The 57671-nt window shown below is 59.4% G+C and carries 50 protein-coding genes (1 of these 50 only partly in view); 26 read left to right on the forward strand and 24 right to left on the reverse strand.

What is annotated here, in order from left to right; translation table 11 throughout:
* Positions 1-828: the 3' portion of a bifunctional 2-methylcitrate dehydratase/aconitate hydratase gene (locus BN1128_RS03730; RefSeq protein ID WP_042866400.1), read on the forward strand. The gene continues 618 nt to the left of window position 1, outside the view; only the last 828 of its 1446 coding nucleotides appear in the window; its start codon lies beyond the left edge, outside the window; it ends in the stop codon at positions 826-828.
* 83 nt (positions 829-911) lie between these two features.
* On the opposite strand, the gene BN1128_RS03735 is transcribed toward BN1128_RS03730, so the two are convergent.
* On the reverse strand, positions 912-1655 hold the full coding sequence (locus BN1128_RS03735; RefSeq protein ID WP_042866401.1) for a DUF8198 family protein: 744 nt from the start codon (positions 1653-1655) through the stop codon (positions 912-914).
* Positions 1656-1914: 259 nt separating this feature from the next.
* Here BN1128_RS03735 and BN1128_RS03740 point away from each other — a divergent pair, with 259 nt between their 5' ends.
* Positions 1915-2247, forward strand: coding sequence for a polyhydroxyalkanoic acid system family protein (locus BN1128_RS03740; RefSeq protein ID WP_042866402.1), 333 nt, complete (start codon positions 1915-1917; stop codon positions 2245-2247).
* A 303-nt stretch (positions 2248-2550) separates the two neighbouring features.
* Positions 2551-3981: a WS/DGAT/MGAT family O-acyltransferase gene (locus BN1128_RS03745; protein ID WP_042866404.1), complete on the forward strand. Its 1431-nt coding sequence runs from the start codon at positions 2551-2553 to the stop codon at positions 3979-3981.
* Between the two features lie 80 nt (positions 3982-4061).
* Here BN1128_RS03745 and BN1128_RS03750 read toward each other — a convergent pair whose 3' ends face one another.
* From BN1128_RS03750 to BN1128_RS03765, 4 genes are all read right to left on the reverse strand, one after another.
* Positions 4062-4862, reverse strand: coding sequence for a tetratricopeptide repeat protein (locus BN1128_RS03750; protein WP_042866405.1), 801 nt, complete (start codon positions 4860-4862; stop codon positions 4062-4064).
* 13 nt (positions 4863-4875) lie between these two features.
* Positions 4876-5544 (reverse strand): TetR/AcrR family transcriptional regulator, encoded by a 669-nt coding sequence (locus BN1128_RS03755; RefSeq protein WP_042866407.1) that lies wholly within the window; start codon positions 5542-5544, stop codon positions 4876-4878.
* A 1-nt stretch (position 5545) separates the two neighbouring features.
* A complete protein-coding gene (locus BN1128_RS03760) occupies positions 5546-6730 on the reverse strand; it encodes a patatin-like phospholipase family protein (protein WP_042866408.1) in 1185 nt (394 codons plus the stop codon).
* A gap of 93 nt (positions 6731-6823) precedes the next feature.
* The gene (locus tag BN1128_RS03765; RefSeq protein ID WP_042866409.1) at positions 6824-7402 is read right to left on the reverse strand and encodes a phasin family protein; all 579 of its coding nucleotides are present in this window, start codon (positions 7400-7402) and stop codon (positions 6824-6826) included.
* Positions 7403-7647: 245 nt separating this feature from the next.
* Between BN1128_RS03765 and BN1128_RS03770 the strand changes: the two genes are divergently transcribed.
* Positions 7648-9618 carry an SDR family oxidoreductase gene (locus tag BN1128_RS03770; protein ID WP_042866410.1) on the forward strand — a complete coding sequence of 657 codons (1971 nt, stop codon included), beginning with the start codon at positions 7648-7650 and terminating at the stop codon, positions 9616-9618.
* A gap of 36 nt (positions 9619-9654) precedes the next feature.
* On the opposite strand, the gene BN1128_RS03775 is transcribed toward BN1128_RS03770, so the two are convergent.
* Complete coding sequence (locus BN1128_RS03775; protein WP_042866411.1) at positions 9655-10551, reverse strand: esterase/lipase family protein; 897 nt, start codon at positions 10549-10551, stop codon at positions 9655-9657.
* Positions 10552-10723: 172 nt separating this feature from the next.
* Here BN1128_RS03775 and BN1128_RS03780 point away from each other — a divergent pair, with 172 nt between their 5' ends.
* From BN1128_RS03780 to fabA, 4 genes are all read left to right on the forward strand, one after another.
* Positions 10724-11044 (forward strand): YebG family protein, encoded by a 321-nt coding sequence (locus tag BN1128_RS03780; protein ID WP_042866412.1) that lies wholly within the window; start codon positions 10724-10726, stop codon positions 11042-11044.
* A gap of 293 nt (positions 11045-11337) precedes the next feature.
* Complete coding sequence (locus BN1128_RS03785; protein ID WP_042866413.1) at positions 11338-12615, forward strand: tyrosine-type recombinase/integrase; 1278 nt, start codon at positions 11338-11340, stop codon at positions 12613-12615.
* Between the two features lie 228 nt (positions 12616-12843).
* Positions 12844-14820 carry a Lon protease family protein gene (locus BN1128_RS03790; protein WP_042866415.1) on the forward strand — a complete coding sequence of 659 codons (1977 nt, stop codon included), beginning with the start codon at positions 12844-12846 and terminating at the stop codon, positions 14818-14820.
* 81 nt (positions 14821-14901) lie between these two features.
* Positions 14902-15462, forward strand: coding sequence for a 3-hydroxyacyl-[acyl-carrier-protein] dehydratase FabA (gene fabA, locus BN1128_RS03795; RefSeq protein WP_042037785.1), 561 nt, complete (start codon positions 14902-14904; stop codon positions 15460-15462).
* Positions 15463-15546: 84 nt separating this feature from the next.
* Here fabA and rmf read toward each other — a convergent pair whose 3' ends face one another.
* From rmf to BN1128_RS03860, 14 genes are all read right to left on the reverse strand, one after another.
* Positions 15547-15726: a ribosome modulation factor gene (gene rmf, locus BN1128_RS24420; protein ID WP_005315693.1), complete on the reverse strand. Its 180-nt coding sequence runs from the start codon at positions 15724-15726 to the stop codon at positions 15547-15549.
* Between the two features lie 159 nt (positions 15727-15885).
* On the reverse strand, positions 15886-17523 hold the full coding sequence (locus BN1128_RS03800) for a DUF3466 family protein (protein ID WP_042866417.1): 1638 nt from the start codon (positions 17521-17523) through the stop codon (positions 15886-15888).
* Between the two features lie 8 nt (positions 17524-17531).
* Positions 17532-19442 carry an ATP-binding cassette ATPase Uup gene (gene uup, locus BN1128_RS03805; protein ID WP_042866418.1) on the reverse strand — a complete coding sequence of 637 codons (1911 nt, stop codon included), beginning with the start codon at positions 19440-19442 and terminating at the stop codon, positions 17532-17534.
* A 72-nt stretch (positions 19443-19514) separates the two neighbouring features.
* Entirely contained in the window at positions 19515-19745 is a 231-nt protein-coding gene (locus BN1128_RS03810; RefSeq protein WP_042866420.1) for a glutaredoxin family protein, read from the reverse strand.
* Entirely contained in the window at positions 19745-21922 is a 2178-nt protein-coding gene (gene rlmKL, locus BN1128_RS03815; protein WP_042866421.1) for a bifunctional 23S rRNA (guanine(2069)-N(7))-methyltransferase RlmK/23S rRNA (guanine(2445)-N(2))-methyltransferase RlmL, read from the reverse strand. Before rlmKL ends, BN1128_RS03810 begins: the two co-directional genes overlap by 1 nt.
* 683 nt (positions 21923-22605) lie before the next feature.
* The gene (locus tag BN1128_RS03820) at positions 22606-23142 is read right to left on the reverse strand and encodes a cell division protein ZapC (RefSeq protein WP_042866422.1); all 537 of its coding nucleotides are present in this window, start codon (positions 23140-23142) and stop codon (positions 22606-22608) included.
* A gap of 87 nt (positions 23143-23229) precedes the next feature.
* A complete protein-coding gene (gene pyrD, locus BN1128_RS03825) occupies positions 23230-24240 on the reverse strand; it encodes a quinone-dependent dihydroorotate dehydrogenase (RefSeq protein ID WP_042866424.1) in 1011 nt (336 codons plus the stop codon).
* A gap of 46 nt (positions 24241-24286) precedes the next feature.
* Positions 24287-29128 carry an NAD-glutamate dehydrogenase gene (locus BN1128_RS03830; protein ID WP_042866425.1) on the reverse strand — a complete coding sequence of 1614 codons (4842 nt, stop codon included), beginning with the start codon at positions 29126-29128 and terminating at the stop codon, positions 24287-24289.
* A 278-nt stretch (positions 29129-29406) separates the two neighbouring features.
* Positions 29407-29628 (reverse strand): DUF2835 family protein, encoded by a 222-nt coding sequence (locus BN1128_RS03835; RefSeq protein ID WP_042866426.1) that lies wholly within the window; start codon positions 29626-29628, stop codon positions 29407-29409.
* A gap of 118 nt (positions 29629-29746) precedes the next feature.
* A complete protein-coding gene (pepN, locus tag BN1128_RS03840; protein WP_042866427.1) occupies positions 29747-32371 on the reverse strand; it encodes an aminopeptidase N in 2625 nt (874 codons plus the stop codon).
* Between the two features lie 137 nt (positions 32372-32508).
* Positions 32509-34524: a carboxy terminal-processing peptidase gene (prc, locus tag BN1128_RS03845; protein ID WP_042866428.1), complete on the reverse strand. Its 2016-nt coding sequence runs from the start codon at positions 34522-34524 to the stop codon at positions 32509-32511.
* Between the two features lie 8 nt (positions 34525-34532).
* Entirely contained in the window at positions 34533-35165 is a 633-nt protein-coding gene (gene proQ / locus BN1128_RS03850; RefSeq protein ID WP_042866429.1) for an RNA chaperone ProQ, read from the reverse strand.
* 101 nt (positions 35166-35266) lie between these two features.
* Positions 35267-35725, reverse strand: coding sequence for a GAF domain-containing protein (locus tag BN1128_RS03855; RefSeq protein WP_042866430.1), 459 nt, complete (start codon positions 35723-35725; stop codon positions 35267-35269).
* 110 nt (positions 35726-35835) lie between these two features.
* The gene (locus BN1128_RS03860) at positions 35836-36294 is read right to left on the reverse strand and encodes a hypothetical protein (protein WP_042866431.1); all 459 of its coding nucleotides are present in this window, start codon (positions 36292-36294) and stop codon (positions 35836-35838) included.
* Positions 36295-36577: 283 nt separating this feature from the next.
* Here BN1128_RS03860 and ccoN point away from each other — a divergent pair, with 283 nt between their 5' ends.
* From ccoN to ttcA, 11 genes are all read left to right on the forward strand, one after another.
* On the forward strand, positions 36578-38002 hold the full coding sequence (gene ccoN, locus BN1128_RS03865; RefSeq protein ID WP_042866432.1) for a cytochrome-c oxidase, cbb3-type subunit I: 1425 nt from the start codon (positions 36578-36580) through the stop codon (positions 38000-38002).
* Positions 38003-38018: 16 nt separating this feature from the next.
* Positions 38019-38633 carry a cytochrome-c oxidase, cbb3-type subunit II gene (gene ccoO / locus BN1128_RS03870; RefSeq protein ID WP_042866433.1) on the forward strand — a complete coding sequence of 205 codons (615 nt, stop codon included), beginning with the start codon at positions 38019-38021 and terminating at the stop codon, positions 38631-38633.
* Between the two features lie 12 nt (positions 38634-38645).
* Complete coding sequence (locus BN1128_RS03875) at positions 38646-38825, forward strand: CcoQ/FixQ family Cbb3-type cytochrome c oxidase assembly chaperone (RefSeq protein WP_005315611.1); 180 nt, start codon at positions 38646-38648, stop codon at positions 38823-38825.
* On the forward strand, positions 38825-39802 hold the full coding sequence (gene ccoP / locus BN1128_RS03880; protein ID WP_042866435.1) for a cytochrome-c oxidase, cbb3-type subunit III: 978 nt from the start codon (positions 38825-38827) through the stop codon (positions 39800-39802). Before BN1128_RS03875 ends, ccoP begins: the two co-directional genes overlap by 1 nt.
* 129 nt (positions 39803-39931) lie before the next feature.
* Positions 39932-40420, forward strand: a complete 489-nt coding sequence (locus BN1128_RS03885) for a FixH family protein (protein WP_042866436.1) — start codon at positions 39932-39934, stop codon at positions 40418-40420.
* A 92-nt stretch (positions 40421-40512) separates the two neighbouring features.
* Positions 40513-42909 carry a heavy metal translocating P-type ATPase gene (locus tag BN1128_RS03890; protein WP_042866437.1) on the forward strand — a complete coding sequence of 799 codons (2397 nt, stop codon included), beginning with the start codon at positions 40513-40515 and terminating at the stop codon, positions 42907-42909.
* A 125-nt stretch (positions 42910-43034) separates the two neighbouring features.
* Positions 43035-43223, forward strand: a complete 189-nt coding sequence (gene ccoS / locus BN1128_RS03895; protein WP_042866438.1) for a cbb3-type cytochrome oxidase assembly protein CcoS — start codon at positions 43035-43037, stop codon at positions 43221-43223.
* A complete protein-coding gene (locus tag BN1128_RS03900; RefSeq protein WP_042866439.1) occupies positions 43207-43893 on the forward strand; it encodes a sulfite exporter TauE/SafE family protein in 687 nt (228 codons plus the stop codon). Before ccoS ends, BN1128_RS03900 begins: the two co-directional genes overlap by 17 nt.
* A 68-nt stretch (positions 43894-43961) precedes the next feature.
* Positions 43962-44717 (forward strand): FNR family transcription factor, encoded by a 756-nt coding sequence (locus BN1128_RS03905; protein WP_042866440.1) that lies wholly within the window; start codon positions 43962-43964, stop codon positions 44715-44717.
* Between the two features lie 130 nt (positions 44718-44847).
* Positions 44848-45795: a universal stress protein UspE gene (gene uspE / locus BN1128_RS03910; protein ID WP_042866442.1), complete on the forward strand. Its 948-nt coding sequence runs from the start codon at positions 44848-44850 to the stop codon at positions 45793-45795.
* An 82-nt stretch (positions 45796-45877) separates the two neighbouring features.
* On the forward strand, positions 45878-46786 hold the full coding sequence (gene ttcA / locus BN1128_RS03915; protein ID WP_042037821.1) for a tRNA 2-thiocytidine(32) synthetase TtcA: 909 nt from the start codon (positions 45878-45880) through the stop codon (positions 46784-46786).
* A 79-nt stretch (positions 46787-46865) separates the two neighbouring features.
* Here the strand turns inward: ttcA and BN1128_RS03920 are convergent, their stop codons facing one another.
* Positions 46866-47546 (reverse strand): DUF2987 domain-containing protein, encoded by a 681-nt coding sequence (locus tag BN1128_RS03920; protein ID WP_042866444.1) that lies wholly within the window; start codon positions 47544-47546, stop codon positions 46866-46868.
* A gap of 72 nt (positions 47547-47618) precedes the next feature.
* The gene (locus BN1128_RS03925) at positions 47619-48365 is read right to left on the reverse strand and encodes a DUF2189 domain-containing protein (protein ID WP_042866445.1); all 747 of its coding nucleotides are present in this window, start codon (positions 48363-48365) and stop codon (positions 47619-47621) included.
* Positions 48366-48715: 350 nt separating this feature from the next.
* On the opposite strand from BN1128_RS03925, the gene BN1128_RS03930 reads away from it, so the two are divergent.
* The 7 genes from BN1128_RS03930 to BN1128_RS03960 all read left to right on the forward strand — a co-directional run bounded on the left by BN1128_RS03930 (position 48716) and on the right by BN1128_RS03960 (position 55423).
* Positions 48716-49333, forward strand: coding sequence for a glutathione S-transferase family protein (locus BN1128_RS03930; protein ID WP_042866446.1), 618 nt, complete (start codon positions 48716-48718; stop codon positions 49331-49333).
* Positions 49334-49540: 207 nt separating this feature from the next.
* Positions 49541-49960, forward strand: a complete 420-nt coding sequence (gene rbsD / locus BN1128_RS03935; RefSeq protein ID WP_042866447.1) for a D-ribose pyranase — start codon at positions 49541-49543, stop codon at positions 49958-49960.
* 21 nt (positions 49961-49981) lie between these two features.
* A complete protein-coding gene (gene rbsA, locus BN1128_RS03940; protein ID WP_042866448.1) occupies positions 49982-51511 on the forward strand; it encodes a ribose ABC transporter ATP-binding protein RbsA in 1530 nt (509 codons plus the stop codon).
* Positions 51508-52473 (forward strand): ribose ABC transporter permease, encoded by a 966-nt coding sequence (rbsC, locus tag BN1128_RS03945; protein WP_042866449.1) that lies wholly within the window; start codon positions 51508-51510, stop codon positions 52471-52473. Before rbsA ends, rbsC begins: the two co-directional genes overlap by 4 nt.
* Positions 52474-52494: 21 nt before the next feature.
* On the forward strand, positions 52495-53370 hold the full coding sequence (rbsB, locus tag BN1128_RS03950; RefSeq protein WP_042866450.1) for a ribose ABC transporter substrate-binding protein RbsB: 876 nt from the start codon (positions 52495-52497) through the stop codon (positions 53368-53370).
* 110 nt (positions 53371-53480) lie between these two features.
* Positions 53481-54413, forward strand: coding sequence for a ribokinase (gene rbsK, locus BN1128_RS03955; protein WP_042866451.1), 933 nt, complete (start codon positions 53481-53483; stop codon positions 54411-54413).
* Positions 54413-55423 (forward strand): substrate-binding domain-containing protein, encoded by a 1011-nt coding sequence (locus BN1128_RS03960; RefSeq protein ID WP_042866452.1) that lies wholly within the window; start codon positions 54413-54415, stop codon positions 55421-55423. Before rbsK ends, BN1128_RS03960 begins: the two co-directional genes overlap by 1 nt.
* Before the next feature lie 61 nt (positions 55424-55484).
* On the opposite strand, the gene BN1128_RS03965 is transcribed toward BN1128_RS03960, so the two are convergent.
* Both BN1128_RS03965 and BN1128_RS03970 read right to left on the reverse strand, forming a co-directional pair.
* On the reverse strand, positions 55485-57137 hold the full coding sequence (locus tag BN1128_RS03965; protein ID WP_042866454.1) for a GGDEF domain-containing protein: 1653 nt from the start codon (positions 57135-57137) through the stop codon (positions 55485-55487).
* Complete coding sequence (locus BN1128_RS03970; RefSeq protein WP_042866493.1) at positions 57137-57613, reverse strand: putative pterin-binding protein; 477 nt, start codon at positions 57611-57613, stop codon at positions 57137-57139. The genes BN1128_RS03965 and BN1128_RS03970 overlap by 1 nt, the downstream gene beginning before the upstream one ends.
* Between the last annotated feature and the right edge of the window lie 58 nt (positions 57614-57671).

Below are 57671 nucleotides of genomic sequence, written 5' to 3' on the forward strand. Positions count from 1 at the left end.
CAGAGCCTGCGTACCTATCGCCATGCGCCGAACGCCGGGTCGCGCAAGAGCTGGGCCGCCGGGGATGCCACTTCCCGCGCCGTGCGTCTGGCAATGATTACCATGAGCGGCGAGATGGGCTATCCCGGCGTATTGAGCGCACCCAAGTGGGGCTTCTACGACGTGCTGTTCAAGGGCAACCAGTTCGCCCTGCATCAGGCCTACGGCAGCTATGTGATGGAGAACGTACTGTTCAAGATCTCTTACCCCGCCGAGTTCCACGCCCAGACCGCCGTCGAGTGCGCCATGAAGCTGCATGGGGAGGTGAAAGGGCGGCTCGACGAGATCGACCGCATCGAGCTCACTACCCATGAGTCGGCCATTCGCATCATCAGCAAGGTCGGCGCCCTCAACAACCCGGCGGACCGGGATCACTGCCTGCAGTACATGGTGGCCGTGCCGCTCATCTTCGGGCGCCTCATTGCCGAGGATTACGAGGATGGCATAGCGGCCGATCCCCGCATCGATGCGCTGCGCGCCAAGATGGTGGTGCAGGAAGAGAAGCGCTACAGCCGCGAATACCTGGAGGCGGACAAGCGCGCCATCGCCAATGCCATCCAGGTCTTCTTCAAGGATGGCAGCCACAGCGCCAAGGTAGAGGTGGAATACCCGGTCGGTCACCGTCGTCGTCGGGAGGAGGGGATACCGCTGCTGGTGGAAAAATTCCAGCACAACCTGGCCACACGTTTCCCGGCCAAACGGGTCCGCGATATCCTCGCCCTCTGCCAGGATGGCAAGCGGCTGGCCACTACGCCGGTCCACGCCTTCATGGACTTGCTGGTGATTTGACCGCTCTCCTATCGACAAACAGCGATAAATGAGAAGCGGGCCATTCGGCCCGCTTTTTTATTGCAGCATTCCAGTTCCACCAGTCAGGTCAGCACGCTGGCATCCCCGTCAAACAGCGCTTCCATGATGGCGCTTTCCCGGCTGGCGATGGTTTCCAGAAACTCGTTGGCCCGCCCCATCTGATGGCAGACCCGATAACCGCGTTCGACAAACGAGAAGAGCTCGCCGAGCCCCGCCAGATGGGCCGGGCCCGAGACCAGTTTTAGGGTGGTACCGAGGAAAGGCTTGCGGGCCAGTCTGTCCAGGGTGAGCCCCAGCTCGGTGACCAGGGCTATCTGATGGGCGCGCCGCTCGGGCTCTCCTACCTCACGATAGGCGAGGGCATACGCCGCTGCCGTCAGTCGATGGATGGCACCCCTGCGGCGCAGCGCCACCACCATCAGGTAGTCGAGCTCCTCGGAAAGTGCATCGAGTTCGATCGCCTGCGCCAGCACCTTGAGGCCGGACTCCGGCAGCAATCGCTCGGCGGTGGGCATGACGCGCATCACGTCCGCATCGCGCCGGGCACAATCCCCCGGACCATAGAGATCCGTCAGAAAAAACGCGGCGGCCGGGCCATAGCGCTTGCTCTGCAGCAGATCGCCGTGGGTACGGCCCAACCGATCCGCCTGCCACTGGCGCAAGCTGTCCCTGTCTTGTTGATCTTCCGGGTGGGTGCGCATCTGTTCGCGCAAAGAGGCGACCCGGTTGAGCTGGCGATAGAGCCGCCCCAGAGTACTCTCGTCGTCGGCTTCTGGGTCATCGGCTATGTGTGTCTCTTGGGTCATATGCTGCTCTCTGGTGACCTGCACCGAATGGCCTGTCGGCTAGCTGAAACGAGGGCATGAACCCTGAGGGGAAAGCGGGACTGTCACTCAGGGACGCCTTTGCCTGTTAGTGTAACGCGAGCGGGAATGAGGAGAAATACATGGAGCATTTACTCAACCTGCTTTGTTAAGTGAGTCCCAATTATGTTGCAAATGGCTTTCACTTGTTTGATTCATATGTTTAATATCAATAAATGTTGTCACCGCTCAGAGAGTTAGCATGTTTCTATACGATCCCCTTGTCGGCAGCAGCCTGTCGACCATCAAGGTCAACCGCCAGCATCCCTTGGGATTGGCGGGGGCACGACTCGCCGCCGAAGCCATCGCGCAGGACATGAGCGAAGAGTACCAACTCGACTGTGAGTGGGAAGATGAGGAAGAGACCCGGCTGATGTTTCGCGGCGCCGGGGTCAATGGCTTTCTCTGCCTGACCGACAACAGCCTGCAGCTGGAGGTTCGCCTCGGCCTGATGCTGCTGCCGGTACGCAGCGTGCTGGAGCAGGAGATCCTCGAGTATGTCGATCATCGCCTGCCTTGTCCCAGTCAGGGATAACCCGGGGCGGGAATTCAACATTCACCTGATACCGTCGCCGACAATAGCTGAAAATCAGCTCATCTGTATATTAACCGAACAACTCATACCCTCCGGATAACAATTAACCGGGAGGGTATGAGTGGGCTGATTATGTGTTTTGCGATGAAATGTTCACGGCGCTACGTGTCGTTCTGTTCTGACAGAAAGAATTAATCGAAGCGTATTGGCACCAACATATACGACTCCTGTTTGTTCGCCATCAAGTATTTGGTTTTCATGAGAAGGGCGCGGACAAATAAGCGAAACGGTAGGGAAAATACCATGTCACCCTGTGAACTTATCTCCTGTGTCGATACCGCCTGGCTGCGGATGGACAGGCCCAACAATCTGATGCAGATCGTCGGCGTGCTGATGTTTGACGGTCAGCTGGACGAGCCCCAGCTGCGTGCCAGTCTCGAGTACACCATACGGGTACAGCCCAGGTTTCACCAAAAGGCCAGCCTGGAGGGAGGCGAGTACTACTGGCGCGACGATCCCGATTTTGATCTAGACCTGCACCTCAAGCGGGTGATCCTGCCGGGCAAAGCAGGCAAGGAGGAGCTGGAGCGGCTGGTGGCCGACTTTGCCTCCACCCCGCTCAACCATCAGCGACCCTTGTGGGAGATGCACCTGGTGGATACCTCCCTCGGCGGGCAGGCGCTGGTGGTGCGTTTTCATCACGCTATGGGAGATGGCTTCTCCCTGGTGCGGGCCATGCTCACCATGATGGATGACAGCCCGGCCCCAGCGCCACGTCCGCAACCCGAGCCGATTGCCAGCGACCATGATGACGACGAACAGGACGCCCATCAAGGCAGCCGTCTGCTGCGGGCAGGGCTCAAGCTGACCGGCACCCTCTGGTCCAAGTATGTCGAGGTGTTGACCCATCCCACCAAGGCGATGGATTACCTCAAGACAGGCCGGGATGTGAGCGCCGAGCTCTACACCATAGCCACCCTCTCCGACGATGCCAAAACCCGGCTGAAGGGGGAGACAGGCAGCACCAAGCGGGTGGCCTGGTCTGAACAGATCCCGCTACCGGACGTGAAGGCGGTGGGGCGGGTGCTCGGCTGTTCCGTCAACGATCTGCTGATCGCCGCCACCGCCGGCGCATTTCGCCACTATCTGCTGGCGCAGGGGGACGAGGTCGATGGCGTCGAGATCCGCGCGTTGGTGCCGGTCAACATGCGCGCCCCCGACGACAAGGGGGCGCTAGGCAACCGCTTCGGGCTGGTGGCCCTGGACCTGCCCATCGACATAGCACACCCGCTGCAGCGGCTCCATGCGGTGCGGGATCGGATGCAGGCGCTCAAATCCTCCCTGCAACCGGCCGTGGTGCTCAATCTGCTGGAGGTGATGGGCATGGCCCCCAGAGCGGTGCAGCAACAGGCCATCGACATTCTGTCGGCCAAGGCCAGCGCCGTCATCACCAATGTGCCCGGCCCCCAGCAGACCCTCTATCTGGCCGGTGCCCGCCTGCGCCAGCCGCTGTTCTGGGTGCCTCAGGCAGGTGATATCGGGGTCGGCGTCTCCATTCTCTCCTATGACAACAAGGTGCAGCTCGGCCTCATCACCGACAAGAAGCGGGTGCCGGATCCCGATCTCATTGCCCTGCGCTTCTCCGTGGAGTTCGAACAGCTGCTGTTGCTGGTGCTGATGGAGCCGGATCTGCTCTATGATCCCGAGATGCTGGATCAGCTGCTGCACGGCTGAGCCGCGTGGGTACGTCACCTGACATGAAACAAAGAGGCCAACCCAGGGGTTGGCCTCTTTCATTGCGCAATACCTCCGGACTATTCGTCCTCCAGCTCCTCACGTGCGGCTTCCACATCGAGCCGCTCCATGGCATCCACCGGTTCGCACTCGGCGGCCTCGCCGTAGAGCGCCTCCGCCGCAGCCATCTTGCTCTTGCCATGCATCATCACCATGGCATTGGCGTACTCCATGCGAGCGATGGCGGAGTGAGGGATGATGGCCAGCGCCGCCTTGAAATGGCGATCGGCCTCCTCTTTCTTGGCGCCATAGGTGATGCCGCCTATCATGGCCCCCAGCTTGTCGATGATCTCCGCATGCCAGGCGCCGAAGGCAATGTGCGCTTCCGCATGGTCGGGGGCCAGCGCCAGCGCCTTGTCCAGACTGGTCTTGATCTTGTCGCCTATGCCGAGCGAGAGCGCCTTGGAGACCGAAATCACCTGACTGTAACGGCCCAGCGCCAAAGCGTGGAAATACCAGGCGTTGGCATTGTCGGGCTGACGCTTTTGCAGTTTTTCGGCGTTGCTGGCCGCCAGCTCAAACGCCTCACGCTTGGCATACTTGTCCTCCAGCAGGTAGCTGGCATGGATCACCAGCGCCTTGTTCACCACGTTGAAGCCGGCGTCACCGGCCTCCAGTCCCAGCGTCACCGCCTGACCGAAGTCGCCGGCATGGTAGGCACGCCAGGCTGCCTGAACCTGGTTGTCGGCGGGCCAGGGTTCGGCATCCCCCTGATGCAGGCGAGCCCAATGTTGCTTGAGGCCCGCCCCCGCGTAGTCATAGGCCGCTTCCGGCCAGGGGAACGGGGTGAAATCGGACAATTTGGGTTGTGAAGTGGTCATGTTGTTCTCCCTGTTAAAAATCGGAATCCTGTTCGCTCGTCACAAGGGACGGGCGGTAATGCATGGCGATGGCATCCAGATGGGCGCGGGCATTGGGCCGCAGGCGAGGGGCCACCAGCTGCATCACCTGAAACACCCCGAGGGCAATGTCGGCATCGGCCCGCGGGTGCAGCGCCCGCTGATACGAGATCCAGAAGGTGCCCACCAGCGCGATATTCGCCGCTAAGGCCCCGATCTGGGCGTCGCTGCCCAGCAGCAAGCCACTGCCGGACAGGCTGTGGCAGATGGCGGCGGCGGTCTGTTCCTTGCGCCGCAGCAGGGCCGAGAAGCGCAGCTCCACCTTGTGGTTGCCGCTCATCAGGGTGCTGATGTCGTAATAGAAAAAACGGTACTTCCAGATGAGCTCGAACATCAGGTGCAAGAAGAACCAGATGTCTTCCGTCTCGTCCAGCGGGGGGGTGACTGTGTCGAGCAGATGGGCCATCTCCTGTTCGAACTCGCCGAACAGGGCGTTGACTATCTCCTCCTTGTGATGAAAGTGGTAATAGAGATTGCCCGGACTCATCTCCAGCTCGGCCGCGATGGCGGAGGTGGTGACGGTCGGCTCCCCCAGCAGGTTGAACTGGGCGAGGGCGGTGGCCAGGATCCGCTCCCGCGTCCGCCGCTTTGGTTTGCTGTCCATGCTACTCCTTCGAATGGCGACGACCCTTGCCACCATAACGGCGGGTCAGCCAGTATTGCAACCGGGTCAGGGAAGCATCCAGCGCCGCCACAGAGCCGGTACCTGGGGTCAGCAGGGAGCGCTGATCATCCGCCAGCGCGCCGAGATCCAGCTCGAGGCCATGCTTGGCGAGAATGGGGCCGAGCTCGGCCCGTCGCTGCCACAGATCCCGGCGGGTATGCTGGAAGGCGTGCTCGCACAGATGGCGCCGATCCCGGTAACTGAACACATTGGTAAAGAACATCTCGCCATCAGCCGGGGAGGGCTCGAACAGCAGGGCATCGGCCTGTGGATACTGGTGCTTGTAGCGATCCATCCCCACGTGCATGCGCGAGTGGATGATGGCGCGAAAGGTCTGGGCCAACACTACCGGCAGGCCGCTCTCCACCAGACTGGCGGGGTGCTCACTCGCCCTGCCCGCATCGAACGGCACCAACGGATTGATGCAGAACACCAGATCGGCTCCTTCCTGCAGCGCCACCGAGGCGTGCAGCGTCTTGATGAGGGCCCCGTCCACGTAGTAGCGGCCGTTGATCAGTGACGGGGGAAACAGACCAGGCAGGGCGGCAGAGGCTTGTACCGCCGCCGAGATGGGCACGTCGTCCAGCCCTGGGCTGCCAAAGGCGACCGCGTGGCCGGTATCGAGCTCGGTGGCAATGACGAACAGACGGCTCTTGAGTTCACGAAAATCGTTGCTGCGGCCCCGGCGAGAGAAGAACTGGGTCAGGATCCGGTCCACTCCACGACTGTCGAACAAGCCGGTCGGGATCGCCTTGGACAAACCTTGCAAGGAGCCGAGCAGGCTCTTTTGCCAGGGTGCTGATAGGTAATCGGCCAAGCATTCCCAGGCCAGTGGCGGCAAGGAGGAGATCCGCTTCGCGTATTCACCGAAGGCGGGACGCAGCAGGGTGGAGGGATCAAAAAATTCGCCGCTGTCGTCGCTGAGCAGGATCCGCACCAGCTTGTCAGGGGAGATGCCATTGGCCAACGCCGAGGCGATCACGGCCCCCGAGCTGACCCCCACATAGATGTCGGCCTGCTCGAAACGCAGCCCCTTGATGCTGTCGGCCAGGGCGGCGCAGGCTCCGATCTCGTAAATCCCTCCCAGAGGACCCCCTCCGGCGAGGGCAATCGCAATCGTGCTCATGACGTGGCCTCCCTTCTCAAGCAAAACCGGCCCAGCAAGAGGGCATGGGCCGGTGGGTTATGACGCAAGGCCAATCAGGCGTTGCCGATCAGATCAGGAAAGTGCGGTCTCGCCTTTCTCCTTGACCTCTTTCACTACGCTCTCGACCTCAGTCGCCAGTGCCTTGACCTCTTCCTTCACCTTGGCGATGGGGGCGGCGGCTTTCTTCACTGGTGCCTTCTTGACAACGGGTTTCTTGGTGGCGGCAGCGGCAGCAGGTTTGTGCTCCGCGGCCGGCGCATCCTCTTCATCCTGTGCATCGATGAGCTGTTGCACCACCTCGGTCAGCTCGGCCATGCGCTTGGAGAGCTTGTCGATGTCCTTGCGGGTCGGGATGCCGAGGCTGGCGACGGCACGGGCCACACGATCCTCGAACACCTGCTCCAGACGGCCCCAGGTACCCGTAGTCTTGTCGGTCATGGCAGCGATTTTCTCATCCGCGCTCTGACGGGTACGGGTCTGCAATGCCTCGCCTTCCTGTACTAGGGCTTCGAAGATCTTGCCCCCTTCCTCTTGCGCCTTGGCGTAGGCGCCCAAGCCCGCCAGCCAGATCTGCTGGGTGGATTCCTTGATGGTCGAGGTGAGCTGGTTGTCGGTCACCGAGCTTGCCAGCGCTTTCAATTTCTTGGCCATGATTGTTTCCTTACTGGTGAGTGGGATATAGGTAATGACAACAACCTGTACATTCGTTGTGGCATTACTGAACTTTCATCCTCAGTCTATGGAGAAAAAATAGAGGGTTCTACCTAATAACGGAACAGGCAGTCGTGGTAATTTTGGTCTGGGTCACGAAGATGATGTTCAAATGAATATTTCCATTTGAAGCGTGATATATCTAACAGCAACTAACAGCCCAATCAGTAAGGGAAATAAATACCATGGACTATTTCATCACGGGGGGCAGCGGTTTTATCGGCCGCCGGCTGATTAAAAAACTGCTGCAGCGCCCAAATAGCCGGGTGCATTTCTTGATGCGCGCAGCCCATCTTGAGCGGGTACCCGCACTGCTGGCCTACTGGGGCGTCGATGCGCAGCGCGCCATTCCGGTCGTCGGGGACATGACCCATCCGCAACTCGGTGTGAGTGTCGCCGAGCAGGAACCGCTCATCGGCCGGATCGATCACTTCCTCCATCTCGCCGCTATCTATGATCTCAACGCCAAGGCGGGCATTCAGCAGCAGGTCAATGCCGAGGGTACCCGTCAAGCGCTGTTGCTGGCCGAGCGACTCGGCGCCCGCTGTTTCCATCATTGCAGCTCCATCGCGGTGGCAGGCCTGTTCGACGGTCTGTTCAGGGAAGACATGTTCGATGAGGCCGAGCATCTCGACATGCCCTATTTCCAGACCAAGCACGAGGCCGAGGGCATAGTGCGCAAGGAGAGCACCATCCCCTGGCGCATCTATCGGCCCGGTATAGTGGTAGGGGATGCCAACACAGGCGAGATGGACAAGGTGGACGGCCCCTATTACTTCTTCAAGACCATCCAGAAGCTGCGCCGCCTGCTGCCGCCCTGGATGCCCGCCATCGGTGTCGAAGGGGGTCGCATCAACCTGGTGCCGGTCAACTTCGTGGTGGATGCCATCGATCACATCGCCCATCTGGAGGGGGAAGACAACAAGGCGTTCCACCTGACCGACTCCCATCCGATGCGGGTTGGCGACATGCTGAGCACTTTCTCCCGTGCGGCCCACGCGCCCGAGCCCGCCATTCGCATCAATGCGGCCCTGTTCAGCTTCATTCCCCGCCATCTGATGACCATGCTGATGGCGCTGACGCCGGTGCGGCGCATTCGCGATGCGGCGATCGCCGATCTCGGCCTGCCCAAGGACATCTTCCGTCTCATCAACTATCCCACCCGCTTCGACAATCGCGAAGCCCAGCGGGTGTTGAAAGGGACCGGCATCGAAGTGCCCCCGCTGCACAGCTATGCCTGGCGGCTGTGGGATTACTGGGAGCGTCACCTCGACCCCGAGCTGTTCATCGATCGCACCCTGCGCGGCCGGGTCGAGGGCAAGGTGGTGCTGATCACAGGCGCCACCTCCGGCATCGGCAAGGCCACCGCAAGAAAGTTGGCCGAGGCGGGCGCAACAGTACTGACCATTGCCCGGGACGAACACAAGATTGTCGAGACCCAGGCCGAGTTTGCCGAGCAGGGCTTGACCCTGCAGGTCTATCAGGGGGATCTGGCGGATCTGGCGCAGGGGGAGGCGATCACCCGGCAGATAGTAGCCGAGCATGGCGGGGTAGACATCCTCATCAACAATGCCGGCCGCTCCATCCGCCGCGCCATCGAGGACTCTTTCGAGCGCTTCCACGATCTGGAGCGCACCATGCAGCTCAACTACTTCGGCACCCTCAAGGTGATCATGGGGGTGCTGCCCACCATGATCGAGAAGAAGAAGGGCCACATCATCAACATCTCCTCCATCGGGGTGTTGACCAATGCACCGCGCTTCTCCGCCTACGTCGCCTCCAAGTCGGCACTCGACGCCTGGGTGCGTACCGCGGCGTCCGAGTTTGCCGACAAGGGAGTCAACTTCTCCATCATCAACATGCCGCTGGTGAAAACCCCCATGGTGGCGCCGACCAAGGTGTATGAACAGGTGCCCATGATGACGCCGGAAGAGGCCGCCGATCTGGTGTGCGACACCATCATCAACAAGCATGTGCGGCTGGCCACCCGTCTCGGGGTGTTCGGTCAGGTGATCCATGCTCTGGCGCCACGGGTGGCCCAGGTGATCATGAACACCAGCTTCCGTACCTTCTCGGATCCCAAAGAGGGCGGTGAATCCAAGGCCTCTGCGGATCAGATGGCGGTATCTACCCTGATCAAGGGCATTCACTTCTGATTTGAGGAAACATTCGATAAACCGGGGCCTGAGCAATCAGGCCCTTTTCGTTTGTGGCTGGGAGCGGGCAAGCAGGGTCAGCAGCAGGGCCGTGGTACGGCGCGAGTAGATGAGGGAGAGATGGCCAAGGGCGGCGAGCTCAATATCTTCCATGCCCTCCATCCGCTGACGGGACTGGGGCAACACAAAGTTGTCATGACTGGTGCGCACCGAAATCCCGGGCACGCACAGCGGCACGGCGGCGAAGCGTTGCAGCCAGCCGGAGCCCGGCTCCATCTCCCGCGCGTTCTCTCCCAGGCCAAGGGCAGCCAGCTGGCTGCCTTGATGAGGGGTCGCCAGGGTGATGAGTTGCGCAACCTTGCCACCACCGGCCAGGGCCAGGTAGTCACGGCACACCAGCCCGCCCATGCTGTGGCCAATCAGCACCAGCTGAGCGGCGCCGGTGGCGGCCAGCACCTCGTCGATGCGCCTTGCCAGCAGGGGGACCATGTCATCGAGATGACCGAAGGGAGGAGTCAGAGTCACGGTGGCAACCACGTGGCCGGCAGCTTCCAGCCGGGCGCGCTGCAGCCGCCAGATCCCGCGACTGCAGCCGTAACCGTGTACCAGCAGCAGGGGCAGGGGAGAAGGGGTGAGCCTGTCCGGCGCCATCAGCAGCCGCTCAAACGGCAGCAGCCAGGTGAAGGTGAGCAGGTAGGCGAACATCTCCCGGATCACCATGTGCAGCCAGGCACGCAGACCGATGGCGGGGACAGGGTAGAAGCGGGAGAATCCCCAGGTCAGCAATACCACCAGACAGCGCAGCCCCAGCAGCGCCAGCACCACAAACAGCAGGGAGAGCAGGGGAGAGAGACCAATGACCAGATGAGCGATGCCCCCGAGGAGCATCACTTCAACCAGCAGCAGTATGAGCAGTTGTCTTGTGATCGTCATGAGCCCATCATCCGACTTGCGTAAAGCGGATGTCAAATGACCCTTTCATCAATGTGATGACGGCCGCGTAATCGGCACGACCACCATGATAAGAGCCCGTTGGGAAGGGTTATTTGCAATACTGTATATCCGTACATATACTTGTGGTCACTATCATGAAGAGGACGCCACTATGGCCGTTGAGATCAAATATGTTGTCGTGCGTGGGGGAGTGGAGAAGATGACCTTTGCCAGCAAGAAAGAGGCGGATGCCTATGACAAGCTGCTGGATACCGCCGATGAGTTGATGACCCTGCTGGCGGGGGCACCTGTCGCCCTCGAACCCGAACAGCAGGAGAGCTTGGCCTTCTACCTGGCCGAACAGCGTGACGTACTGCAAAACGTGCTGCGCGGTGGCAAGGGGCAGGGGAGTCCCAAAGAGGATCTCCAAAAAACGGCAGAGAAGAGTGATGCCGACAAACCCAAGGGGAAATCTCTCAAGAGCGTGGCCTGAGGGGCAGAGGAGGGATGCCGGATTAGCCTTACCCCAGGGGCACCCTTGCAAACCATTCACATATGTAGCATTAAAAATCATTTTTACGGCTATTTATCCCGAGAATTTTCCAACCAGCGTGCATATCCATTGAATATGGACAGCATGTTGTGCAAACCGGTTGCAACGGACGATTCAGCCTCACACACGCCCGGATTTGTTAGCCACACAGTGATGCCGATAACCCCATTTATCGGCATCAGCTTTTGAGCGGGGCAGCCGGCCTCCATTCCATGAACCAAGCAAGCACCACCATGACCTCTATGTTACTTCCACCCGCCATGCCGCTGTTTGATGGCCTGGCTCACCTAGAGGCGGGCAACCCTCAGGTCAATCAGTATCTGGCCAACCTCAGCCTGAACGACGTGCCCGATGCGGGGCTCGTCTACGAACTGGCGGTCGACTGGCTGCTGGAACAGCGCCACAACGAGAACAACTACAAGACCTACCGCAGCGAGTTGACGACGTTTCTGCACTGGTGTTTCAGCGAGCTGGCCATCAGCCCGAAAGATCTGACCCGGCGTATCATGATGCGTTACCTCGACTACTGTCAGGCGCCGCCAGAGCCGCTGATTGCCTACCGCAACGTGGCGCAGTTCATCCTCGACAAGGAGTGGGGAGAACGGCTGCCCAATCCCTTGTGGCGACCCTTTCTCGGCAAACGGGAGCTGGGCCGCGAGCTGCCATACCGTCTGAGCGAGCAGGCAATGAAGACCAAGCTCGCCATTCTGTCGGCCTTCTTCCAGTTTCTGATCCAGGAAGAGTACATGGACAGAAATCCGGCTCTGCTGCTGCAACGAGTCAAGCGACCGGTCCAGCAGGAACCTGATGATCAGGGCCAGGCCTTCAGTGAGTTGCAATGGTCCTACGTGATGCAGGCCGCCGACCGACTGGCAACCGAATCGCCGGATCAGCACGAGCGCAGCCGCTTCCTGATAAGCCTGATGTACGCCTGTTATCTGCGCATCTCGGAAGTGGCAGCCAGACCCGGGTTCACGCCCGTCATGGGTCAGTTTCGCCGCGATGGCAAAACCGGCGTCTGGGGCTATTACATTCCACGCAGCAAGGGTGGCAAGCGGCGCACAGTGGCGGTATCCCATGCCTTGCTGGAGGCCCTCGAACGCTATCGGATCTTCCTAGGGTTGTCGCCATTGCCAGCCCCCAATGAGCAGACACCGCTCTTTGTACGCCACAAGGCTGCCGCACACGGCCGGGAACAAGGCGAACTCAATGCCAATCTCGGGATCCGCCAACTGCGTGAACTGGTCATGACGGTCATCCAGACCGCAGCGAACCTGGCTGAGCAAGATGGCTTTACCCAGGACGCCGCCGAGATGCGCAACCTGACCCCGCATTCCATTCGCCACACCGGCATTACCCACGACATCAATCTCAACGGGCGACCGCTATCCCATGTGCAGGCCGATGCGGGCCATGACAGCATAGACACCACCTCAAAGTATCTGCACACCGGCAACAGCGAACGGCATGAAAGTGCCAACCACAAACCACTGGACCGTCTGCACGAATAAACCGGCGATAAGTGAGAGATAACAGGTTGCATGGCATGTCAAGTGGCCAACCTAATTGGCGAGAATCTTCAAGTTTGATAAACCAAGATCTGGCACCTTGCTCCGCCCCATAAATCAAAACCGCGCATAATGTATATTATGTTAAATGTTGTATCTTGTTTCCTGTTCCCACTAATTGAACTGTGTATAATGGAAACAAATGATCCTATCTCCGACCGGATATCTTAAGTGGCTGAATTAACATCAGAACAACTAAAACCCGCTTTTGCGATTGAACAGTTCCCTGCCCTCAGCGAGATCGAACCCATACCCTTCGCCGCCTTGCAACCCAGAGCCATTTCCGGCATCAAGCGCCTCGCCAGTTTTGATGGCGACTGCCCGGTCATGCTACTCAACGGCTTCCCCGGTGCAGATTATGAAGGTGTCTGTCAGACGCTGATCGCCGCCTCCAATGGCAAGGATGGTGACCTGTTCGATCTCTGTTACACAGAAAACCTGAACAACCCGTTCAAACCTATCTGGTTGCGTCTGCAGCCTGGTAGCGGCGTCGAATTTTGTGAAATGGTTGGCGAGCTGCTCAAGCTGATGAGTCACCATCTGGATGCCGAGCGCTTGGTCACCCGCATCATGCGCAAGCAGAACAACGATCCCAAGATCGATGACTTTCTCTCCGATCTGGCTGCTCATGTGGCCCAGGGACTCGAGTTCCAGCATCCCGTGCTCATCAACCTGCTGATCCATCATGAAGAGCAGGAAGCCCCCGTGATTTACGGCCGGGATCTGAACTGGGATACCCTGTTCGGCTCCATCAACTATCAGACCGAGCAAGGTTCAGTGTATGCCAACCAGCATCTGCTTGAGCCGGGCCTGTTGCGCCAGGCCAATGGTGGTTACCTTATTTTGCAACTCGACGAGCTGCTGGATCAGCCTCACCTCTGGTTCAAGCTCAAAAACGCCATCCAAAAAGGCGAGCTCGACTGGAACGCCTATCAGGAAGGCAAGACTCTGACCCCCTTCTTCACCCCCGAGGCGACCCCTATCCGGCTGAAGCTGATCCTGGTTGGCGATCGCCTCGAGGTATCCGAGTTCCAGATGCTGGACAGGGACATGTCCGAGCGCATCTTCCTGCGCGCGGATCTGGTGTCAGAGGTCAATACTGAGGAAGACTTGCCTGAGTTCCTGCAATACCTCGCCTGGATCCGTGAACGCTGGGCTCTGCTGGACTTCACCCCGGCAGCCCTCGCCGCCCTCTGTCGTCATGCCAGCCGCCTGTGTGACCATCAGGAGTGGCTCTCTCTGTCCGAGATCCAGCTCGGTGCCATCATGCGCATGGCTGACAGCCTGGCCCGCGAGATGGAAGCCGAAACCGTGACCGATGAACATATCCGGTTGGCGCTGGAAGAGCAGGACTACCGCCTCAACTACCTGGTGGAGCAATCCGATCAGGGCGTCATTGATGGCCAGATCCTGCTGCAGACCGACGATGAGGAGATCGGTCAGATCAATGGCCTCTCCGTCATTCAGGTCTCGGGCCACCCTTATGATTTTGGCGAACCGGTACGTCTCACCGCGACCGTGCATCTGGGCGATGGCGACATTGCGGATGTCGAACGCAAAGCCGAACTGGCTGGCCATATCCACGCGAAGGCGATGATGATCATCCACGGTTATCTCTCCAACAAGTTTGGTGCAGAAACCCCCTCGCCGCTCTCTGCCAATCTGGTGTTCGAGCAGTCCTACCACGAGATCGATGGTGATAGCGCCTCTCTGACCGGCCTGTGTGCCCTGCTCTCCGCCCTCGCCCGCCAGCCCATCTATCAGCATTTTGCCGTTACCGGCGCCGTCGATCAGTTCGGCAATGTGCAGGCGGTGGGTGGTGTGAACGAGAAGATTGAAGGTTTCTTCCGGGTGTGCAAGATCCACGGCATCACAGGCAAGCAAGGCATCATTCTACCGGGCACCAACATCCAGCAGTTGAACCTCTCCGACGAGGTGATTGCCGCCGTCGCGGCGGGTCAGTTCCACATTCATCCGGTGGATCATGTGGAAGAGGCCATCGAGTTGCTGACCGGCTGCGTGGCGGGTGAACCGGATATGCCGGATACCCTGTTCGGCCGAATTCAGCAGCGCCTGGATGAACTGAATGGCACAGCATTCAAGGGTGGCTTGCTCCGTCGCCTGCTGGGCCGGTTGTTCAGCTTGTAATAAAAGAAGAGATCGGAGTTGTTTAGCGCACAAGTGTACGCTAAATTGGCCCGGCTTTGACCCATATGAAGGATAAACAGCGTGACCCTAGACAATACCGCCATTGATGCCCGCCTTTCCCTGTGTGAACAAGGCAAAGACTCGTTTACTCGTGAAGAGCTGCTTGCCTGCAGCCGTGGCGAATTATTTGGTGAGGGTAACAGTCAGCTGCCCGCCCCCAACATGTTGATGATGGATCGCATCGTCAAGATCAATGATAACGGTGGTGAGCATGGCAAGGGCGAGATCCTGGCAGAGCTCGACATTACGCCGGACCTCTGGTTCTTCGATTGCCACTTCCCGGGTGATCCCGTGATGCCTGGCTGCCTGGGGCTGGATGCCATGTGGCAACTGGTCGGCTTCTTCCTCGGCTGGAAGGGTGGCCCGGGCAAAGGCCGAGCCCTGGGTGTAGGCGAAGTGAAATTCACCGGCCAGATCCTGCCGACCGCCAAGAAAGTGACCTACAAGATCACCTTCAAGCGCGTGATCAACCGCAAGCTGGTGATGGGGATCGCCGATGGCGTGGTAGAAGTCGATGGCCGTCCCATCTATAGTGCCACCGACCTGAAAGTGGGCCTGTTTAAAGATACCACCGCATTCTGATCGACTGATCCAGTGGTAAGACAGAGATAACGTAAAGGGGCCGCGATGGCCCCTTTCCTTTTGTAATGAGTGATGAAGTACCTATTACTTCATGAAGAGGCCTGAGCCCCGCCCTTCCATGGCGTCACGCCAACCACCAAGCCAATGCCCACGAGCATCCAGGCATTGATACGGACACGCTTCTTTCTGTTTGCCGACCACGCCAGCCTGATAACCACGAGCACGAGCTCTTTCCAGACGGTCCCGTTTCTGTCTCTTCATCATCTACGACCCTCTTCGTGGAACAAAAAAAGCGACCAATTATTCATCGGTCGCTTTCATCTTTACCCCACAGGGCGGGCAGGGTCAAACAAAAAATTCCATGCTATCCGGTCATTGTGACACAAGACACTGAACCGCATTAATTTTTAGTGACATGCCTTTTTATCGTTGGTAGCGGCGCAGCCAGGTAAACGGCAGGGCCAGCAGAGTCAACCAGAACAGGCTGCCACCACCGCTGCCACCATCCTGACCGGTCTGGTTATTGACCGGCGCATTGGCGACCACATAGTTGGCAGGTTCATTGTTTTTGTAATCCTTCACAACCGGAGCCAGCTTCACGCTGACCACAGTGGCGTTGCTGCGGTTGTTGAGCTCGCTCTCGCTGTTGTAGCGATAAGCGGTCGCAGCGACAGTACCATCCGTGCTGATGCCGCTGGCATAAGCGATGTGATAGAAGTAACCGTTCTGGGCACACTGCTTGGCACCGGCGTCATCCAGCCCGCAGATCAGATCGTTCAGATACCAGTTGTTGCCGGTCGCCGCGTTGAGCAGGAAGCCTTCCTGCATGCGATTGGTACCGTTGACCACAGGCTGAGTCTGATGACGGGAATCGCGCCAGCCAACCACCATGTTGTGATTGTTGATGGCCGCCGCCTCGGAGCCGGAACCGCTCAGCGGCTTGTCCTGTAGGGAAACGACGGCATTGGTGGCCGGGGTGTTGAGATTGAACACGAACATCTCGACCGGGCGGTTCTGGCCCTTGTTGATGCGATAGAGCTGGTTGCCAATCACATAACCGTTGTCATTGACCCCCACAGCCCAGCTGTGTTGCAGCTTGGCGTCATCCTTGCCCGGCTCGCCTTCGGCCAGCGGTATGATTTGGGTGGTGCCAACCTTGCTGTTATCCAGATCCAGCGTCCAATATGCCGCCAGGTTGCGGCCATCCAGATAGTTGGTCCCTATCTCGCCGGTGGAGGAGTAACCTACCCCATACAGGCTGCCGTTGAATTTGCCAACACCGAGCGCGGAAGCGGTCTGCACCACCTCGTTGCGACCACGGGCATATTCATTGGCCTGGACCAGCTTGTTGAAGGTACCAGTGCTGTTGAGCAGCCAGAAGCTGGCTTGGGTGTTGAGGCCCGGGCAGTAGCGATAGTCGCCATACTGACCATCGTTGCCGGCGAAGCACCAGTTATAGGTCTCGGAATTGACGGCAATGTTCTTGCCGGTGGCAGCGGTGCCAGTCACCAGATACTGGCCATTGTCCAGCTTCTTGATGCTGGTCGGCACGCTCAGGCTGTGGGTGCTGGCGCCATCCTTGAGGTTGACGCTGTTGCCGTCATTGACGACGGCAAATGCGGTACGCAGCTTGCCATCCATCTTGTAGCCGACCTGAGTGCCAGGCACGTCACCCAGAGCAGTGACCAGACCGTCAACTTCACTGCGAACGACATAGCCCACGTTGCTGCGTTGATCAACGACATCCAGGAAATCACGACGCCACTGGAAGGCGAAGTTGCTGTTGTCGCTCCAGAAGGAGTTGCAGACCGAATTGGAGAGCATGCAGCCCTGCTCAAAACGGAAACGATCGACCAGGAAGTCGGCAAACCGCACAGTCGAGAAGTGCTCGGCCATGTTGTTTTTGGTGTTGATCCCGATGAGCCCGTTGCCATCGGCACTGATCCCGCTGGCATATCCCTTGTCAGACCCGTCGACAATGGTGAAAAAGGGGCTTTGTGCCGCCTGGGCATGCAGGCTGGCGCTGACCAGAATGGCCAGCATGGATAATTGCTTTTTCATCTACTTCCTTAGTCCTGATGTTTCAACGCTTCCAACTCCTCCCAACGGGAGAAGGCTTGTTCCAATGCAGCCTCTGCTGCATTCAGGGCATCCAGTTTGAGCTGGGTTTGATCGCTCGGCAGGGCGAAGAAACCGGGATGGTTTACCTCGGCCTGCAGGGCATCAAGCTCAGTCTCCAGCTGTTCCAGTCGGGCTGGCAGATTATCCAGCTCCAGCTGCAACTTGTAAGAGAGTTTTTTGGTTTTTGGGACCGCCTGGCTCGCCACAGCGACAGGCTCTGGCGCTTTGGCCTGCGCCACTTTCGCCGCCTGTTGCGTACTTTGCAAAGCACGGGTCGCCATCATGTCGGCATAACCCCCGACGTAATCACTGATGCGGCCATCCCCTTCAAACAGCCAGCAACCGGTCACCGTATTGTCGATAAACCGACGATCATGGCTCACCAGCAACAGGGTGCCAGGATAGTCTGCCAGCAGCTCTTCCAGCAGTTCCAGCGTTTCGACATCCAGGTCGTTGGTTGGTTCATCGAGGATCAGTAAATTACTGGGCTTCAAGAACAATTTGGCCAACAGTAAACGGTTTTTTTCGCCTCCTGACAAGGCTTTCACCGGGGTACGTGCCCGCTTGGGTTCAAACAGGAAGTCCTGCAGGTAACCCAGAATGTGGCGAGAGCGGCCGCGCACCATCACTTCCTGCTTGCCCTCCCCCACGTTGTCCATCACCGTCTGCTCGGGATCGAGCTGATCACGATACTGGTCAAAGTAGGCCACTTCCAGCTTGGTTCCGCCCTTGACCTGGCCACGGCTGGGCTCGAGCTGACCGAGCAACAGCTTGATAAGCGTGGATTTGCCGCAACCATTGGGCCCCACCAGGGCAATCTTGTCGCCACGCAGCACTTGCAGATCCAGCCCCTGGAACAGGGTCCGATCGCCAAAGTCCAGCCCCAGTCCTTCGGTCTCGAACACCAGCTTGCCGGAACGATTCACATCGTCCATCTGCAGCTTGGCCTTGCCCTGCAGCTCGCGCCGCTGGGAACGCTCCATCCGCATCGCCTCGAGGGCACGAACGCGGCCTTCGTTGCGGGTGCGGCGCGCCTTGATCCCTTGGCGGACCCACACCTCCTCCTGAGCCAGCTTGCGATCGAACTCGGCGTTTTTCAGCTCCTCGACCCGCAGCCACTCCTCTTTGCCCAGCAGGTACTGATCGTAGTTGCCAGGCCAGGAGGTGATCTCGCCACGGTCCAGATCGATGATCCGGGTTGCCAGCTTGTGGATGAACTCCCGGTCGTGGGAGATGAAGACGATGGCGCCACGGAAATCTTTCAGGAACTCTTCCAGCCAGTTGATGGCTTCGATGTCCAGGTGGTTGGTCGGCTCATCCAGCAGCAACAGATCGGGGTCGCATGCCAGTGCACGGGCCAGGGCGACTTTGCGCAGCCAGCCACCGGAGAGGCTATCCAGGGTCGCGTCGGGATCGAGGTTCAGCAGGGTCAGCACCTGGCTGATACGGGTCTCGAACTGCCAGCCATTCTGATAATCGAGCTGTTCTTGCAGCTCGCTCATGATGCGAATGTTGGCATCGCTCGGATCGTGGGCCAGCTCCATGGAGATATGGTGATACTGCTTGAGCAGCTCGCCGACGCCGGCCAGCCCCTCGGCCGTGTAGTCAAACACGGTCAGATCGCTGGAAGCAGGCGGATCTTGCTCGAGGCGAGTCACCTTCAGATCCTGCTGCTGCACCATGCGACCGTCATCGAGCGGCAGTTCGCCGGCGATGACCTTCATCAGGGTGGACTTGCCCGCCCCGTTGCGCCCGACCAGACAGAGACGCTCACCGCGCTCTATGCTGAGCTCGGCATTGTCGAGCAGCGGGAAATCACTGAACGACAAGCAAGCGCCGTGCAATGTTAAAAGAGCCATTTTCGTTCCTTATTTCATATGAAAAAACGGGCGACAGACTGGGTCTGCTCCCGTTTCATCGTCAAATCAGCATTAATCCTGACGTTCAACCCAGGCCTTCAACTCAACCAGTGTGAAGGGCCAGCCCAGCTCGCGGCCAGCCTCATCCCGCAGCACCGGAATGCGTACCCGGTAAGCGGCAAGCCACTCGGCATCGTCCATGATGTCGCTCTGGCGGGTCTGGCCAGCCAGTCCGGCCTCCTCCACCAGCCCCCATGCCTGTTCGCACAGGTGGCAGCCGTCGGTGTGAAACAGGGTCAGCATCACGCCTGCGCTGGCGCCTCGGCGTGGGTGATGATCCAGCAGTTGTGTATATGCTGGTTACGCTCGAAGTCCTTCGGTCGGGTCTGCTGGGTGATGTTCTGGGCCTTGAGACCTGCTGCTTCAAGTCCGGCCATATCCATCTTGAAGTGACGCTTGTTGTTGGAAAACACCAGGGTGCCATCCGCCGCCAGCAGGCGCTTCAGGTGCTGCATCAGCAGCAGGTGATCACGCTGTACGTCAAAGCTCTCATCCATCCGCTTGGAGTTGGAGAAGGTGGGCGGATCGATGAAGATGAGATCGTACTGATCATCGGCTTCAGACAACCACTTCAGGCAGTCGGCTTGCACAAACTTGTGCTGACGGCCCACCAGCGAGTTGAGACGCATGTTGTCCTGCGCCCAGTTCAGGTAGGTGTGGGACATGTCAATGGTGGTGGTCTCGCTGGCCCCGCCAAGACCTGCGTGCACGGTAGCACTGCCGGTATAGGCGAACAGGTTCAGGAAGCGCTTGCCCTTGGCCATCTGACCCAGCATGCGGCGGGTCTGACGGTGGTCAAGGAACAGGCCGGTATCCAGATAGTCGTAGAGGTTGACCCAAAGACGGGCGCCGTACTCCTGCACCTCCATCCGGTGCTGCTCTTCGGAGAGCTTCTGATACTGCTGTTTGCCTTCCTGACGCTCACGCACTTTCAGGATCACCTTTTCGCCGTCCATGCCGGTCACCTTGATGGCGGCTTGAACCATGTCGAGCAGACGCTGACGGGTCTTCTGGGCGGGAATGTCCTTGGGCGCTGCGTACTCCTGCACCACCAGATAATCCTGATAGCGGTCGATGGCGGCGTTATATTCCGGCAGGTCCGCATCATACAGGCGATAGCAATCGATGCCCTCTTTACTCGCCCATTTCTCGAGCGTCTTCAGATTCTTGCGCAGACGGTTGGCAAAGTCCTGCGCGACCTCTTTCTGGGAAGCCACGGAGTCCAGTGCGATCTGATAATTACGCAGCTGACACTCAAGGGCGCCGTTGAACAGGCGATATTGCTTGTCGGCACGCAGGCGCAGGCAGCTCAAGAGCTCGGGCGAGGCAGAGAGAATGGAGACGCGCCAGCCCTGGAAACTGCGACGCAGGGCATCGCCGAGGGCCTGATGCACTTCCAGCAGCGCCGGGAACTCACCCAGACGCTCGCCATAAGGCGGGTTGGAGATCAGCATACCGACCTGACGAGCCTCCCCTTCGACGCTTCCCATCGGCAAGGGGTTATCCAGCGCACTGACTTCGGCCTGCTTGAAGGTAATCAAGTGCGCCACACCGGCCGCCTTGGCGTTGTCACGGGCTTTCATCAATACCCGGGCGTCGGTATCACAACCAAACAACTTGGTCTCGCAACGCTGCATGCCACGTTTGGCGCGCACTTGCGCTTCCATCATCAGACTCTGCCACAGTTCGCTATCGTGCTGCAGCCAGCGATCAAAACCGAAACGCTCGCGGCGCAGGGCCGGCGCCATGTCGGCGGCGATGAAGGCCGCTTCAATCAGCAGAGTACCGGAACCGCACATGGGGTCCATCATGGGCTCACCGGCCCAGCCGCTACGGGCTATCATGGCGCAGGCCAGGTTCTCTTTGAGCGGTGCTTCACCTGTGCCCTGACGATAGAAACGCTGGTGCAGCGCCGGGCCTGACAAGTCCAGCGTGATATTGGCCTTGCCTTTGCCCAGGTGCGCCATGATGCGAATATCCGGCGCCTTTTTGTCCACATCCGGGCGCACATGACCGCGCTTGGTGAAGCGATCAACGATGGCATCCTTGATCTTCAGCGCACCGTACTGGGTGTTGCGAATGGCGGGGTTGGTGCCGGTAAAGTCCACTGCAATGGTGGAAGTGCCGGAGAAGTGCTCTTCCCAGGGGATGGTGTGGGCGCCCAGATAGAGATCCAGATCGTCGTTCATCTGGAATTCGGACAGCACCAGCACGATACGGGAGGCAAAACGGCTCCACAGGCAGGCCTTGTAGCCAATCGCCAGTTCGCCTTTGAAGTGGACGCCAGCGACTGTCTCACGGACCTGCTCTGCGCCCAGGGTGGTCAGCTCGTCGGCCAACAGGTTTTCCAGCCCCTTGGGGCAGGTTGCAAAAAATTCTTTCATCACGCTCACGGGGATGCCATAAAAATAGTGCCGCATTATACCTTAAGAGCCGATCCGGAGCAGCAAAAGCTTGGTGATGACGCCAGAAACAGGGCGTTTCTCTACGTGTTGGCCGGCTCACCTCTCCGCCCGTTCTGCCATTCCCCTTGATACCAGGACGGGCAAGCCAGGCATTCTATGATGCCTTGCGCCAACTCACTTGATGGAATGACTGGGTATCACCGCAAAATAGCGACAATCTGAATCGGGTTATATCTCCCTTGCCAGCAGGAAAATATTATCGACATCCGTGGCGCAGCAGATCTCAACACACCATGATTGCCATATCTGACAGGTGCCAAACAAGGCTCATGAAGTTATTATTCTTCCGACAGAGCATGTCCTTTCGTTACCCCGTGTTTTTGCCCTCCCGTTATCGTCCGAAAACAGGAGGGCTATTTTTACTTGCCGCGCCCCGCTATTCCATCAACCGTCAGACTGTCATATCTATCAGGTTTCAGACGCAACCATGAGCCTTAGAATAGCCGGGTGGCTGGAACAACAGCTTATTCCTCCTGTAGTGTGTGTTTGCCGCCCTCTCATCATCTTGATGCGAGGGCATTTTTTGAGCGTTAGAAGAAGATGAGAATGGAGCAATAGGTATGAGTGAAATGAAGAGACAGAAAATATAGGACGAGCCAGAGCAGGCTAAATATTGTACAAAAAACAACTTGAGAATATCACCCCACCTGACGGTACTGTGTCTGGGCTGATACTCTGGCGATCATTCGGTTGTTCATTACCTTGATCACCCCGAAACGGGGCAGGATTTTGCTGGCGGTCAAAATCAGATCATCCGTCAGATTCAAACAGACGCTGGCTTGTTCACCCGCCTCGATCACCATGAACTCCCCCTTGCCATGAGGGGTATTCATGCACACCAGGGCGCCGGTCTCAGGAATAATAAAGGGATGAACTTCAGCAAAGAACCAGCTTTGCGGCATCAGGGGTTTATAAAAGCGACTGACGGCGATGGCATTGAGAACCAACTGGACCTGATGGGGAGTGCTCCAGTCGAGTTCGGCAGCCTTGTCCATCAATTGATAATAGAGGGCGGCATCGTCCACACAAAAAGGCTGGGTGGTAAAGGAACAGGGGACAAGCTGTCGCCCTTTATATTCGGTCGCGAATATCATGTGATCGGATAAATCCAGCATCAGACGATCATCATGAGCATCATAATGCCACTGCCAATTGTCATTGGGTTGGATACACATGGGGGTGCCCTTACTGAAAGTCGTTACTCGACTTTATTCCATGTCGAGAATTTCAGCAACTTTAAATAAAGGGCACCCATTTATTTCTTAAATATGGGTCACAATCTCTTTGACCAGACTCGGGCCTTTATAAATAAAGCCGCTGTAAATCTGGACCAGACTGGCACCCGCTGCCAGCTTCTCCCGCGCCGCCATGGCGCTGTCTATGCCCCCGACCCCTATGATGGGCAGGGCGCCGTCCAGTGCCTTGGCCAGCTGGCGGATCACCTCTGTACTCTTGTGCTGCAAGGGACGCCCGCTGAGGCCACCCGCTTCACCGGCATGGGGCATGTCATAGATCATGTCGCGCTCCAGGGTGGTATTGGTGGCAATAACGCCATCAATCCCGTTTTTGATCAAGGACGCGGCCACCTGATTAATTTCATCCAGACTCAAGTCCGGTGCAATTTTAACGGCGAGCGGCACGTACTTCTTATATTGGGCAGCCAGCTCCTGCTGACGAACCTTGAGCGCAGCCAGCAACTCATCGAGTGCGTCACCGTATTGCAACTGACGCAAACCCGGGGTGTTGGGGGAAGAAATATTGACGGCAATATAACCAGCATGATCATAAACCTTGTCCATGCAGATCAGATAATCGTCCTTGCCCTGCTCTATCGGGGTGTCCTTGTTCTTGCCGATATTGATGCCGATGACACCCTGGTATTTGGCTTTCTTGACCTGGGCAACCAGATGGTCGACGCCCTTGTTGTTGAACCCCATCCGGTTGATGATCCCCTCTGCCGGAATAACCCGGAACAGACGAGGCTTGTCATTGCCGCTCTGGGGCTTGGGAGTCACTGTACCTACTTCAATAAAGCCAAACCCCATGGCACCAAATGCATCGATGCACTCCCCGTCCTTATCCAGACCCGCAGCCAGTCCGACCGGATTGGCAAAATAAAGCCCCATGACAGTGACGGGGCGTTTGGGCAGTGAATGGCGGAAGAAACAATCAAGTGGCGTACCGAGAAGGCGGGGCAAATATTTGATGGAGAGATCGTGTGCCTGTTCAGGATTGAGCTTGAACAAGAAATGCCTGGCGAGGGGGTACAACATTTTTGCTCCTTAAAAAAGCCCCGGCAACTGGCCGGGGCTTTAGGGGTTATGCCGAGGTTCGGCAATTCAACTGGAGCAGGTTCAACTCTCGCAAGGCCACCGAGAACTTGGCGAACTCGTGGGTGCTCGTGGTCTTGAAGTCGGCCAACATATGGGTCCAACGGGACAAGAGTTGCTCATGCTCCGAAATCCAGTCGGCCAGTATGGTAGCGCATTCTCCCTGATCTTTGCACCCTTCCAGTACCACGGATGTGAGACTGCGCTGCTGCCAGTCCAGATCTTCTCGGAACGATGCCCGTGCCATTGCCTGCCAGTGGTTGCCCACCGGCTGATGGTTGATCTGCTCGAGGAACCAGTGCAGATCCAGCTTGGCGCCGAGGCGATAGTAGACATTGGCGGCGCGCAGTATGTCGGTCTTGTGCTCCGCGGCAATCTGCGCCAGATCCAGGCTGGAGAAGAGGCTGCTCATGTGGGCCACCTGACGGGCGATGGCATCCGGCACCTGCTTGGCCACCAGCGCGGCCACTGCCTGCTGGTGCTCGGCTACCTCGCTCTCGTCCATCACCTCGTAGAGGTGGGTCGCCAGGGTCTCGAACGCCGGGCGGAAGAAGGCGATGTTCTCAGCGATGCTCCAGCTGCGATTGCGGGCACGCAGGAACCAGCGGGTGGCACGGCGCACGATGCGACGGCTGTAGAACATCAGCTCGAGCTGGGTCTCTGCACCCACCAGGTTGTCGCACCCTTCGATATCGCGCCACAGGGCACCCAGACCAAACACCTCGCGGGCCATGGCGAAGCAGCAGGCCACTTCGGCGACCGAGGCGCCGGTCTCGTCCTTCATCCGGCTGGCGAAGTTGAGCCCCATGTCGTTGACCAGCATGTTGGCTACCCGGGTCGCGATGATCTCGCCACGCAGCGGATGCTGGGCAAGCTGGGCACCGAACTGCTGCTGAAGCTTGGCCGGGAAGCTGGTGACCAGCATGTTGGCCAGGAAGGGCTCCTCGGTGATCTCCGGGCAGTTGAGCTGTTCCTTGAGCACCATCTTGCCGTAAGCCACCAGCACCGCCAATTCGGGTCGGGTCAAGCCCTGCCCCGCCGCCATCCGCTCGGACAGCTCTTCATCGGAGGGCAGGAACTCCAGCCCCCGATCAAGCTTGCCTTCGCGCTCCAGCCCCTGGATAAAGCGTTGCTGCTCTTTCAGTTGCTCGGTGCCACGGAAACTGGTGACCGAGATGGACTGGGATTGGCGGTAGGCGTTGGTGATGACGATCTGTGCCACGTCGTCTGTCATCTCGTACAGCATCTGGTTGCGCTGCTTGAGGGTCATATCACCGGCAGCCACCAGCTGGTTGAGCAGGATCTTGATGTTCACCTCGTTGTCGGAGCAATCCACCCCGCCCACGTTGTCGGTGAAGTCGGTGTTGATGCGCCCCCCTTGGCTGGCGTATTCCACCCGGCCGAGCTGGGTAAAGCCGAGGTTGCCACCCTCACCGACTATGTGGGCACGCAGGTCACGACCATTGACCCGCAGCACGTCGTTGCTGCGATCCCCCACTTCGGCGTCGCTCTCGCGGGAGCTCTTCACATAGGTGCCGATGCCGCCGTTCCAGAGCAGGTCGACGTTCAGGCAGAGCAGCGCCTTGATCAGCTCGTTCGGCGCCATGCTGGCCTTGTCGGTACCGAGCAGGGTCTGGACTTGCGGGCTCAGCTTGATGGACTTGGCCGAGCGCAGGAAGATGCCGCCCCCTGCCGAGATGAGATCACGGTTGTAGTCATCCCAGCTGGAACCCGGCAACTCGAACAGCCGCTTGCGCTCGACGAAACTCTTGGCCGCATGGGGCGTCGGGTCAATGAAGATGTGCATGTGGTTGAAGGCGCCCACCAGCTGGGTGTGCTCGGAGAGCAGCATGCCGTTGCCGAACACGTCGCCCGCCATGTCACCTATGCCCACGCAGGTGAAATCTGTGGTCTGGCAGTTGATGCCGATCTCGCGAAAATGCCGTTTGACCGACTCCCAAGCGCCGCGCGCCGTGATGCCCATCTTCTTGTGGTCATAACCGACCGAGCCACCGGAGGCGAACGCATCGCCGAGCCAATGGCCATATTCCTGGCTTATCTCGTTGGCGATGTCGGAGAAGGTCGCGGTGCCCTTGTCGGCCGCCACCACCAGGTAGTAGTCATCCTCGTCGTGGCGTACCACGGACTTGGGTGGGATCACCTCGCCCTGAATGATGTTGTCGGTCACATCGAGCAGACCGCGGATGAACAGGCGATAGCAGGCCTTGCCCTCCTCCTGAATGACGGCGCGGGCCGCCCCCACCGGCATCTGTTTGCAATAGAAGCCGCCCTTGGCACCGACCGGCACTATCACTGTGTTCTTCACCTGCTGCGCCTTGACCAGACCCAGCACCTCGGTGCGGAAATCTTCCTTGCGATCGGACCAGCGCAGACCACCACGGGCCACCTTGCCCCAGCGCAGATGCACCCCTTCCACCCGCGGCGAGTAGACGAAGATCTCGAATTTCGGCAGCGGCAGCGGCATGTCGGTGATGTTGGAGGGCGCCAGCTTGAAGGAGACGTAAGGCTTGACCTGACCGTCCTTGTCCAGCTGGTAGTAGTTGGTGCGCAGGGTGGCGTCAATCATCTCCACATAGCGGCGGATGATGCGATCGTCATCCAGGTTCGCTACCTGATCCAGCTTGGCGGCAAGTTGCTCGTGCAGCTTGTCCTGTACCTTGGCATCCTGTTTGCCCGCCGGGTCGAGGCGCTGCTCGAACAGGGTGAACAGCAGCTGGGCGATGTCGGGATAACGGGTGAGCGTCTCCTCGATGTAAGACTGGCTGAAGGAGACGCCGGTCTGGCGCATGTATTTGGCGTAGGCACGCAGCACCGAGACCTGACGGCCGGTGAGGCTGGCGCCCAGTACCAGACGGTTGAAGCCGTCATCCTCCAACTCCCGGTTCCAGACGGCCGCAAATGCCTGCTGGAAGCGCTGCTGGCTCTGTTCCAGATCAAACGGCTGATCGCCACGCAGCAGCATGGAGAAGTCGAGGATCCAGAACACATCCCCCGAGGGGGTACGGACCTGATACGGGGTCTCGCCTATCACCCGCAGCCCCATGTTTTCCAGCATGGGCAGCACATCGGAGAGGTGAATGGGTTCGGCACGGTGGAACAGCTTGAGGCGGACCCGGCGATCATTCTCCTCCTCCTGCGCGCGGTAGAACAGCATGCCAAGGGGATGGGTTTCGCTCAGATTGTCCAGCTCCATGATGTCGGCCACGGCGGAGCCCGGCAGTACATCTTCCTTGTAGGCACGGGGGAAGGCGGTACTGAAACGACGGCGCAGGGCATTGCCACGGGCCTCGCCATAGTGCGTCAGCAGCACAGAGTCGAGCCGGTCGTCCCAGCTGCGGGCCGCTTCAATCAGGTTGTTCTGTACTTCGTTCACGTCCACATCCACGTTGTTATTGTTGACCCTTACTATGTAGTGGGTCCGCGCCAGCACGCCTTCGGAGAAGTAGACGTTGAACTCCACCTCTTCGCTGCTGCCGAAATATTTCTGCAGGATCTGCTGGGTCTTGACCCGCAGCGCCGTGTTGTAACGCTCCTTGGTGACATAGACCATACAGGAGAAGAAACGACCGTAGACGTCGCGGCGCACGAACAAGCGCAACATGTCCCGCTCCTGCATCTCCAGCACGCCGAGCCCCGTGGCCAACAACTCCTCTTCACGAGCCTGGATCAGCTCGTCGCGGGGGTAGGTTTCCAGCACGTTGAGCAGGGCCTTGTAGGCGTGAGAGCCCTTTTCATGACCGGACGAGGCCATGATACGTTCCAGCCGGTGGCTGATGAGCGGGATCTGGGTCGCACTGGTGTTGTAGATGGAAGAGGCGTAGAGACCGATGAAGCGATCCTCCCCCACTACCTTGCCATGCTCGTCAAAGCGCTTGATGCCGATGTAATCCACATAGGCCGGGCGGTGAACCCGGGACTTGCTGTTGGACTTGGTGAGGATCAGCAAGTCAGAGCTCAGGGCCGCATGACGGGCACTGGCCGGCATGTTGCCAAGGCGCTGCCCCTCATCCTTGATAGAGTTCTTCATCAGCCCCAGGCTGGAGTCCGGCAGTGGCAGGATTTCGTGATCCCCCTCCACCGCCTTGACGTCATAACGGCGATAGCCCATCAGGGTGAAGTTGTGGGTGGCTACCCACTTGAGGAAGGCGACACAGGAGGCAACCTCCTCCTTGCTGACCGGGTTCTTGCGCTTGGGCAGCTCGTCGATGATCTCGTTCAGACGACCCAGCATGGGCTGCCAGTCACCCACAGCCAGGGCCACTTCACCGGCGACCGAGTTGAGCTCGGCGGCCAGCGCCTCCATCTGATCGTCACCGGTCAGGTGATCGATCTCGATGAGGAAGGCAGTTTCGACCGAGGTCTGCCCGGCCGTGTTGTCGAGATCCAGAATCGCGCTGATCTTGCCTTCGTTGCCGCGAATGAGGTGCAGCGGCTGGTGCAGCATCATGTGGGCCGTGATGTTGAGACGCTTGAGCGTCATGCGGATGGAGTCCACCAAGAAGGGAGAATCCTGCAGTATGATCTCGACTATGGTATGGGGAGACTGCCAACCGTGGCGGGTCAGCTCGGGGTTGTATACCCGGATGTAGGGCTCCGTGCTGGTACGCTGGTTGAGTGCATTCCACAGGCTGAGCGCGGCGCCGTAGAGATCGCTGTCATTGCGATCATGCAGATCTGTGCTGGCCATGTTGCCGTAAAACTTGGCAACGAAGCACTCGACCAGGGAGGCACTCTTCTTGGGCAACTTCTGATGGATCAGGCTGAGAACGTTTTCGAGCAGAACTGAGGTAGGGGCGTCTTTCAATGCCATTGCTATATTCCTTATCGGACGACATTAACCACCGACGGAAAGACATCCACCCTGGATGCCCACCGGTACAGAGTTGCTGCGAAGTGTAATGTCTTGGATCAAGGAAGGCGAGCAAAGGTGCTAACGAGATGTTAAAAACAAGGGGCAGATCACGGCTTGAGCTGTGAAAAATTTTGCCAATTTGGCAAAAAACAGAAAATCCCACTGGATGAATGCGGATTTACCGGATAGAAAGTGACTGAAAGCAGATAATTACTCGGGATCCTGTACAGATTTTGTTAATTTATGCGTTCCAGGCTGATAAAACGATAATCGTCCTGGGTTTTCAGTCGAAAATAGCCATATACCCCACTGATAGCGACAAATGGCCGGATTTTTTCCAAGGCCAGCTCTATGGTCAAGCCCTGCTCGGTACGCACCACCAGTCGTCTGGCATGGCCCTGATACATCAGCATGATCTCGTCGCTATTAAGCGACAGCCGGAAAGTAAACTGCTTCACTGTGACTCCTGATAAAAGGCACCTTGTGGACGTTCCCACAAAGGTAACGCCGGTGCCTTGACCTCGTGCTCGATAAAACAGGGCAGGAGAGCCGGCTCCCCTGCCCTGTACCACGCTATTACTGCTGCAATGCCTTGCTTATCTTCTCGAACAGATCCCGCGCCAGCCCGTCCAGGTTGAACAGCCGGAGCAGCTCTGCGCGGATCAGCGCCTTTCGTGCCTCATCCAGTCGCTTGAACTGAATGAGCGGGGTAATAAGGCGAGAAGCCACCTGAGGATTGACCTCGTTGAGCTCGACCAGCAGATCAGTCAGGAAGCGGTAACCACTGCCGTCAACGGCATGGAACTGTACCTGGTTGTTCATGGCAAAACTGGCTACCAGGGCGCGCAGCCGGTTCGGGTTGCGAATGCTGAAGGTGGGGTGGTTCATCGCCTGCTTCACCTCCTCAAGCACGTCTTCCGCCGGCTTGGATCCCACCAGCCGCAACCAGTTGTCCAGCACCAGTCCATCCTTGGCCCACTTGCCTTCGAAGTCCGCCAGCAGGGCAGCCCGGCATGGCAGCAGATAGCCGTTGGCCACCTGTAGCGCCGCCAGGGTATCGGTCATGTTGTCGGCATCCGCATATTGCTGACGCACCAGAGCATCGGCATGCTCGGCATTCAGTGCAGCCAGATAACCGAGCACAACGCCTTTGAGCGCACGCTTGGCCATATCGGCATGCACCACCTGATAGCCTTGCAAGCGCAGGCTGTCGTAAGTGGCCGTCAGTCGGGCACCGAACGCCTGCGCCAGCGAGGCATGAATGGTATCCCGCACCTGATGGATGGCATCGATATCGGCCACCTCGAACAGCTCGGCCAGGGTAGCCTCCCCCGGCAACGCCAGGATCTCCGCCTTGAGGGCAGGATCGAGTGCTGCATCGTCCAGAATGGCGACAAAGGCCGCCAGCAGAGTCTGGGATAGCTCAACCCCCTGCCCGTGCTGGACCCGTGCCACCCCGTCGATGACCGCCTTGTTGATCAGCATCTGGGCAGCATCCCAACGGGCGAACTCGTTGCGTGCAAAGCGCATCAGGAAGGCCAGCGCCTCCTCGCTGTAGTCATAGTGCAGCTTGACCGGCGCGGAGAAGTCCCGCAGCAGGGAAGGAACCGGCTTGACCGGCACCCGATCGAACTCGAAGGTCTGCTCTGCCTCCAGCACGTCGAGCACGTTGCCGATCGGCTTGCCCTGATACTGCAGCGCGATGGCGGCACCGTGCTCGTCATACAGCTCGATGTCGAGGGGAATATGCAGCGGCAGTTTTTGCGGCTGATCCTGGGTCGGCGGGGTGTGCTGGCTCACATGGAGGCGATAGATACCGCTGGCGGCATCGTACTCGTCGGTGACGGTCAGCTCGGGCGTGCCGGACTGGCTGTACCAGCGGCGGAAACGACCGAGATCCACGCTGGAGGCATCCTCCATCGCCTGCACGAAATCATCGCAGGTGACCGCCTGCCCATCGTGGCGCTCGAAGTAGAGTTTCATCCCGGCTTGGAAGTTGGCTTCCCCCAGCAGGGTGTGCAGCATGCGGATCACTTCCGAGCCCTTCTCGTAAACGGTCAGGGTATAGAAGTTGTTCATCTCGATCACCACATCCGGGCGGATGGGATGCGCCATGGGGCCGGCATCTTCGGCAAACTGAGGGCCACGCACGGTACGCACGTTGTTGATGCGGTTGACGCCACGCGAGCCCAGATCGGAGGAGAATTCCTGATCCCGGAACACGGTCAGCCCCTCTTTGAGGCTGAGCTGGAACCAGTCTCGGCAGGTAACCCGGTTGCCGGTCCAGTTGTGGAAATATTCGTGACCGATCACCCGTTCGATGCCGTGGTAGTCGCCGTCGGTGGCGGTGGCTGGATTGGCCAGCACGAACTTGGAGTTGAAGATGTTGAGCCCCTTGTTCTCCATGGCGCCCATGTTGAAGAAGTCCACCGCGACGATCATATAGATGTCGAGGTCGTACTCTAGGCCGAAGCGCTGCTCGTCCCAGCGCATGGAGTTGACGAGGCTCTCCATGGCAAAGCCGGCACGGTCCAGGTTGCCCTTGTCGACGAAGATCTCGAGGGCCACCTTGCGGCCACTTTTGGTGGTGTAGTGGCTGCGCTCCACATCGAAATCACCGGCTACCAGCGCAAACAGGTAGCTGGGTTTGGGGAAGGGATCCTGCCACTGCACGAAGTGGCGGCCGCCATCCAGCTCGCCGCTGTCGACCTTGTTGCCGTTGGAGAGCAGGAAAGGGAACTGGGATTTGTCGGCGGTAATGCGGGTGCTGTAACGGGCCAGAATGTCGGGCCTGTCCAGGTAATAGGTGATGCGCCGGAACCCTTCGGCCTCGCACTGGGTACAGTAGGCATCGCCGGACTTGTAGAGTCCCTCCAGCGCTGTGTTAGCGGCGGGATCCAGCAGGGTGACGACAGTCAGCACGCACTCGGCCGGCAGGTTGAACAGGGTCAGGCTGCTCTCCCCCTGCTCATACTGGCTGAAAGGTACCCCGTCCACGCTGACGCTGTGCAGGGAGAGCCCCTCTCCGTCCAGCACCAGCGGCGCATTGTGTTCACCGTTGCGACGCAGACGGGAGATGGCGGTGACCTGGGTCAGCGGCTCCTGCAGTTGAAAGTCGAGATCGATGCTGTCGATCCAGTAGAGCGGAGCCTGATAATCCTGGCGATATTTGGCCGTCATGGCCTGGGAGTGATCGGTCATTATTGTTTGCTTCCACGCTTGTAATTGACGTGTCAGAGGCTGTCACAACCGGTTGGCAGGGTCAAATAGTTTGCATTCAGCCAAAAGAAAGGGCGACCTGAGTCGCCCTTGTATGCATGTTTGTTCGCCAACCAAGGTCAGCCCTGTTTGCTGAGTCTGGCCAGATCTGCCGTGATGTTGGCAGCCTCGACCAGATACTCATCGGGGGCTTCAAAATCGGCCGGCAACTCGTCTAGGCTCTTCACCGCAGGCTTGCCAAGGCGAGCCAGACGCTCGTTGGTGCGCGCCAGCGCCTTCTCATCCTGTTTGGCCTGATCAGCCAGACGCTCCGCCTCGTTGAGGGAGACCGACTTCTTGTCCTTCTCCTCCTTGTAGTCGGCGATGTCCTGCATCACATAGGCAAACTCGGGATCCTTGTTGATTCGAGCCTCGTGGGCCGATTGCAGCTTGGGCAACAGGCTGGCAAAGTTGCCGAGCTTGTCGTACTTGGCCGACGCTATCTTGTCCCAGGGCAATGCGTTGAACTCACGGCTCTCGCCCGTCTCTTCCGGGGCGACCGCAGTGGGGAAGCCGATGTCAGGTGCAACCCCCTTGTTCTGGGTGCTGCCACCGTTGATCCGGTAGAACTTGGCGATGGTGTACTGCACGTGACCCAGCGGCTGCTCGTAGAAGTCATAGACCTTGGCGAGGCTGCGATGCTGTTGCACCGTGCCCTTGCCGAACGAGTTTTCACCCAGGATCAGGGCGCGACCATAGTCCTGCATAGCGGCGGCGAAGATCTCGGAGGCCGAGGCGCTGTACCGGTCGATCATCACCGACATGGGGCCGCCGTAATAGACGTTGCCATCGTCATCGCCATTGACCGTGATACGGCCCATGTGATCACGAATTTGCACCACGGGACCGCTGGCGAAGAAGAGACCGCTCAGGGCAGAGGCCTCGGTCAGCGCACCGCCGCCGTTGCCGCGCAGATCGACGATCAGGCCTTCGATCTTCTGCTTGTTGAGGCTGGAGAGTTCCTTGATCACGTCATCGTGCAGATTGACGTAGAAACTCGGGATCTCGAGCACCCCTATCTTCTTGCCTTCGGCGTTGATCACCTTGGACTTGGCGGCCCTGTCTTCCAAGCGCACCTTGTCGCGGGTCAGCTCGATCTGCTCGGTCTTGGCGGTGGCGCCCTTGCCGCGCTGGATCTCCAGCTTCACCTTGCTGCCTTTTGGCCCCTTGATGAGTTCGACCACATCATCGAGACGCCAGCCGATCACATCGACAATCTTGCCGTCGTCCTGCCCTACCCCGGTGATCTTGTCATCGGGCTTGAGGTGATTGGACTTGGCGGCCGGGCCACCCGGCACCAGGGAACGAATGACGGTGAAGTCATCCTCCGCCTGCAACACGGCACCTATGCCTTCCAGCGAGAGGTTCATCTCGGTGTTGAAGCGATCGGCGCTGCGCGGAGAGAGATAACTGGTGTGCGGTTCGATGGCACGGGCGAAGGAGTTCATGAAGAGCTGGAACACGTCCTCGCTCTCGGTCTGGGACATCCGCTTGATGGCGTTGTTGTAACGCTTGCCAAGCAGCTCCTTGATCTCGGGCCACTCCTTGCCGCTGAGCTTGAGGCTCAGGGCATCGAACTTGACCCGCTGACGCCACAACTCGTTGAGTTCTGCTTCGTCTTTGGGCCAAGCCGCCCCTTCCCGATCAAAGATGTAATTGTCGGGCTGGGTAAAATCGAAAGGAGTATCGAGCAGTTTGAGGGCGTATTCGAACCGCTCATAACGCCGCTGCTGACTCAGATTGAACATCTCGTAGGCAGGTGCCAGCCGTCCTCTTTCGAGGTCGGTGTCAAAGCCGTTACGGTACTTTTCAAAGCGGCTGATATCAGAGGCCAAAAACAGGTTTCTGCTGTAGTCCAGATTCTCCAGATACTTGTCGTAAATCACGGAGGAAAAGGCATCGTCCAGCTTGAACTGCTTGTAATGCGAGCGGGTAAACAGATTGGCAATTCGCTTGCTAGCCGTAGCATGTTGGCTCTCTTGAGCCAACACAGGCAAATCACTTTCCTTGAGCACCGGCTCGATGGCCTGTGCAAGCCCGGCAAGCGCCAGGCTACAGGCAACGAGGGAAAAACGAATTACGCCATGCTTCAACATTTGTCTCCTTAGAGAACCAGATGCTCAAATTTGACCCGCAGCATCATGCCGGTCTGCAGTTGGACCTGAACGTCATCCTTGGTCACTTCCTTGATGGTCGCCGGCACAGGAGACTTGCCCAGCACGACCCGGACGCTTTGATCCACTTTCAGATTGGCAGCATCGACCTTCACCAGAGGCGCATCGGCAACGGGTGCCTTGGGTGCGGCCTTGGGCTTGTCAGATTTGGCGGCAGCATCAGCCTTGCGCGGGGCAGGACGACGGGGCTGCTTGACCTTCTCTTCTTTAGTATTGGTACGACGGCTGGCAAAGACGCGCTCTTTGCTCTCTTTCAGGGCTTGCTTGGCGTGCTCGATGTGCTCTTCGGTGAGCAGCTCGCCCGGGTTACCGTCCAGATCGACACGGGCCTGGCCGGCTTTGAGGCCATGCAGGTAACGCCAGCTGGAGGTGTATTGACGCAGTGCAGAGCGCAGCATGGTCTTGGAGACTCTGGCATCGTCAGCAAGACGCTCGGCCAAATCCTGGAAGATGCCAATCTTGAGCGGCTTGGCCTCTCCTTCAGCGATGAAGCAGGCCGGGAATTTCTCGACCAGGTAGGCAACGATCTCTTTACTGTTCTTCAGCTTCTCAGTGTTTTCCATGTATAACCTTGGCTTTCATATAAACGCGCGGGCACGCCCGAGCACAACAAAGGCCCCATTATAGAGAGCTTGGGGCCTTTTGCGAACCATCAAGCAATGACTTAGAGCATGCTTTCCAAAATTTGCACCGTTTCTTCCAGCCCAATCCGGTCTTCTGCGTCAAAACGGTTAAAGATTGGACTATCGATATCCAGTACGCTAATGATCTCGCCACCACGACGCACCGGGATCACGATTTCCGAGTTGCTGGCGCTATCGCAGGCGATGTGACCTTCGAATTGGTGGACATCGTCAATGAGCTGGGTCTTGCCCTGTGCCACTGCAGTGCCACAGACCCCGCGGCCGACCGGAATGCGCACGCAGGCCGGCTTGCCCTGGAACGGACCTAGCACCAGGGTATCCCCCTGCAACAGGTAGAAACCCACCCAGTTGATGTCGGCAAGCTCCTGCGCCAACAAGGCGGAGAGGTTGGCCAGGTTGGCGATGAGATCCGGTTCCCCTTCCAGCAGGGCCTGTGCCTGCTGGTTGAGACCGCGATAAAATGCTTGTTTTTCAATCATGATTAAATGAACTTCACTCCCTGATAATCTGTGCAAGGTAACGCCCTGCCTGAAAATTTCAAATCAATTTTCACCTTACCCCCCATCCTTTTGTTCATAAAGGCAGGGATTCAACGGCCGACGGAGAGCGCCAACTGCTGGCGCTGGCCATTGCTCCACTCGATATTGAGCAGCCAGACCATCACAGCCGAAGTGCAGGAACCCACCAGGGTCGAGCCCTGCCAGCCGCGTTCTGCCGGCTCGAAACTGACCGGTATGGTGCCCATGAACATGTCCCGTCCCTCCAGCCAGGCTTTCACCGGTTTGAAGGCGGGATCCCCCCCCTGAAGCAGTATCACGAAGTCATGTTCGGCACGCACCGGCAAGGAGGCGACGCTGACGGTCATCGGCTTGTCCCCCAGCAACAGGCTGCAGGAGGTGCGGGACAGATCACAAATCTGATCTTTTTTTGCGCCCGCCACCACCGTCTGCCCCCCGCCAAACCAGGTTCGATAGGCAACCAATCCGAGCAAAATGGCCAGGACGATCGCCAAGTGGACAATTTTGCGTGAAGTGAGTCTCTCTTTCATGAAAAAACAACCTTGTAAGATGCCTTGAAAATGACATTTTCGTGATCTCGCGCAAGGTAAATAATTGAGCAGGCGAGACCCAACGGAGCCAAATATATCACTGTTTATACTGTTATTTTACCTGTCAGTTCAGTATCATTCCCATTGAATTTTCATTTAGCTACTTTTTGCTTTTCCTTTTATTAACAGTTGTTAACAAGGGGTAAGGCAGTAGCCAATGATGTCGGTCCATGTCACTGGACAAAAAATCAAACAACAGCAGCATCGGAAGCGGAATACAACGATGAGCCATACAACTAACCATCCTGAGTACAACTACACCGTTGTTCGCCAGTTCACAGTCATGACGATTGTCTGGGGAATTGTCGGCATGTCGGTTGGCGTACTGATCGCAGCCCAGTTGATCTGGCCTGCCCTCAACTTTGATACTCCCTGGCTGACTTACAGTCGCCTTCGCCCTCTGCACACCAATGCGGTCATCTTCGCATTTGGCTGTAGCGCCCTGATGGCGACCTCCTTCTATGTGGTGCAACGCACCTGTCAAGCCAGGCTGTTTGGAGGCAAGCTTGCCTCCTTCGTGTTCTGGGGCTGGCAGGCGATCATCCTGTCTGCCGCCATTTCGCTGCCGCTGGGATACACCACCTCTAAGGAGTACGCAGAGCTGGAATGGCCGATCGATATCGCCATCACCATCGTCTGGGTCGCCTATGCCGTCGTCTTCTTCGGCACCTTGGTCAAACGCACCACCTCCCACATCTATGTGGCGAACTGGTTCTTTGGCGCCTTCATCATCACGGTGGCCGTGCTGCACATCGTCAATAACATGGAAGTGCCGCTGTCCGGCATGAAGTCCTACTCCATGTATTCCGGTGCCATGGATGCCATGGTGCAGTGGTGGTATGGCCACAACGCGGTGGGCTTCCTGCTGACCGCAGGCTTCCTTGGCATGATGTACTACTTCGTGCCCAAGCAGGCGGGTCGTCCGGTTTACTCCTACCGCCTCTCCATCGTGCACTTCTGGGCGTTGATCTCCCTCTATATCTGGGCCGGCCCGCACCACCTGCACTATACCGCGCTGCCTGACTGGGCCCAGTCGCTGGGCATGGTGATGTCCCTGATCCTGTTCGTCCCCTCCTGGGGTGGCATGATCAACGGCATCATGACCCTCTCTGGCGCCTGGCACAAACTGCGTTATGACCCCATCCTGCGCTTCCTGATCGTGTCTCTGTCGTTCTACGGCATGTCCACCTTCGAAGGCCCCATGATGGCGATCAAGACGGTTAACGCCCTCTCCCATTACACCGACTGGACCATAGGTCACGTCCACTCAGGCGCACTGGGCTGGGTTGCCATGGTATCCATCGGCGCCGTGTATCACCTGATCCCGAACCTGTTCGACCAGGGCCGCATGTACAGCATCCGCCTGATCAACGTGCACTTCTGGCTGGCAACTGTGGGCACAGTGCTCTACATAGTCGCCATGTGGATTTCCGGCGTGATGCAGGGTCTGATGTGGCGTGCGGTCAACGACGACGGCACCCTGACCTACAGCTTCGTGGAAGCGCTGCAGGCCTCTTATCCCTTCTACTTCGTGCGCTTCCTGGGTGGCTGCTTCTTTGTCACCGGCATGTTGCTGATGGCCTACAACGCCTATCGCACCATCACTGCGCCCAAGGGTTCCCTGGAACCTGTCGCACAGCCAGCATGATTGAAGAGGTCAAAGCATGAGCAACAATAACCGTCACGAGATCTTTGAAAAGAGCGTACCCATGCTGGTGGTCGGCATCATATTTGCCATCAGCCTGGGGGGCCTGGTCGAAATTACCCCGCTGTTCTTCCAGAAGCAGACCACTGAGCCGGTAGAGGGCCTCAAGCCCTACACCGCCCTGCAGATGGAAGGCCGCGACATCTTCATCCGCGAAGGCTGTACCGTTTGTCACAGCCAGATGATCCGTCCGTTCCGCGCCGAAACCGAGCGTTACGGCCACTACTCGGTCGCCGGTGAAAGCGTGTGGGAGCACCCCTTCCTGTGGGGCTCCAAGCGTACCGGTCCGGACCTGGCCCGTGTGGGCGGTCGCTATTCAGACGACTGGCACCGCGCTCACCTGATCAATCCGCGCGATGTGGTGCCCGAGTCCAACATGCCGGCCTTCCCCTGGCTCGACACCAATGTCCTGACCGGTGAACTGACCGGCAAGAAACTGGCGCTGTTCCGGGACCACTTCGGCGTGCCTTACAGCGACGCTGACATCCAGGGTGCAGGTGAGGCCGTCAAGGGCAAAACCGAACTGGATGCGCTGGTAGCCTATCTGCAATCACTGGGTCATGCCCTGAAATAAAGGAGTCAGGATATGGATTACGGCACATTTCGCGGCCTTTATACCCTGCTGTTGATGGCCATCATGATCGGCATCATCGTCTGGGCATACAGCAAGCGCCGCAAGGCCTCTTTCGACGAGGCTGCCAACCTGGTTTTTGCCGACGACGAGCAACCCGGTGCTGATAACAAGAACGCAGGAGCGAAACAATAATGAGCACTTTGTTTAGCATTTTTGTGACCGTCATCAGCCTGGGGACCATACTCGGCTGCTTCTTGCTGCTGGTGTGGTGCCTGCGCGACAAGATGGGCGTGGAAGAGGGCAAGTCCATGGGACACGCCTTCGACGGTATTGAAGAGATCAACAACCCGCTGCCGAAGTGGTGGACCTATATGTTCCTCTTCTTCATCGTCACCGGTCTGGTCTACCTGCTGGCCTTCCCTGGCCTGGGCAACTGGAAGGGTCTGCTGGGCTGGCAGAGCTCCAACCAGGACGTCCGTTCTCTGGCCGAGTCCAAGGCTGCGGTGGCCTCCGCCAAGGCCGAAGGCCGGGCGGTGGAGTACGACCGCGAACTGGTCAAGGCTGACGAGATCTACGGCGCCAAGTTCCGCGAACTGGCCTATCAGGCCGATGGCAAGACCTACCGCGCCATCGAAGAGATTGCCGCCGATCCGGAAGCACGCAAGGTGGGTCAGCGTCTGTTCCTGCAGAACTGCTCCCAGTGTCACGGTTCCGATGCCCGCGGTGGTCGCGGTTTCCCGAACCTGACCGACACCGAATGGCAATGGGGCGGGCAGCCTGATCAGATCAAGACCACCATCATGGGCGGTCGTCAGGGTGTGATGGCGGCCTGGGGCGAGATCCTGGGTCAGGATGGGGTGAAAGAAGTCGCCTCCTACGTGCTGAGCCTGTCCGGTCGCAAGGTCGATCTGGTCGAAGCCAAGAAGGGCGAAGCACGCTTCACCATCTGCGCCGCCTGTCATGGTCCGGATGCCAAGGGCGGTATCGCCTTCGGGGCACCTGACCTGACCAACAACACCTGGCTGTATGGCGGTTCCCGTCAGGTGGTCGAGCAAACCATCACCCACGGCCGTCACGGCGTGATGCCGGCCTGGAAGGATATTCTGGGTGAAGACAAGGTGCATCTGCTCGCCTCCTACGTTTATAGTTTGTCCCACAACAACAAGTAAAATAAGCAGTAACATGTGATAAGCACGTGATTACTCAGTAAAAAGCCTCGACTCTTCGAGGCTTTTTGTTATCTTGTGTTGGCTGAAAAGCCTCCATTCTGTTAATCATACGTTTCGGTAGCACTCATTATGTCCCAACCCTGGTATCGCCAATTTTGGCCTTGGTTCATCATCGCCCTCCCGGCCGCCGCCGTGGTCGCCAGCATTAGCACAGCCATCATCGCCAGCAAGGATGGCGTCAATCTGGTCGCCGAGGACTATTACAAACAAGGCAAAGAGATCAATCAGGACTTGAGCAAGTTCGATCGCTCCGAAGCCCTCAACATTCGCATTGTGCTGGAAGTGAATGGCAAGGAGCTGACCCTCAAGCCTCTGTCGGGAGATATCCCCCCCGGTCAGGCCCTCTACCTCTCCCTGTTCCACCCGACCCTGGCCGGCATGGACAGTGAACACATGGTGACGGCCGACGCCAGCGGCGTCTATCGTCTGCTGCTCGACAAACCATTGAACGGGAAATGGCATATCCGGGTCGATGCCTTCAATCACGAATGGCGTCTGCAAGAGACAGTCCAGCTCCCGACCAAGGCGCCCGTCGAACTCGATCCCAAAGGACGTTAAGCCATGACAGGCGGTTTTCATCCTGGCGAGCCGGTTCCCGCCAGCACGCCCCATGCCCCGAACGTTTACTTTACCTCCCGGGGCAAGACGCCATGAAGGCTTGTTTCCATTGTGGTGAACCGGTTCCCGCCGGCAGTCGTTATGCGCTCGAGATCAAGGGCATAGTGCAACCCATGTGCTGTCCCGGCTGTCAGGCCGTGGCAGAAACCATCATGGAGTGCGGCCTCTCCAGCTATTACGAGCACCGCACTGCGCCCGGCATCAAGGGGGAACTGGTCCCGGAAGAGCTGGCCGCCCTCACCCACTACGATCTGGCCGAGGTGCAGCAGGATTTCGTCACCGACAGCAGCACGGGCAGCCACAGGCAGCGCGAGATCCTGCTCAGCGTGGAAGGGCTGACCTGCGCCGCCTGCGCTTGGCTCATCGAGCGTCATCTGACCGGCCTTGCCGGCCTGCACTACATCAACGTCAACACCACCACCCACCGCGCCCGCATCAAGTGGGATCCGGACCGACTTGCCTTGAGCGACATCCTCAAGGGGTTCGCCAAGATAGGCTATCGTGCCTACCCGTTCCAGACCCACAACCAGGAGGCTATCTACGCCAAAGAAGTGCGCAACTACATGTTCCGGCTGGCACTGGCGGGCCTGGGGTCAATGCAGGTGATGATGTGCGCGGTGGCGCTCTACATGGATCTCTTCATCAGCGTCGAGGATGAGTTCATGGTCTACTTCAAGTGGATCAGCCTCTTGCTCTCGACCCCCATCATGATCTACTCGGCCCAGCCATTTTACGTGGGCGCCTGGCGCAGCCTGAAACAGGGCCACCTCTCCATGGACGTGTCAGTATCGCTGGCACTGATCGGCGCCTTCATTGCCTCCATGTGGGCCACCATCTTCAATACCGGTGAGGTCTACTACGACTCCATCACCATGTTTGTCTTCTTCCTGCTGCTGGGGCGTTTTCTGGAGTTGCGGGCCAGACGCAAGGCGTCAGAGTCCAGCTCCAACCTGGCACGGCTGGTGCCCATCATGGCCACGCGCATCGATGACGATGGCGAACACGATGTGGCGGCCAAGATGCTGCAGGTGGGGGACAGGATTCGGGTACTGGCCGGCGCCACCCTGCCGGCCGATGGCCTCATCGTCGAGGGGCAGGCCAGCCTCAACGAATCCATGCTGACCGGCGAGCAGTTGCCGCTGCTCAAGCAGGTGGGTGACAGCGTCTATGCCGGTACCATCAACACGGACGCACCGCTCCAGATCCGGGTCAGCCACCGCATCGAGGAGTCGCGCATCGCCCAGATCATGCGGCTGCAGGATCATGCGCTGGATGACAAACCGGCCATCGCCCAGATGGCGGACGTGCTCTCCCGCCACTTCATCCTGGTGCTGCTGATCATTGCCGCGGCAGTGTGGACCTTCTGGCACTTCCATCAACCGGAGCAGGCCTTCTGGGTCACCCTGGCCGTGCTGGTTGCTACCTGCCCCTGCGCCCTGTCGCTGGCCACGCCGACCGCGCTCACCTCGGCCACCGCCCGGCTGACCCGCTCCGGCATTCTGCTGCGCCGTGGCCATGTGCTGGACGTGCTGACCAAGGCCAACCGAATCGTGATGGACAAGACAGGCACCCTGACCACGGGCAACATCAGCCTGATCAGCACCACGACGCTGGCCGAGCTGAGCGAAGCACAGTGCCTCGCCATCGCCCGCGCGCTGGAAGCCTATTCTGAACACCCCATCGCCCGCGCCTTTCGCAGCAAGGCGGCAGACGATGCCCTGTTGCTGGCGGCAAGCGAGGTGACACCCGTCATAGGTCATGGCATTCAGGGCAAGATCGCAGGCCGGCATTACCGCATCGGCAGCGCCCGCTGGTTGGCACTGCCCGCCGGGCAGACTGCCAGCAAGGGCCTTGCCATCTATCTGGCCGATGAGTCCAGGCTGCTGGCCCGCTTCATCCTGGCAGATACATTGCGCCCGGATGCCAAGGCGCTGATCCGGGCCTTCAAGGCCGCCGGTCTGCAGACCACCATACTCACGGGTGACAGCTCGGCCCAGGCCGACGAGGTGGCTCGCGAGCTCGGAGTGGACGAACTGGTGAAAGGGGTCACGCCGGATGGCAAGCTGACCTATCTCAAGGAACATGAGGCCCGCGGCGATATCAGCATCATGGTGGGGGATGGCATCAACGATGCCCCCGTGCTGGCTGGCGCCCACGCCTCCTTCGCCATGGCGGGCGGTACGGATCTGGCCAAGAACAGCGCCGATGCCATACTGCTGGCCGACGATCTCTCCCGTCTGCTGGAGGCCCGCACCCTGGCCATTCGCACCCGCAAGATCATCCAGGAGAACTTCGCCTGGTCCATCGGTTACAACCTGCTGGTACTGCCGCTCGCGGCCAGCGGCTGGTTGCCGCCCTATGTGGCGGCGGCGGGCATGTCTCTGAGCTCCCTCATAGTAGTAACCAACTCCATGCGGCTGAATCGCTGAGCCATGGCCGCATATACGCGCGATAAAGGGAGCCGGCGTGTGCCGGGCTCCCCGCCCCACAGAATCGCCGGGCCCCTGGCCACCAACGGGTGTACCATGACCACTCTCATCGCAAGGCTTGCACCATGAACATCATCTTCGTCCTGATCCCCATCGCCATCCTGTTTGTCATCATCGCCGGCGCCGTTTTCTTCTGGGCCATTCGCTCCGAGCAGTTTGAAGATCTCGACCGCCAGGGCTCCAATATCCTGTTCGATGAAGACAAACCCGCCCAAAAAACCAGCGAGCATACGTCCGATGACCGCCAGCCTTGATCTGATCGGGGCCCTGCTGGTGGGGCTCGCAGGCTCAGGCCACTGCATCGGCATGTGTGGCGGCGTCTCGGCAGCTCTCTCCATGGCAATTCCCCCCGAGAAGCAGCACTTCTGGGGCCGACTCGGCTATCTGCTCAACTACAACCTGGGCCGGATCCTCAGCTACCTGGTCGCCGGTGCCCTGGTGGGGGGCCTGCTGGCCACGACCAGCGAGCTGGGCGCCGGCAAGCACGCCATCGCTGGCTTGCGGCTGGTGGCGGCGCTCTTGATGATAGCGCTCGGTCTCTACCTCGCCGGCTGGTGGCAGGGCATACTGCTGCTCGAGCGCATCGGTGCCCGACTCTGGCCCCGCATCAAGCCGCTGGCGGGCAAGTTTCTCCCCTTCACCTCGGCCTGGCAGGCCCTTCCCTTTGGCATGGTGTGGGGCTGGCTGCCCTGCGGTCTGGTCTACTCCATGCTGACCTGGAGTGCGGCGGCAGGTTCCGCCGGTGGCGGTGCGCTGATCATGCTCAGTTTCGGCATAGGGACCCTGCCGACACTGTTTGCCCTGGGGGGGCTGGCAGACCGCCTGCGTTACTGGCTGACCCTGCGCAGTTTGCGCCAAGGCGGGGCTGTTTTGCTCATCGCGTATGGGCTTCATACTCTCTGGATCGGGATAGCGTCCTTTTGAAACCCTATCCAAAACGGATGAGTTGATGGTAAACTTGTTTGATATAAATCAATTATTCGTATGAGCCTATGATCCCGGAAAAGAAACCTGGCAGACGTATTCAGAGCGGTGGCTGTGCAATTCATTGCCAGGATTGCAGCATCAGCCAGCTCTGCATTCCCTTCACCCTGAATGACAGCGAACTCGATCAGCTCGACAGCATCATCGAGCGCAAGAAGCCGATCCAGAAGGGTGAGGAGCTGTTCAAAGCAGGCGATGAGCTGAAATCGCTCTACGCGATCCGTTCCGGGACCATCAAGTCATACACCATCACGGAACAAGGGGATGAGCAGATCACCGCCTTCCACCTCGCCGGTGATCTGGTTGGTTTCGATGCCATTCACAAGCAGGCCCACCCCTCCTTCGCTCAGGCGCTGGAAACGGCCATGGTGTGCGAGATCCCGTTCGACGTGCTCGACGATCTCTCCGGCAAGATGCCCAAGCTGCGCCAGCAAATCATGCGACTGATGAGCAACGAAATCATGGGCGATCAGGAGATGATACTGCTGCTCTCCAAGAAGAATGCCGAAGAGCGCCTCGCCGCCTTCCTGCACAATCTGTCGGTGCGTTTCTCCGAGCGTGGCTTCTCCGCCAAGGAGTTCCGCCTCTCCATGACCCGCGGTGACATCGGCAACTACCTCGGCCTCACCGTCGAGACCATCAGCCGTCTGCTTGGCCGCTTCCAGAAGTCCGAGCTCATCAGCGTCAAGGGCAAGTACATCACAGTGCTGGATCATGTGGCCCTCGGCGTCATGGCTGGCGCGACCCGTCCTCCCTGCGGTTAATATCCCTCTGTTGCCGGATCGGTTTACGCTGAAATTTGATCCGGCACACGTCCCCCCTCCTCCTGCTGAGCTAAGCTGTAATGGCTAAAGGTCTGCCATCATTGGTATTTTTGCCAAGGAGGAGGAGAACATGGTCAAGTACCGAAAGATCCTGGTCGTTATCAACCCGGAAGAAGCGCGACAAATTGCCCTCGAACGTGCGGTCAAGGTGGCTGAGCTTGACGAAGGCGCTCAACTGACCCTGTTGCTCACAATTTACGACTTCTCGTACGAGATGACCGCCATGCTGTCGGTGGACGAGCGGGAAGAGATGCGCCACGGCGTGATCGCCCAGCGCCGTGAATGGCTCGACGATATTCTGAAACCCTACCGAGCCAAGGGGCTGGACTGCGAGATCAAGGTAGTCTGGCACAATCGACCCTTCGAATGCGTCATTCAGGAAGTGCTGGAGAACCGCCACGATCTGGTGGTCAAGGCGACTCACCATCACTCGTTTCTGCAAACCTTCATCTTCACCCCGACCGACTGGCACCTGCTGCGCAAGTGCCCCTGCCCCGTCCTGCTGGTCAAGGAGGGTCATTGGCAACGGGGTGGCAACATCATTGCCGCCATCAATTGTTCAAGCGACGATCAGGATCAGAAACTGCTGAACGAGCGGATCACGGAGGAAGGGATCGTCATCGCCGAACTGCTCGGCTCCAACCTCTATTTGGTCAACACCTATCCCGGCACCCCGGTCAACGTGGCTATTGAACTGCCCGAGTTCGATCCCAACGCCTACAATGATGCCATTCGCAAACACCATGAGAGCCTGCTGCTGAGCCATGCCGACAAATTTGGCATCAGTCATCTGTGGACCCGAGTGGCGGAAGGCCTGCCGGAAGAGGTGTTGCCCGATCTGGCCGAAGACCTGCAAGCCACCCTGATGATCATGGGCTGCGTAGGTCGCACCGGCCTCTCCGCCGCCCTGCTCGGCAATACCGCCGAACATGTGGTGGACAGACTCGCCTGCGACATGCTGATCCTCAAACCCGCCGATTACAGCTGCCCGGTAGACAGCCGGCGCAGTCAATCATAAGACGGCTTTCATCCTAGCATCTTGCCCTCCCCCGGGACATGGCTATAATAACGCGCTTATTTGTGTCCCGGGTTTTACGAGCATGCTAGAAGAGCTGAACGCCAAAGATAAATACAGTTTCAACAAACTGCAGAAGCGCCTGCGGCGCAACGTAGGTCAGGCCATCGCCGACTTCAACATGATTGAAGAGGGCGACAAGATCATGGTGTGCCTGTCCGGTGGCAAGGACAGCTTCGCCATGCTCGACATCCTGATGAGCCTGAAGGCGAGCGCCCCCATCCATTTCGATCTGGTGGCCGTCAACCTGGATCAGAAGCAACCCGGTTTCCCCGAGCACGTGCTGCCGGAATACCTGGCCACCCTGGGCGTCGACTTCAAGATCGTCGAGGAAGACACCTACTCCATCGTCAAGGACAAGGTGCCGGAAGGCAAGACCACCTGCGCCCTCTGCTCCCGTCTGCGCCGTGGCATTCTCTATCGCACCGCCCAGGAGCTGGGCTGCACCAAGATTGCCCTCGGTCATCACAGGGACGACATACTCGAGACCTTGTTCCTCAATATGTTCTACGGTGGCAAGCTCAAATCCATGCCGCCCAAGCTGGTAAGCGACGATGGCAAGAATGTGGTGATCCGCCCGCTGGCCTACTGCAAGGAGAAAGACCTGGTGCGCTATGCCGAGGTCAAGGCCTTCCCCATCATCCCGTGCAACCTGTGCGGCTCGCAGGAGAACCTGCAGCGTCAGGCCATCAAGCAGATGATGCAGGATTGGGATCGCCGCTTCCCGGGTCGTATCGAGACCATGTTCACCGCCATTCAGGACGTGATCCCGAGCCACCTGCTCGATCACAAGCTGTTCGACTTCAAGAGCATCAACCGCGACTCCGGCATCATAGATGGCGGCGACAAGGCATTTGATCCGCCTGAACTGCCCAAAGCGCCGCTGCTGGACATCGACGAGATGGACATGCTGGATGTGATTGAAGTGCGCTAAGCACGATAGACACAAACCGACAGCAACAAAAAAGGAGCGCCAGGCGCTCCTTTTTTTATCTCACTGGCAAGCGGCTGGCTCACTCCTTGTGCAGCCAGGGAGTCAGTCGCAATATGTCGCCCTGCAGTTGCAGCTTGCCCGCGGCGAAATCCGCCAGCTGCGCATTGCTGAGCAGCAGTTGCCCCCCTTGCCAGGAGAGCGCTTGCTGGCGTGCACCGTCGACCAGATAGGCGGTGCCAGTCGGTTGTACCAGGGTCACCCGCACGCCCGCCATCTCGGGCAGGAAATACTTGCCGACCATGCCGGCCAGCTTGCTCAGCAGGGCCTGCATATCCTGCTGACGCTTGGCCACCTCGGCCACCTTGAGATCCCACTGGCTGCCTGACACGGGCTGCACATCGGCCATCACCTGCACCGACAGATCGCAGGCCGTGTGCGCTTCGGTCAACCCCACCACCACGGTCGCCTTGTCCAGATTGAGATCATCGTCGTAGGGCAGCCGCAGCTCGCTGTCTACCGTCACCTCGGCGGTCACGTCCCGATCCAGGGTCGAGACCCGGGCCGTGGTGAGCAGGCAGCGCTGGCCTTTTTGCGGATCGGTCAGATAAAACCCCAGCCTTGCGTGACCAAACTCTCCCTTGGCGAAGGTCTTCATCTGGCTGTAGAAGGTGCTGTACTGCAGATCCAGTGAAGGTTGTGCCAACCCCAGGGTAGGCAACAGCAGCAAACCAGCCGCCACGCCATGTCGAGTCCTCTTCATATGCCATCCTTTTGCATCGCGCACTCGTCATGCGCTGAAATGTGCCTGCGCCATCGTCTGGCCTCAGGCTTGCTATGCGTTGAAATGATCGGGACCTTCGCTCACTTCCGTCACTTCCGTCACTTCGACCGCGACCCCGCACAGATCCCGATAGAGGATGCCCTTGCAGTTGAAGTAGAGGGGTGCCACCCAGACAAGGCCCAATCCCATGGGGATCAGCGCCAGGAAAAACAGCGCCAGCATGACGCCGTGCAGCAGCACTATGCTGGGCCAGCCACGGGCAAACAGCTTGAGCGACACCAGAATGGCTTGCGCCGGCGACAGGCCGCGCTCCAGCACCAGCGGCACCGAGAACACCAGTCCCATGCCGATCAACGCAGACGGGATGAAAGCCAGCACCACCGGCAGGCCCACCAGTTCAAACAGGGGGCCGAACAGGCTGGTTAGCATGCTGCCCAGCAGGCTCAGGCTGCCGAGACGCAGGAAGTGGCGAAAGAAATCGAATACCTGGCTCGGACGGGCACGCACACCGACCGACTGCTGCAATCCCAACATGTCGAGGGACGAGGTCATGGGTGACATCATGATGGTGATAAGCAGGCTCAGCACCAGGGCTATGTCCATTCCCCCCTCCTGATTGAGGTAGGGGGCCAGCAGGGTATTGCTCAGCAATATCCAGATGGCCGTGACACCGACGATGGCCAGCAACAGGCCGAAACCGGTGCGCCGCGTCTGTTGCCAACTCTCCTGCAATACCCCCTTGAGGTCGAGACGATATCCCTGACTCAGGGATTGTTCGAGGGAACCACCGATCCGCATTTTATTACTCAATTGACTATCCAACATCAGAAAAACCACTATTCAGGGAGCACATTATAGCGATTTGACCCGGCATGCGTAGCCGTTTTTCCCCTTATCTGCTGACCAAAAAGTCTTTGATTTCATAAGGGCCCGTCATCGCAGTCAGCGCCGCTTCCGTCCGGGACAGATTATCCACGCCAGGATCATGCCCCCCATCCGCATCAGCCGTCGGGCCCCCCCCGTGGGGGTGCGCTCCCTGTCTTGGCCCACCGTGGCGATGAGCGTAGGATGCCAGAAGATGTCACCCGCTTCTGCTCGCCGCCTCCATCCGTATTGTCCGGTGGCGACCGCTTCACAAGGAGAATTGCATGTCTGATTTGACCCTGTATCTCGCCCCCGGCACCTGTGCCATGGCCGTGCACATAGCCCTGACCGAGGCCAAGGCCCACCATCATGTCAAGGTGCTCGACCTGGCGGCCGAGGAGCAGCGCTCCGCCGCCTACCTCGCCATCAATCCCAAAGGCCGGGTGCCGGCTCTCGTCACCGAGCGCGGCGTGCTGACCGAAACCCCGGCCTTGCTGCTTTATGTGGCGCAGCGCTTCCCTAACGCCCGGCTTGCACCGCTGGACGATCCCTTCCTGCTGGCCCGCATGCAGGAGGTGAACAGCTTCCTCGCCTCAACCGTTCACGTCGCCCATGCCCACGGTCGCCGTGGCAGTCGCTGGGCCGATGACGCACAGGCCATCGCCGCCATGCAAGCCAAGGTGCCGCAAAACATGCGCGATGGCTTTGCCGAGATTGAACGCCACTATTTGGTCGGCCCCTGGGTACTGGGAGAGAGTTTCAGCCTGGCCGACATCTATCTGTTCGTGGTCGCCGGCTGGCTCGAGAGCGATGGCGTGGCCATCGGCGAGTTCCCCAGGGTAGCGGCACACTATCAACAGATGCTGGCACGCCCCGGCGTGCAGCAAGCCCTCGCCCTCTAGCCCGGTATCTGCGGGTGTCAGTGCTCTGTCTGGCACCCTTTTTCCCCCTCCCCATCCCCTGCATTGAGATCGTTTTCACATTTCTGCCATCTCACTGTGGATCGCGCGGGCCTTAGGGCCTATCTTTCTCGCATGACGCAACCGGTTGCGTAACCGGTTGCCTGGATGAACATCAGATATGCGGACGCGAGTCTGCCGAGGTGCTGTATGAAACGAGGCAAGCTGCTCAATGCTCCCCTGAGTGCCCTGGTGGCACGGATGGGTCACACCGACGAGATCACCGTCTGCGACGCGGGCCTGCCCATTGCGGCGGGGCCGGAGCGCATCGATCTGGCGCTGATGGCGGGCACTCCCAGCCTTGACACTGTGCTGACCGCCCTGCTTACCGATCTGGTAGTGGAGAAGGTGATCATGGCGAGTGAGATAAAACTGATCAGCCCCGCCGCCCATCAGGCGCTCGTAGAGCAGATAGAGGCGCACGCGGCTGCCCAAGGCAAGCCCATCACCATCGAATACTGCCTGCACGAGGCGTTCAAGACCCGCTCCCGCCAGAGCAAGGCGATCGTGCGCAGCGGCGAGGTCACCCCCTACGCCAACATTATTCTCTGCGCCGGTGTGGCGTTTTAAGCCTCTTCAAGGAAGCTGCAAATGAGCACAACCTCCTCCCCCTCACCCATTCTCGAGCTCACCGGGATCGTCAAGACCTTCCCCGGTGTACGTGCTCTCGATGAGGCTGGCCTCAAGGTATACCCGGGCCAGGTGATGGCCCTGCTCGGCGAAAATGGCGCCGGCAAGTCCACCCTGATGAAGGTGCTGACCGGCATCTATCAGGCCGATGCGGGCAGCATCAGTTATCGCGGCCAACCGGTGCACTTCAAGGGTCCCCGCGACTCCCAGGATCAGGGGATCAGCATCATCCATCAGGAGCTGAACCTGCTGCCGGAGCTGTCGATTGCCGCCAACATCTTTCTCGGCCGCGAACCGCGCACCCGTTTTGGCAGCATCGACCACAAACAGTTGCGCGAGCGGGCAAGCACCCTGCTGGGCCGCCTCGGCGTCAAGCACGGGCCGGACACCCGGCTCGGGGATTTGTCGATTGGCGAGCAGCAGATGGTGGAGATCGCCAAGGCACTGTCGTTCGATGCCAGCGTCATCATCATGGATGAACCCACAGATGCACTGACCGACACCGAAACCGATCAGCTGTTTGTGGTTATCCGTGAGCTGCGTCAGCAGGGCTGCGGCATCGTCTACATCTCCCACCGCCTCAAAGAGATCTTCCAGATCTGCGACCGGGTTACCGTGCTGCGGGATGGCAAGTGGATCGGCGAGAAGGCGGTGAGCGAGCTCGATGAAGACAGGATCATCGAGATGATGGTGGGTCGTCGGCTGGAAGAGCAGTATCCCCGTCTGCAACGAGAGCTCGGCCCCGTCAGCCTGCAAGTGAAAGATCTGGCCGGCCCCGGCGTGCGCGGGGTGAGCTTCTCCCTGCGTCAGGGTGAAATTCTGGGCTTTAGCGGCCTGATGGGATCTGGCCGTACCGAGTTGATGAAGCTTATCTACGGTGCCAGCCCCATCAGCGCCGGTAAAGTGGAAGTTGACGGCCACGCGCTGGTGCCGCGCAGTCCGGCCGATGGGCTGGCCGCCGGCATCGCCTATATCTCCGAAGATCGCAAGGGAGATGGCCTGGTGCTGGAGCTGTCGGTGCGCGAAAACATGAGTCTGTGCGCCCTCGGCGAGTTCATCAGCCACGGCAAGATTGACGGCAAGGCCGAACGGCAGGCGGTGAGCGACTATGTGCGCCTGTTCAACATCAAGACCCCGAGTCAGGATCAGCTGATAAAGCTGCTCTCGGGCGGCAACCAGCAGAAGGTCGCCATCGCCAAGGGGCTGCTGACACGGCCCAAGGTGTTGATCCTGGACGAGCCTACCCGCGGGGTCGACGTGGGGGCCAAGAAGGAGATCTACCAGCTCATCAACCAGTTCAAGAAGGAGGGGATGAGCATCATCCTGGTCTCCTCCGAGATGCCGGAAGTGCTCGGCATGAGCGATCGCATCATGGTGATGCACGAAGGGCGCATCAGCGCAGAATTCATCTCCGCGGACGCCAATCAGGAGAAACTGATGGCGGCGGCAGTCGGTAAACAGTGGCAATCAGAGCAAGAGGCCTCCCAATGACAACCCAAACCCTTCCCCGCCGCGGCATCATGAGCAAGGCCTGGTGGATCGAGAACAAATCCCTGGTCGCCCTCTTGGTGCTGATTGGCGTGGTCTCGGCCTTAAGCCCCAACTTCTTCACCGCCGACAACCTGCTCAACATACTGCGCCAGACCTCGGTCAACGCCATCATGGCGGTCGGCATGACGCTGGTCATTCTCACTGCCGGTATCGATCTCTCGGTCGGCTCGGTGCTGGCCCTGTGCGGCGCCCTGGCGGCGACCATGGTGGCCATGGAGCTGCCCATCTGGCTGGTGGTGCCCCTCACCCTGGGGGCCGGTGCCCTGCTTGGCGGCGTCAGCGGTCTCATCATCGCCAAGGGCAAGGTGCAGGCCTTCATCGCCACCCTGGTCACCATGACGGCCCTGCGCGGCGTGACCATGGTCTATACCGAGGGGCGTCCCATCTCCACCGGTTTCAGTGACGGCGCCGATCACTTTGCCTGGCTGGGTACCGGCTACCTGCTCGGACTGCCTGTGCCCATCTGGCTGATGGCCATCGTCTTCCTGCTGGCCTGGTTCATGCTCAACCACACTCGCCTCGGCCGTTACATCTACGCTCTGGGCGGCAACGAGTCAGCCACCCGCCTCTCCGGCATCAATGTGGCCAGGGTGAAGCTGGCGGTGTATGGTCTGTGCGGCGCCCTCTCAGCGCTGGCAGGTCTTATCGTCACCTCCCGCCTCTCCTCGGCCCAGCCGACTGCGGGCATGGGTTACGAGCTGGATGCCATCGCCGCCGTGGTGCTGGGTGGTACCAGCCTGATGGGGGGCAAGGGTCGCATCATGGGGACCCTGATCGGGGCACTCATCATCGGCTTCCTCAACAACGCCCTCAACCTGCTCGACGTCTCGTCCTATTACCAGATGATCGCCAAGGCCAGCGTGATCTTGCTCGCCGTGATGATCGATAACAAAAGCAAATAAGCACACACAAGGAATGAAATGATGAAAAAGCTCAATACCCTGCTCGCTGCCGCCATCATGTCCGTGCTGGGCACAGCCCAGGCCGCCGATCACACTCTGGCCATGGTGGTCTCCACCCTCAACAACCCCTTCTTCGTCACCATGAAAGAGGGGGCCGAAGCCAAGGCCAAGGAGCTTGGCTACGAGCTGGTGGTGCTGGACTCCCAGAATGACCCGGCCAAGGAGCTCTCCAACATGGAAGATCTCGCCGTGCGTAAGGTCAATGCCATCCTGATCAACCCGACCGACTCCGAGGCCGTGGGCAACGCCATCCGCCTGGCCAACAAGGCCAACATCCCGGTGCTGACCCTGGACCGTGGCGCGGCCCAGGGGGACGTCAAGGCCCACATCGCCTCCGACAACGTGGCCGGCGGCAAGTTGGCTGGCGACTTCATCACCCAGAAACTGGGGGCCGGTGCCAAGGTCATTCAGCTTGAAGGGATCGCCGGTACCTCGGCCGCCCGCGACCGTGGCGAAGGTTTCGCCCTGGCCGTGGCCGCCAACAAGCTGGAAGTGCTGGCCTCCCAGCCCGCCGACTTTGACCGCACCAAGGGTCTGAACGTCATGGAGAACCTGCTGGCGGCCCACCCGACCGTGCAGGCCGTGTTCGCCCAGAACGACGAGATGGCGCTGGGTGCCATCCGCGCCGTGCAAGCTGCCGGCAAAGAGGTGATGATCGTCGGTTTCGACGGCACAGACGATGGCAAGGCCGCCGTGGCCAAGGGTAAACTGGCCGCCACAGTAGCTCAGCAGCCGGCGCTGATCGGTGCCATCGGCGTAGAAACCGCCGACAAGGTACTCAAGGGCCAGCCGGTGGAAAAATCCATTCCGGTCCCGCTGCAAGTGGTCAGCAAGTAAGCTGATGGGGGGAGGTTCGCCTCCCCCTTTGCCTCTCCTGTCTTCGATTAACCGTGCTGCTTGGCTTGGGCCCACTCAAGCCAAGATGTTCCAAATCAAGGGTGATAAGAATGAATCGTCTCGTTGTTCTGGGCAGTGTCAATGCAGACCATGTGCTGCGCGTTCCCCACTTTCCTCGCCCCGGTGAAACCCTGACCGGCCACAGCTATCAAGTCGTCCCCGGTGGCAAAGGCGCCAATCAGGCGGTCGCCGCCGCTCGTCTTGGCGCCCCCGTCGCTTTTATCGCCCGCATCGGCGATGACGCCATCGGCCACCAGATGAAAACGGGCTTTGCTAAAGACGGCATCGACGTCAGCGCCGTCGAACTCGACGAGCAGCTTCCTACCGGCATCGCCATCATCTATGTGAGCGACGAGGGGGAAAACAGCATAGGCATCTCCGCCGAGGCCAACGGCGCCCTCTCTCCTTCCATGGTCAAGCGCCATGAAGCCATGATTGCCGATGCCCATACCCTGCTGCTGCAGCTGGAAGTGCCGCTCGAAAGCGTGTTTGAGGCCGCCAGCCTGGCTAGATCCCACGGCACCCGGGTGGTGCTCAATCCGGCGCCCGCCCGTCCGCTCCCGGCCGATCTGTTGGCGCTGGTGGATCTCATCACCCCCAACCAGACCGAGGCCGAGCTGCTGACCGGCGTCAAGGTGACCGACGAGGCGAGCGCAGCTCAGGCGGCCACCCGCTTCCACCAGATGGGGATTACGGACGTGATGATCACCCTGGGCTCGCAAGGGGTCTATTGCAGCAACGCCCGGCAGCAACAACTGATCCCGGGTTTTCGGGTCGAGGCGGTGGACACCACGGCTGCAGGCGACACCTTCAACGGCGCCCTGCTGGCGGCAGAATTGGCCGGAGCGAACTTCAACGACGCGGTACGCTTTGCCCACGGCGCGGCAGCACTCTCTGTCACCAAGTTCGGCGCCCAGAGCTCGATCCCGAGCAAGGTTGAGGTCGACACCTTCCTGCTTGCCCAGACTGCGCAGGGGCACTGATGGCCAACATCAAGGAGGTGGCGGCGCGGGCCCAGGTCTCTACCACCACCGTCTCCCACGTCATCAACGAAACCCGCTTCGTGGCCGAGGAGACCCGGGAGCGGGTCTTCGCCGCCATGCGCGATCTCAACTATGCCCCCAGCCTGGTGGCCCGCAGCCTCAAGGTGAAGGAGACCAACAGTATCGGCATGCTGGTCACCACCTCCAGCAACCCCTTCTTCGCCGAGGTGGTGCGCGGGGTGGAGCGCTACTGCTTCGAGCAGGGCTACAACCTGATGCTGGGCAACACAGAGGGGCAGGCCGAAACCGCCCTCTCCTACCTGAAAATGATGCTGCGCAAACGGGTCGACGGCCTGCTGATCATGTGCAGCGAAGGGCAGCAGGAGGTGTTCAACCAGCTCGACTGGCTCAAGAGCCTGCCGGTGGTGGTGATGGACTGGGGCATGGAGAGCAAGGACGTGGATCTCATCGCCGACAACTCCCATCGCGGCGGCTACCTGGCCACCCGCCACCTGCTGGCGCTCGGTCACACCGACATAGGCTGCATCACGGGTCCCCACAGTCGCGCCCCCGCCAATCAGCGCCAGTCCGGCTTCGAGCAGGCGATGAAAGAAGCGGGGCTGACCATCAATCCGGCCTGGATCCAGGAGGGCGATTTCGACTGCGCCAGTGGTTTCAGTGCCATGCAGCGGCTGCTGGCCCAGCCCAAACGGCCAAGCGCCCTCTTCATCTTCAACGACATGATGGCCATGGGGGCCATCAGCGCCGCCCATCAGGCGGGCTTGAACATACCGCAGGATCTCTCCATCGTCGGCTATGACAACGTGGCGCTGGCGCAATACCTGTCACCGCCGCTCACCACCATCAATCAGCCCAAAGAGGAGCTGGGTCGCCTCGCCGTCACCCGGCTGCTGGCGCGGATCAACGGGGTGGCGGTGGATAATCATCTGATCACCGTCGATCCTGACTTGGTGATCAGACAATCCTGCGCGCCCTTCCCATCCCCCTGATTTTCTAAACGCATCATGCAAAAAGGGCGATCCTATGGGTCGCCCTTTTTATTGCAGCCAGTCAGGACTGCTGCCGCTCAACCTGCGCAACCGGGGCCAGGCGTATCAGGCCCAGTCTCTGCGCCAGCGGCTCCAGCAGACCAGCATGAGCCGACGCCACCGGCAGCCAATAACGCAATGGCCAGCCCGCCGCCAGCAAGCCCGGCGTGCTGCTGCCAATGTCGCAGAGCGCCAGGGTACAGGCGCACTGGTTCAGCTTGGCCAGCAGGGCGGCATCGTGCTGCAGGCTTGGCAACAGCAGGATTGGTTCGACATGGGCCAGCGCGGGCAGATAGGCCAGCACATGGGCCAGCTGAGCCTGATGCGTGAGCGCGATCAGCAGCGGCTGCGGCTCACTGCCGGCAGGCTGATCATGCTCTTGCAGCAGCCGCGCGATCACGGGCCCCAGTATGCCGCCCTCCTGCAACCAGCCCATCTCGCAAGGCGCCAGTGTCTCCTGCCAGCGCAGTGACAAACCGGTCGCCGCAGCGCCGCTCTCGCTGCCAAACCGCTGGGTATCGACCACCAGAGGAGAAGGCGCCAGGTTTGCAAGCCAGTCCCGCAACTGGTGCAGCTGGCGCTGGGTCAGTTGCAACTGCAGCTGCATCCCGGGTTCGAACCAGGCGAGATCCCCATCGGCATCGCGCTTGGCCTGGTTGAGAGCCAAAATGGCCTGATCCAGCAGCCGCTTGGGATCCGGTTCCTCCTGCACCTGGGCAACCCCCAGCCGGCACGCCAGCTCGAAACTGCTCTCCCGGGTCACGAACTCGAAATGGAGCAGGCTCATCAGCGCCTGGATCTGCGCAGCCATGCTCTGCCGCCCAGCGGTCAGGATCACAGCAAACTCATCCCCTCCCAGCCGGTAGGCATGACCGCCATGGGCTTGCTGCAGCTTGTCCGCCACCGTTTGCAGCAATCTGTCTCCCACCTGATAGCCGAGCAGATCGTTGACCTGCTTGAAGCGCTTCAGATCGAGCACCACCAGCGCCAGGGCATGGGAAGAGTCCAGCGAGCGTGCCAGCTGTTCCTGCAAGGCGCGGCGATTGCCGAGCCGGGTCAGGGGATCGAGCAGGGAGAGGCGCCGGTTTTGCAAGTTGGCACGAATGAGGGCAAACACCAGAGTCCCACCGGTCACCAGCAGGATCAGTTGCCAGATCTGCAGCCAGAACAGGCTGCTGCGGATCTGGTTGACCGAGACTTCCCGCTCCTGGCCGGAGAGGATCTGATCGCCAATCTGCTCAATCTGGCGGGTCTGCTCGACAATCTGGGCCTGCAACCGCTCGAGTCCGGCCCCTTCTTGCAGCTGCCCGGCCTGTATCTGGGGTTCGAGTCGCTTTATCTGCTCGAACAGTTCGGCCAGCGCCTTGCCCAGTCCGTGACGTTCCCGCGCATCGGCGGTCTCGCTGCTGATGAGGAAGATATCCAGCCGGTTCCACAACAGATCGTAATTGAGGCTCAAGGTCGCCATCTCCAGCTGCCCGGCCCGATAGAGGCGCAAGTCATAGAGGAAACGCTGGGATTCCAGCATCACCTGGCTGATGTTCCAGTGGATGTTGCGATAGAAGGTATCGACCAGTTGCTCCTGGCGGTGTTGCAGATAGAGCCCGCAACCCGAGGAGAACAGAAACAGCAAGGTGATCGAGACCAGCAGCAGGTTATGGCGCTGACGACCCATCAGTCGATGATCTCGATGCGGGTCACCTGCCAGACCATGCAGTTATGAATGGGGGGAATGTCCAGTTTGGGGTGGCTGGAAAACGGGATCAGCAGCCAGAGCGGCCCCTTGTTGCGCCGGGTCAGCGGCTTGTCATCCTCGTGGCGGACCAGGGTCAGGGGCACACCGTCAAACAGGGCCAGATCCACCACCTGCTGATAGCCGTTGAGGGCCGAGACGGCAATCTTGCTGGCACTCGGAATTCCCTGCGCCGCCAGTACGGCCGCCAGCGTCGGGCCGCGATAATGGTGCAAGCCCTGGGTCCAGGGCGTGGTGGTGGTGAACTCGGTTTGTGGCAGGGCGTCCAGCGCCGCGTCATCGAGCGTGAGCTGCTTGCCATTGGACAACATCAGCGTCATCAGGGGAATCGATGCCAATGCGCTGGCGCTGGCCAGCATGAGGAGGAAAAAAGCGATCCATTGCTTCACTGTGGTCATGATGATTTGCGCCAACTGCGTCCCATATTTGGGTTGCCAGTGTGGCGATTTCACCATG

Source organism: Aeromonas piscicola (genome assembly GCF_000820005.1).
In the GTDB taxonomy this organism is placed as follows: Bacteria; Pseudomonadota; Gammaproteobacteria; order Enterobacterales; family Aeromonadaceae; genus Aeromonas; species Aeromonas piscicola.

Coding starts and splice junctions, on each gene's coding strand:
- rbsD (WP_042866447.1), top strand. CDS start 49,541: ATGAAACGAGGCAAGCTGCTCAATGCTCCCCTGAGTGCCCTGGTGGCA.
- BN1128_RS03820 (WP_042866422.1), bottom strand. CDS start 23,142: ATGTGTATCCAACCCAATGACAATTGGCAGTGGCATTATGATGCTCAT.
- uspE (WP_042866442.1), top strand. CDS start 44,848: ATGGTCAAGTACCGAAAGATCCTGGTCGTTATCAACCCGGAAGAAGCG.
- BN1128_RS03775 (WP_042866411.1), bottom strand. CDS start 10,551: ATGACGATCACAAGACAACTGCTCATACTGCTGCTGGTTGAAGTGATG.
- BN1128_RS03970 (WP_042866493.1), bottom strand. CDS start 57,613: ATGACCACAGTGAAGCAATGGATCGCTTTTTTCCTCCTCATGCTGGCC.
- BN1128_RS03810 (WP_042866420.1), bottom strand. CDS start 19,745: ATGCTGACCCTGTTTCACACCGACGGCTGCCACCTGTGCGAACAGGCA.
- BN1128_RS03755 (WP_042866407.1), bottom strand. CDS start 5,544: ATGGACAGCAAACCAAAGCGGCGGACGCGGGAGCGGATCCTGGCCACC.
- BN1128_RS03780 (WP_042866412.1), top strand. CDS start 10,724: ATGGCCGTTGAGATCAAATATGTTGTCGTGCGTGGGGGAGTGGAGAAG.
- ccoS (WP_042866438.1), top strand. CDS start 43,035: ATGAACATCATCTTCGTCCTGATCCCCATCGCCATCCTGTTTGTCATC.
- BN1128_RS03920 (WP_042866444.1), bottom strand. CDS start 47,546: ATGAAGAGGACTCGACATGGCGTGGCGGCTGGTTTGCTGCTGTTGCCT.
- BN1128_RS03930 (WP_042866446.1), top strand. CDS start 48,716: ATGTCTGATTTGACCCTGTATCTCGCCCCCGGCACCTGTGCCATGGCC.
- proQ (WP_042866429.1), bottom strand. CDS start 35,165: ATGGAAAACACTGAGAAGCTGAAGAACAGTAAAGAGATCGTTGCCTAC.
- ccoO (WP_042866433.1), top strand. CDS start 38,019: ATGAGCAACAATAACCGTCACGAGATCTTTGAAAAGAGCGTACCCATG.
- BN1128_RS03785 (WP_042866413.1), top strand. CDS start 11,338: ATGACCTCTATGTTACTTCCACCCGCCATGCCGCTGTTTGATGGCCTG.
- pepN (WP_042866427.1), bottom strand. CDS start 32,371: ATGACCGATCACTCCCAGGCCATGACGGCCAAATATCGCCAGGATTAT.
- rbsC (WP_042866449.1), top strand. CDS start 51,508: ATGACAACCCAAACCCTTCCCCGCCGCGGCATCATGAGCAAGGCCTGG.
- BN1128_RS03830 (WP_042866425.1), bottom strand. CDS start 29,128: ATGGCATTGAAAGACGCCCCTACCTCAGTTCTGCTCGAAAACGTTCTC.
- rbsK (WP_042866451.1), top strand. CDS start 53,481: ATGAATCGTCTCGTTGTTCTGGGCAGTGTCAATGCAGACCATGTGCTG.
- BN1128_RS03740 (WP_042866402.1), top strand. CDS start 1,915: ATGTTTCTATACGATCCCCTTGTCGGCAGCAGCCTGTCGACCATCAAG.
- BN1128_RS03965 (WP_042866454.1), bottom strand. CDS start 57,137: ATGGGTCGTCAGCGCCATAACCTGCTGCTGGTCTCGATCACCTTGCTG.
- pyrD (WP_042866424.1), bottom strand. CDS start 24,240: ATGTTGTACCCCCTCGCCAGGCATTTCTTGTTCAAGCTCAATCCTGAA.
- rbsB (WP_042866450.1), top strand. CDS start 52,495: ATGAAAAAGCTCAATACCCTGCTCGCTGCCGCCATCATGTCCGTGCTG.
- BN1128_RS03750 (WP_042866405.1), bottom strand. CDS start 4,862: ATGACCACTTCACAACCCAAATTGTCCGATTTCACCCCGTTCCCCTGG.
- rbsA (WP_042866448.1), top strand. CDS start 49,982: ATGAGCACAACCTCCTCCCCCTCACCCATTCTCGAGCTCACCGGGATC.
- BN1128_RS03770 (WP_042866410.1), top strand. CDS start 7,648: ATGGACTATTTCATCACGGGGGGCAGCGGTTTTATCGGCCGCCGGCTG.
- BN1128_RS03735 (WP_042866401.1), bottom strand. CDS start 1,655: ATGACCCAAGAGACACACATAGCCGATGACCCAGAAGCCGACGACGAG.
- BN1128_RS03800 (WP_042866417.1), bottom strand. CDS start 17,523: ATGAAAAAGCAATTATCCATGCTGGCCATTCTGGTCAGCGCCAGCCTG.
- rmf (WP_005315693.1), bottom strand. CDS start 15,726: ATGATGAAGAGACAGAAACGGGACCGTCTGGAAAGAGCTCGTGCTCGT.
- BN1128_RS03875 (WP_005315611.1), top strand. CDS start 38,646: ATGGATTACGGCACATTTCGCGGCCTTTATACCCTGCTGTTGATGGCC.
- ttcA (WP_042037821.1), top strand. CDS start 45,878: ATGCTAGAAGAGCTGAACGCCAAAGATAAATACAGTTTCAACAAACTG.
- BN1128_RS03860 (WP_042866431.1), bottom strand. CDS start 36,294: ATGAAAGAGAGACTCACTTCACGCAAAATTGTCCACTTGGCGATCGTC.
- BN1128_RS03855 (WP_042866430.1), bottom strand. CDS start 35,725: ATGATTGAAAAACAAGCATTTTATCGCGGTCTCAACCAGCAGGCACAG.
- BN1128_RS03765 (WP_042866409.1), bottom strand. CDS start 7,402: ATGGCCAAGAAATTGAAAGCGCTGGCAAGCTCGGTGACCGACAACCAG.
- BN1128_RS03900 (WP_042866439.1), top strand. CDS start 43,207: ATGACCGCCAGCCTTGATCTGATCGGGGCCCTGCTGGTGGGGCTCGCA.
- prc (WP_042866428.1), bottom strand. CDS start 34,524: ATGTTGAAGCATGGCGTAATTCGTTTTTCCCTCGTTGCCTGTAGCCTG.
- ccoN (WP_042866432.1), top strand. CDS start 36,578: ATGAGCCATACAACTAACCATCCTGAGTACAACTACACCGTTGTTCGC.
- uup (WP_042866418.1), bottom strand. CDS start 19,442: ATGGCTCTTTTAACATTGCACGGCGCTTGCTTGTCGTTCAGTGATTTC.
- BN1128_RS03960 (WP_042866452.1), top strand. CDS start 54,413: ATGGCCAACATCAAGGAGGTGGCGGCGCGGGCCCAGGTCTCTACCACC.
- BN1128_RS03760 (WP_042866408.1), bottom strand. CDS start 6,730: ATGAGCACGATTGCGATTGCCCTCGCCGGAGGGGGTCCTCTGGGAGGG.
- rlmKL (WP_042866421.1), bottom strand. CDS start 21,922: ATGCGGCACTATTTTTATGGCATCCCCGTGAGCGTGATGAAAGAATTT.
- BN1128_RS03905 (WP_042866440.1), top strand. CDS start 43,962: ATGATCCCGGAAAAGAAACCTGGCAGACGTATTCAGAGCGGTGGCTGT.
- BN1128_RS03745 (WP_042866404.1), top strand. CDS start 2,551: ATGTCACCCTGTGAACTTATCTCCTGTGTCGATACCGCCTGGCTGCGG.
- ccoP (WP_042866435.1), top strand. CDS start 38,825: ATGAGCACTTTGTTTAGCATTTTTGTGACCGTCATCAGCCTGGGGACC.
- BN1128_RS03890 (WP_042866437.1), top strand. CDS start 40,513: ATGAAGGCTTGTTTCCATTGTGGTGAACCGGTTCCCGCCGGCAGTCGT.
- BN1128_RS03885 (WP_042866436.1), top strand. CDS start 39,932: ATGTCCCAACCCTGGTATCGCCAATTTTGGCCTTGGTTCATCATCGCC.
- BN1128_RS03925 (WP_042866445.1), bottom strand. CDS start 48,365: ATGCGGATCGGTGGTTCCCTCGAACAATCCCTGAGTCAGGGATATCGT.